Source organism: Streptomyces sp. NPDC005017, assembly GCF_042873115.1.
Lineage (GTDB): Bacteria > Actinomycetota > Actinomycetes > Streptomycetales > Streptomycetaceae > Streptomyces.
Genome location: NZ_JBIALD010000025.1, coordinates 1 through 57,671, shown reverse-complemented (window position 1 = coordinate 57,671; position 57,671 = coordinate 1). Strand labels below are relative to the sequence as shown.

The window sequence follows — 57,671 nt, the reverse complement described above, 5'->3', positions numbered from 1 at the left end:
GCTGCCCCGTGACCGGAGCCCTGGCGGGCGAGGCACCGCCGCCGGAGCCCGACGGACCGACCGGACTCCCGCTGGCCTGGCCGGTGGTCGGCTCCACGATCCTGTACGCCGCCGACCCGCCGGGCTTCGCCGTACGCGCCCAGCACGCCCACGGCACGGTGGTGAAGCTGCCGATGGTCCCGCACAACCCCACCGTGCAGGTGACCGATCCGGCGGCCGTCCGGCAGATCCTCCAGGGCAACGCGGACAACTACTGCCGAGGCGCCTACTACGAGGCCTTCCGCCTGTTCATGGGCCAGGGCCTGCTGACGCTCGACGACGCCGACTGGCGCGAGCACCGCAGGGTCGTCAACCCGGCCTTCACACCGGGCGCGATCGCCGCGCGTTCCGACGAAACCGACGCCGCCCTGCTGGAGTTGACCGCCCGCTGGACCGAACACGCCCGTACGGGACGCCCGTTCGACCTGTACGCGGAGTCGATGAGGCTGACCTGCCGGGTCATCGGTCACGCCCTGGTGGGCCGTGATCTCTCCCGGGACGGCGGTGAGTTCGCCGACGCGCTGAGCGTCGCGCTGGAGGCGATCTTCAAGGAGGTCGGCTCCCTGGAGAAGCTGGCGCCCTCCTTCGTCCCCACCCCCTACCGGCGCCGCGTACGGCGGGCCCGGCGCACCCTGGAACGGGTCATCGCCCAGGCCGCCCGGGACGCCGACGAGGGTTCGGGCGGTGAGGTCGCCGCCCTGATCCGGGACTCCGACCTGCCCGAGGACGCGTTCTGGTCCGACCTGGTGACCCTGATGCTCGCCGGAGTGGAGACCACCGCCCTCGCCCTGGCGTGGACGCTGTACGAGACCGCCCGCCATCCGGAGGTCCGCGACCGGCTGGAGGCGGAGACGGACCAGGTGTGCGGAGTGCGCCCGCCCACGTCCGCCGATCTCGACTCGCTGCCGTACACGGGCCGGGCCGTCGACGAGGCCCTGCGGCTGCATCCGCCGGTGTGGCAGTTCCCCCGGCAGACGATCGGCGACGACGTCCTCGCGGGCCGGCGCGTCCCCGCGGGTACACCGGTGCTGATCTCGGTGTACGCCGCCCACCGCAACCCCGGGCAGTGGCCCGACCCGGACTCCTTCGACCCGGACCGCTTCACGGCCGAGGCCTCCGCCGGACGCGACCGGAACGCCTACGTGCCCTTCGGCGGCGGGCGCCGCCAGTGCATCGGCAAGAGGATGGGGCTCGAACTCCTGCGTCAGGCGGTGGCCACGGTGCACGGCCGCTTCCGGCTCACGCTGGTCGACGAGACGCCCCGCAACGGCGCGTTCATCACCCTCTTCCCCAAGAACGGCATCCGGGTGACGGCAGAGGAGCGCCGCCGATGACCTCGACCGCGCTGCGCGGGAGCGCTGACCGGGACTGGCCGGCGCTGCGGCCGCATCTGTCCGCCTTCGACCCCGAGGCCTTCGTCCGCCCGGTGGGGCGGTTCGTCTGGGAGCCCGTCGAAGCACCGCGTCCGGCCCCCGCACCGACGCCCCTGGCCGGGCGCAGGCTGCTGCTGGTGGGCGGGGTGCGGGACCTGGCCGACGCGGTCGGCGCCGCCCTCGAGCGGCGCGGCGCCCGCGTCGTGACCCACACGCCCGGGAGCCTCCCGGGCGCCGACGGCTGGGACGGCATCGTCGATCTCAACGTGGTCGGCCGGACCTACGAGCTGGGCGACACGTCCTGGCGCCGGGCGCTCGCCGGCACCACCGAGGCCGTACGCGGCGCCTACGCGCGCTGGGCCGCCGAACACCGCTACGGCCATCACGTCTATGTGGCCGTCACCCATCTCGGCGGGCTCGGCGGCCACGGCGACGGACCGGTGCCGCAGCCGCTGAGCGGCATCTGGGCGGGGCTGGCCAAATGCCTGCCCCGTGAGCTGCCCGCCGCCGGGCTCGTCGTGGTCGACGTCGACCGTGCCGAACCCGAGGTGATCGCCGAGGCGGTCGCCCAGGAGTACGTACGACCGGAGGACTTCGAGGTCTGCTACCGCGCGGGGCGGCGCCATGTGCTCGCCGGTCGCCCCGCCCCGACCCCGCCGCCCGGCGGGGCGACGGCACCGCGGCCGGGCGACACGGTCCTCGTCACGGGCGGCGCCCGGGGCGTCGGCTTCGCGGCGGCCCGCGCCTTCGCCGAGACCTTCGGCTGCCGGGTCGTGGTCACCGGCCGGGGCGAGCGCCCACGGCCGGAGGGAGAACTCCTGCTGGGCGACGAGGAGTTCGCCCGCTGGCGTCGCGGGCGGCTCGCCACCGCCCGGACACCCGCCGCGCTGGCCGGCGTACGCCGCGAGGTGCGGCGCGCCGAGGACGACCGCGCCGTGCACCGCAACCTCGCGGGCGCGGCGGCCGACGGGCTGCGCGTCGACTATCTGCGCTGCGACTGCACCGACCCGGACCAGGTCGAGCGCGTCTTCGCCGCGCTGGGCGGGGGGCCGACCCACATCGTGCACAACGCCGGCATCGACGAACCGGCCCGCTTCGACCGCAAGTCGGCCGACGACGTCGTCCGCACCGTCGACGTGAAGGTCGCCGGCTTCGCCAATCTGGTCACGGCCGTCCTCGCACGGCCCGAACGCCGCGCCCGGCTGCGGCTGTTGAGCAACGTCGGCTCGCTGGCCGGCCGCATGGGCGGCATGGTGGGGCAGGTCGACTACGCGGCGGGGAACGAGGCGCTGGCCCGGCTCGGCTTCTGGGCCCGGGACGACCTCGGGCTGCCCGTGCAGACCCTGTGCTGGCCGACCTGGGAACGGCTCGGCGTCATCGCCAACTACGCGGCCGCCGTACGCTACGTCTCCACCCTCGACCCCGCCGAGGGCGCCCGGCTGTGGGCCGCCGAACTCGCCTCCGGCCACACCGGCGAGGCCGTCTTCCTCGGCCGGATCGGCGCCGTCCTCTCCCCCGGCCAGCTCCGCGGCTTCGGCACCCTCACCGGCCACCCCGACCTGCCGCGCCTGCACGCGCTGGACCACTATCTGGGCAGCGTCGAGCGGTACGAGATCTTCCGCACGCTGCGCACCTCGCTGTCGCTCGAAGCGCGTCGGCATCCGGTCCTGTCCGAGTTCCGGGTCGGCGGGGACCTCGCGGTCCCCGTCAGCGTCGTCCTCGAACACGCGGTGGCCGCGGGCGACTGGGTGGTGCCCGAAGGCTGGCCCCTCCTCCACCTGCGGGAGCTGCGCTCCCTGCGAGTCCGCCTCCCGCGGCTGCGGTTCACCGACGACGTACTCACCCTGCACCGCGAGGCGCGGGGGGTCCGGCGTGACGGCGACTGGTGCGTGGACGTCTCCGTCCGCGACGACACGGGCGAGGACGTCGCGTCACTGACCCTGGTCTACGGCGAGCAGCCGCTCGACGGTCTCCCGGACGCCGGCCCCTCGATCCGCGCACCACGAGCGGGCCGGCGGCACGGCGGCCATCTCGCCTGGGAGGGCGTGCTCTTCCCGGACGCCCCCGGCCTCCTCGACGGCGAGGGCCCGGTCCCCGCCGTCTACCCGGCCGATCTCTGGACCGTCCCCTTCCCGCCCTTCCCCACCATCGACCCGGCAGCCGTCGAGGCGCTCGTCCGCGCGGCCGACCAGCACTCCCCCAGGGCCACCCCGGGCACCCTGACCGCCCACCGCCTCACCGCGACACCCGGCGCCCAGCGCGTCGAGCATCTCGGCCACGACGACGAGTCGGACAGCTGGACGGGCACCCGCGACGACGTCCCGGTCCTTCTGGCGGAGGGCGTGGCGATCTCGGACTGACTCCCCCACCACCTCACGGATCGACGGCCAGGCCCGGGCCACGCCCGGGCCTGGCCGCCCGCAACCTCAGCTGTTCCGGAAGCCGCGCGCCGCGGCCACCGGTTCGGCGGGCAGGCCGGGGCCGGCGCAGGTGTCCTGAACGAACCACTGGCCTGGCGCGCATGAACGTGGAGGGGGGCGTTACCGCTACGTCGGACCGGCCGATCTGAAGGCGTCCGTCCGGGCGGCGGCCACCGGATCGGCTCGGCGGCCGACTTCGACGGCTGGGTCGCCGAGCGGTCGGCGGCGGACCTGGCCGAAGGAGCCGGTGGCCGCCGGGGAGGTCGGTCCGGTCCGGCCGGGCTTCGAGCCGTTCTGAACGCCTGGCGGCCGCGGGCGTTGTTTGCCGGAGAATTCCGGACCGGGGCCAAAGGGACGCGCGGCAAGGAAGACTGGCGGTGTGTCAGATCTACGAACGGCCGTGGACCGCACGCTGGAGCGTTGTGAGGCGGCGTGGACGCCGGACGTCGAACGGTGGTTGGCCCGCGCCGGAGAGGAACCGGAGAGCTGGCTGCCGTCGGCGGCCGGACTGCTGCGCGCCTCCTGGAACGAGGGCGGCCGTGACTGCGCGGTCGCGGCACTGGCGGTCATGGAGTACGCCCTCGACGTAGGGGCGCGCCAGGACGCGCGACGGCCTCGCTGGGTGCTGCATCTGTGGCTGGCCGAGCGCACGCTGGCGTTGCGCTTCGACGACCACCGGCTGTCGGACGACGTCCACCACTATCTCGCCGCCCAGACCCAGGGCCGGCCGGCGGACGATCCGGTGGCCGTCGCGGCGACGTATCCGGAGGAGCCCTCGCCGCGCCACTTCGAGCCGCCCCGGCCGTCGCATCCGCACGCCGCGCTGCTGGCCGAATCGCTGCCCGAGGACGACCTGGTCCGGCCCTGTCTGCTGACCAGGCTGGCCCAGACCGCGATCTTCCGCCTGGAGTCCGGCGACAGGTCCGTACTGGAGGACGCGGGGCGGTGGGCCGACGCGGCGTTCGCCGGGGTCTCGGCCGACCATGTGGAGGCCGGTGCCGTCAGCTGCACCGCGGTCCACGTGGCGCTGACACGCTTTCGCGACCGTCCGGCCGACGCGGCGGGCATCCGGCTGGCGCTGAAGGCAGGCCGCTCGGCGCTGCGGGCGGTCGAGCACGCCCGACGCCACGGCACCCGCGAGGTCGACGACGAGGCCGCCTCGGCCCATCTCATGTTCTCCCTCGCCCTCACCGCGTCCCTGCCGCGCAACCCGGACGAGGAAGTGGTCCACGAGGCCATCGCACAGCTGGAGGCGTACCGGGCCTGCGCGCCGCCCGACGACAACGGGATGTACGCCGGGAACATGCCCGCGCTGCTGGCCACGCGGGCCGTCTTCACCGGGTCGGCCGCCGACCTCCGGCGCTCGGACGAACTGTGGGCCGCGCTGCAGCGGGACCTGCCCCCGGAGCACCCCCTGCTGCCGCACGTCATCCAGAAGCGGACGATGTGCGCCAAGATGGAACAGCTGGTCAAGCGGTCGCCGTTCAATCTCACCCGGCTTCTCAAGCTGGCGCAGCCGTTCCTCGGACCGCTGCTGTGGGGGGTGCAGTTGCCGCCCATCCAGATGTATGTGCCGCCGGGGCGGCCCGGTGTGCGCTCCCCCGGTCCGGGCCCGGAGGACTTCGCCCCGTTCACAGGTGTCGCACGGCCCGCCACGGCGGACGCGCCGCCGCCTCGCGCCGGGCACGCCGCCGTCGCGTGGCCGCCCGCGCCGCCCGAGGACACCGGGCCGTCGGAGCCCGCGTCGAAGGAGGACCTCGAAGGCCTGCCGCCGGACGTCACCGCCGCGCGCGCCGCGCTGCTGGGCAACGGCGTCAGCGATCCGCGCCGACTGGCTCTCGCCGTGGACCAGTTGGAGGCCGTGCTGGCCGGGCCGCTGACCGACGGGCGGCGAGGCCACTTCGGCGGCGTCCTCGTGCAACTGCTGGTCGCGCGGTTCACCTTCAGCGAGGACCCGGAGGACCTGGAGCGCGCCGTACGCCGCGGCGACGAGCAGCTGGCCCTGCTCCCGCCCACCAGCGCGCGGTACGAGGAGCTGCTCTGCGCGGTCGAGACGCACCGGATCGCCCACGGGACACTGCACCAGGACATGCCGACGATCGCCCGTGCCTGCGACGGGCTGGCCTGGGCGGTGCGGCGGTTCCCGGAGATGTCCGCGAGCTGGCTGGGCTGCGTCATCCCCTACGCGCACGCCCTGGCACTGCTGTCCTGGATGCGCCGGGACGTGGCCGGGACCCAGGAGGCGGCACGGCTCACCGATCTCGCGGCGCGCGGCCTCGAAGCCCTGCCGGAGCGGCCGGAGTACTCGCCCGAGCTGGCCGAGCTGCGCGAGCTGCTCCGTCCCGCCCTGGCCACCGTCGCCGAGGGCGTCCGCCGTGCGCACGACGCCGTGACCTGGTACCGCCACGGCGACGAGGAACCCGTCTCGTGGGACCCGGCGGCCGACCGGGTGCTGCCGCCGCAGGCCCGGTTCGACAAGGCGCGCAACGCCCTCGGCGAGGCGGTGGAGCGCCACGACTGGGCCCTGGCGACGGACGCCGCCGAGGCCGCGCTCCAGGCGCTGCCGCTGATCGTGTCCCAGGCGCTGAACCGTGACGACCGCCAGGCCATGCTGCGCACCGCGCTGCTCGGCCGCCGCTATCCGGGACCGGCCGGCACCCGGCGCTCCACCGACCTCCCGGACCGGCTCGCCGGTACGAGCCTGGCCCGCACCGCGTGCGCCGTGGCGCTGGCCGCGGGCCGCACCGAGCAGGCCGCGGCGCTGCTGGAGCAGGGACGGGCGGTGCTGATGGGACAGGACATCCAGGTCCGCAGCGATGTCTCCGACCTGGCCGCCGTCCATCCCGGGACGGCGCGCGAGTTCACCACCCTGGCCCACCGGCTGCGGGAGGCGGAGACGCCGGTGGCGCCGGACGGCCTTGACCCGCGGTCGGCGGCGGGCGGCGACGGGCCGGGCGAGGCCGCGCGGATCCGCGAGCAGCACGCGGTGGCCGAGGAGTGGCAGCGGCTGCTGGCGCGGATCCGGGGACTGCACGGGTTCGAGCACTTCCTGCTGCCGCCGAGCGCCGAGCAGATGCGGCACGAGGCGAAGGAGGGGCCGATCGTGCTGATCAACATCGACCGGCTGCGCTCCGATGCCCTCGTGGTCACGACCGAGGGCATCCGCCTCGTTCCTCTCGACGTCACCGAGGGGCAGCTCGCGCACACCGCGCGGCGTTTCCTCGCGGCGGTCTCGGTGGGGGCCGGTGAGTCGCCCGCCCGTCGCAAAGAGGCCGCCGAGACGACCTTCGCCACCCTCGAATGGCTGTGGGACGCGATCGCGGAACCGGTTCTCACGGCGGCGGGTCTGACGCGGCCGCTCCCCGAGCGCGTCCCGCGCGAGGCGGTGCCCAGGCTGTGGTGGTCGGCGTCCGGTCCGTTGGCCCATCTGCCGCTGCACGCCGCCGGTCATCACCGGGCGGTCGCGCCGGGCGCCGGGCGCACGGTGCTGGACCGCGTCGCCTCCTCGTACACGCCCAGCATCAGGGCCCTGCGGCACGCCCGGCAGGCCCCGGCGCCGGGCGGGGGCGCCGGGCCCTTCCTGGCGGTTCGGCAGCCCACCGGTGCCGGCGGCCGGGACGGCGCGTCCGTGGCCGAGGTGGCGTCGATGGCCCGCACCCTGGGCGCGCTGCGTACCGTGCAGGGGCCGGACGCGACGGTCGAACGGGTTCTCGCCGAGCTGTCCTCGGCGGCCACCGTGCATTTCGCGTGTCACGGCCTCAGCGACGCCGAGGACCCCTCCAGGAGCCATCTGGTGCTGGCCGACGGCCCGCTCGGGGTGCTGGACGTGGCCCGCAGGCATCTGCCGAACGCCCAGCTCGCCGTCCTGCTGGCCTGTCACACGACGCGCACGGACCGCCTCCCCGACGAGGCCGTCCATCTGGCGTCGGCGTTCCAGACGGCCGGATATCCGCAGGTGGTGGGCGCGCTGTGGGAAGCGACGGATCTGGTGTCGGTGCGGCTGACGCGACGTCTGTACCGCTCTCTGCGCACGTACGGCACGGGACTGGACGTCACCGACACCGCGCGGGCCGTGCACGAGATCGTCCGTGCGCTGCGGACACGGCACTCCGACGCACCGCGCGTCTGGGCGCCGTACGTCCACACCGGGCGCTGACGGAAGACGAGCCTGACGAAAGGACGACGGTGTGAGCACATCGGACAACGCGGCCGTGATCGACCCCGAGACGGCCGAGGCGGCGCGTCTGGCGCTGGGGCTGATGCTGGAGGAGTGGCGGCTGCCGCGGCGGAGTTGGGAGGTGGAGGTCGCCGACCTGCTCGACAGGCTGTCGGCGGCCGTCTCCGCCGGGGACGCGGCGGCGCTGGACACGCTGACCGTCGAGCTGGACGAGCTGTCGGACAGCCGAGTCGCCCGGATCGAGGGCCCCCAGGACGCGCCGCCGCCGCAGGACGCCAAGGTGCCGTTGCCGGAGCCGTACCGCGAGCGCGTGGTCGCCCTCGTCCACGCGCTCGACCCGGACTCCCCGCCCGGCGGCCCGCTGCCCGGCCGGGCCGGGCAGAACTGACGGGCGACGCGATGCTGTCGCTGCTCGCCAATGTCGCGATCGGTCTGCTGACCAGCCTGGTCGGGCTCGGGCTGGGCTCGTTGTGGGAGCGGGGACGGCGGAGAAGGGCGCTGTACCGCAAGGCCGCCTTCTTCGGCACCCGGCCGGGTGAGCACTGTGTGATCGTCGTCGGCACCAAGCACGGGCAGCCGGGGACGACCCAGCAGCGGGATCTGCGGGCGGTCGTCGAACTGACCGTGCTCCTGAGCGAACTGGGCTGCCGGGTCAGTGTGGAGTCGGGCGACCTGCGCGGCAGCAACGGCGACCGGGCCGAGTTCTGCGTCGGCGGGCCGATCGGCGGCTCCAATCCGCGCACCGGCGGCCATCTCACCGCCCATCTGCCCGGGTTGACGATCACACCGTTCAGCGACCGCCCCGACTCGGTGGCGATCGTGGTCGGCGGGGAGAGCTACTACTTCGACCGGGGGCGTCAGGAGTACGCGGTGGTCGCCAAGTTCACCCCGCCGGAGTCGAGCCGGCCGGTGCTGCTGGTGTGCGGCCAGAGTTCGGTGGCGAACCAGGCGGCGGTCCACTTCCTGCGGCGCGAGTACGCGCGCGTGGCGACGTCGGTGACCTCGCTGGACCGCTACTGCCTGCTGGTGAAGGTCTCCCACATAGACGTCTACTCGTTCCACCGGTCGGAGCTGGCGAGGGACGTGTCGGTGGAGGCGTTCGCGACGGCCGGCTGAGCGCCTGGGCGCGGGAGCACCCGCCCCCCGCGCCCGGACATGACGGGAGCACCCGGCCCCCCGCGCCGGGTGCTCCTGGTGCCCCCGGCCCTACGGACGGCCGAAGTGGGGGCCGAGGGGGGCCGCTCAGATCCCGGAGTACTTGAGGGCCGGGTCGAGCACCGTCAGCGTCTCGATGTACCGCCGGATCTTGCGGTTGGCCTTGATGCCGAAGGAGCCGAGGTTACGGCCGACGCCGAGCAGGATCTCCCGGTGGTCGCCCCGGTTCCACATGTACATGTGCACCGCGGACTTCTGGATCTCGGCTCCCCGGCCGCCGAGCAACGCCATCACGGCGAAGTCGGGCAGGTCCTCGGCCACGCTGTCGAACACCGAGCCGCTGGGCTGCTCGAAGGTGGTGCCCGCGCCCGTGATGTTCTCGTTCCACCAGCTCACCCGCATCGCCTGACGGAAGACGTCGGCCGCCTCCGCCATCGACAACTGGGTCCTTATCTCCACCGGTGACTTGGCCATGCGTTGCGCTCCCTGCTAGGTGTGTCCGCGCAGTTCGTCGTCCCTGCGCCGCTTGCTCTGATCGCTGCTCTTGTCGCGCCGGGGCCCTGGTCGGGCCGGGGTGCCGGATCGCTGCACTCGTCGCGTCGGGGCGGGTGACCCCTGCCCGGCGTCGCGTCGGGGCGGGTGGCCCCCTGCCCGGCTCGCCCTACTTGTCCTCGAAGACCTTCTCGCTGAACCGGTAGCGCTGACCGCTGTCGATCCAGTTCCTGCAGGCGGGGTTGCGGCACTCGTAGGCGACCCACGAGCCCATCGGCTGTCGCTGTTCGCTCTTGACGCTCATGCGCTGTCGGCAGATCTGGCAGCTGCGGCCCTTGGCCATGTCTCTTCTCTCCTGGGGAGTCGGTGGTCTCAGAAACGGGACGGAGGCAGGGGAACGAAGGGAAGGAGTTCCTCGGCGACCCAGTGGACGGGGGTCTGGAACGCCTCCCCGATCCGGATGTAGAGGTCGTACAGCGTGTCCGCCGTCACCCAGCCGAAGCGGCCCCGCGTGGGGTCGGTGTCGCTGGTCGGCGCGTCGACGACGGCCACGAAACGGCCGTCAGGCGTGGCGGCCGCGTAGACGACGTTGGAGTCCGGGGCGCCGGTGATCCGGGCGATCCGGCGCAGCTCGTCCGGTGCCAGGGGCGCGATCCGCGCCTCCCCCGGAGCCGGCCGCGGCCGACCCAGGAGCCAGGGCTCGGAGCGGTTCTCCTGCCAGAACCGCCAGTCGTCGGCGGACAGCCTGCCGCTGGGCACCCCGTTCGCCCGGAAGAACTCCAGCGCGGCCATCCGTACGGCGTCGTAGGCCGGGCTGCCGAAGTCGGAGCCGACCAGGTTCCACACCGTGCGGGCGGCGCCGAAGAGGGCGAAGCCTCCGGCGGGCAGTACGGCGTCCGCGAGCGCGCGGGCGAAGCCCTCCGGGTCCGACTGCGCGAACGGCAGGAACGGGGCCTGGAGTTCGGCCCAGACGTCCGAGGCGTCGATGTCGGTGCCGACGGGGTCGAACTCGAAGCGGCCGAACCGCTCCATACGCGCCACCACATCGGCCGGCAGCCGTGTGGCGCGAGGCGTCCGGGGGAACAAAGCCATGGTCTTCTCCTGGCACAAGAGCAGGAACCGGCCGATGCGGGCGCACCGGAGCCGGGCGCAACCTGTGTAACAAGGGACGGAGTCCGGCCTCAACGGTTCTCCGGCGAACCGGACCATCTCCGGAAAACGGGACCGGGACGCGGCGTCGGCCGTGTGCGAGACTCGGCGGCGACTTCGGCGGCAAAGACGCTGTCGAGAAGGGGAGTTGAGCACGATGGGGCGTCCGCAGAAGGAGATCGTCCTGGACGGGTCGCCGACCCGGCTCTTCGCGTACTGGCTTCGGGACCTGCGCGGATCGGCCGGCTTCACACTGGTCCAGCTGGCCCGCCGCACCGGGTTCGGCAAGACGACGGTGAGCGACGCCATGCGCGGCGAGAGCCATCCCAGCCGTCCGGTCACGCTGGCGATCGTCCGGGCGTGCGGGGGCGACGTACCGCGGTGGGGGGTGTTCTGGTCGCAGGTGCGCCGGGCCCTGGACCCCGACTGCCCGGACGGCCCGGCCGAGATCACCCCGCCGCCGTGGGAGGACGCGGTGGGCCGGGCGGGCGGTGTGCACGCCGAGCACTGCCCGGCGGACTGCGGGCGCACCGAACCGCACGGCTGGTACACGGAGTCCGTGTCCACGCTGCTGCGGCTGGACACCCCCACGCCCGAGGCGCTGGAGCGCAGGGTCGTGGTCGCCACCTGCGACGGTCTGGCCCGGATCCCGGTCGGCGTCAGCGTGCCCCGGCGCGCGGGTGACACCACGCCCGCGCACGGGCTGGAGACGTCCGTCGTCCGGGGCGGACGGCTGGAGGACGAGGGGCCGCAGTACGAGAGCTACTTCGAACGCGTGCTCGTGCTGCCGGCGCCGCTGAGGGCCGGCACGCGGCATGTGTACGAGGTGCGGCTGCGGATTCCGCCGGCCCAGCCGATGGCGCCGCACTTCGTGCACGTTCCGCTGACCCGTAGTGAGCACTTCCGGCTGCGGGTCCGCTTCGACCGGGCGAGGCCGCCGCGCGCGGTGTGGCGGCTGGCGGGGGTGCCGACGGCCGTCATCTACGAGCGGAACCCCGGCGCACCGGTCCTGCGCCCGGATGAACGGGGCCTGGTGGAGGCCGAGTTCAGGGCGATGAAGGTGGGTTACGGTTACGGGCTGTGCTGGCGGGAGCCGGACGCGGGATAGTCCTCAGCGGTGCGCAGTCTGGCGCGGACCTGCTCGGCGTCGGGATGGTGCAGTTCCTCGAACAGGCCGAGTGCCTCCTGTCGGAGGGCGGTCGCCTCCTTGTCCCGGCCGAGTTCCGCGTGGGCGTCCGCGAGGTGGTCCAGGGCGTGGGCCTCGCGGTAGCGGTCGCCGAGGGCGCGGTCGAGGTCGAGGGAGAGCTCGTAGTGGCCGATCGCGGCGTCGGGCCGGCCGAGGCCCTGTTCGGCGCGGCCCATGCCGATCAGGATGCCGGCCTGCCCGTCGAGGTGGCCGAGCCGGGTGTAGAGGTCCAGGGCGCGGCGCGCGTGGCCGAGGGCGACCGTGTGTTCGCCGAGGCGTTCCCACTGCTGTGCCACGGAGGTGAGGCCGTCGGCGAGGGCGAGGAGGTCTCCGGTGCGCTCCGCCATGGCGAGGGCGAGCCGGGCGTGGGGCAGTGCCCGGCGGGGGTCGCCGCGGGAGGCGTGGACCCGGACCAGGGAGAGGCGTGCCTCCCTGACGCCCTCGTCGTCGCGCAGGCGGCGGCAGGTGCGCAGGGCTTCGTACAGCAGGTCGAGCGCTTCCTCGGTGCGGTGCAGCCGCGAGAGGGCGTCGGCGAGCCGCCGGGTGGCGGTGGCGCGTGCGGCGTCGTCCGAGGCCCGGTCCGCGGCGTCACGGGCCAGGGCGTGCACGGCGGCCCGCTGCGCGCGGCGGCCGGAACGGCGCAGATGGACGGCGCAGGCGTCGGCCAGCCGCCAGGCGTACGGTTCCAGGCCCGGTGTCGCGGCCGCCTGGGCGATGACGGCCTGGAGCGAGGGCAGTTCCGCCTCGAACCAGCCGGTCGCGCCGGCGCGGTCGTCGATCGGCGGCTGTCCGGCGGCGGGCCCCGGTGTCTCGCCGGTCGTCGGACGCCAGGGTTCGAGGTGGTGGTCGGCCAGGCGCGCGGTGTCCAGGTAGTGCCGCAGCATCCGTTCGGTGGCGTCCCGGCGCTCCTCGGGCGGGCCGCTGTCGAGGAGTTCCACGGCGTAGAGCCGGAGCAGGTCGTGCAGGGTGTAGCGGCCGGGGGTGTGCTCGCGGACGAGGTAGGCGGCGGTGAGGCTGTCCAGGAGCATGGTGGGCGGGTCGGGGGCGCCGATGAGGCCCGCGCAGGCCATGGCGTCGATCTCGGGTCCGGGGTGGCAGCCCAGGAGCCGGAAGAGACGGGCGGCGGGCGGCGGGAGCAGCGCGTACGAACCGTGGAAGACGGTCCGCAGGTCGTCGTCCGCGTCCTGGGTGCCGAACAGCTCCAACGGCCTTCGGTTGCGGCGCAGTTCGCGGACGAGCGCGCCGACCGAGCCCGGGGGTGCGGCGGCGGTGCGGGCGGCGGCGACGCTGAGGGCGAGCGGCAGCCGGGCGCACAGGTCGACGAGTTCGTCGGCCTCGCGCGGTTCCAGGGCGACCCGCTCGGCGCCCGTCTGCCGTTCCAGGAGGGTGCGGGCGGCGTAGCGGGGCAGTACGTCGAGGGCGATGCGCAGGGCGCCTTCGCGTACGACCAGGCCGTCGAGACGGTTGCGGCTGGTGACGACGGCGACGGAGCCGGAGTCGCCGGGCAGGAGCGGCCGTACCTGGTCGGTGGAGCGGGCGTTGTCCAGCACCATGAGCACACGGCGCCCGGCCAGCAGGGTGCGCAGCAGCCCGGAGGCGACGGCGGTGTCGGTCGGCACGGCGGCAGGGGTGACGCCGAGGGCCTGGAGGAAGCCGTGCAGTGCCTCGCCCGGGTCGACGACCGCCTCGCCGCCGTAGCCTCGGAGATCGACGTAGAACTGGCCGTCCGGGAAGTGGGTTTGCGCGCGGTGGGCCCAGTGCAGGGCGAGCGCGGTCTTGCCGACGCCGCCGGTGCCCTCGACGACGGCCACGCGGGCACCGCCGGTGACGCGGCCGTCGGGCGGGCTCCGTAACGCGTCCATTCGGGCGAGTTCGGCGTCGCGGCCGACGAACACCGGGTGGCTCAGGGGCAGTTGCCGCGGGGTGGGGGCGGCCGGGGTCCGGGCTGCCTGGGCGCGGGCGGCGGTGGGGCGCAGTCGCCGGGCGGCGTCGGCCTCGTCCCGCAGGGTGGCCAGCCGGCCGGCCTCCGCGCCGGGGACGCCCAGCGCGTCCAGGAGTGCGTCGAAGACGACGCCGCCGGGCAGGGTGGTGCCGTTGAGGTAGGCGTACAGGCTGCTGGTGGAGACGTTGAGGCGTCCGGCGAGTTCGCGCCGGTCCAGTGTTCTGCCGGAGCGCTTCTCGGCCTGGAGGACGGCACGCGTCAGTTCGACCGCGAGTCGCTGTGCCGGTGCCGCCGCGTCCTCGTCGGGTGGCCAGGGGGCTTCGTTCACCGCCGTTCCTCCGCGCAGGGTTCCACGGCTCCGCTCCGCGCGGATCCAGACGTTTCCAGTGTGCTCCAGAGCGGCGGGCGCCCGGACCGATCCGCGTGTTTGCCTGCGGTTTCCACGCCGAGGGGATATCGGCCCTCGGCCTGCCGCAGGAGGACGACAGCCGTGCAGACCCACTGAACACCGTACCGCGCCCGCCCCGGCCCTCCATGTCCGCCGACAGGACGTGGAGGGCCGATCCGTGCCCGTGGTCAGCCGGCCGTGCCGGGGCGGACACAGCCGAGTACGGTGGCGGCGGCCGTGGCCCAGGTGTAGCGGGCGGCCATGGCGTCGCGGAGTTCGGCGGCGTCACGGAAGGCGGCCTCGGGGTTGCGCACGACGGCGTGGACGGCCCGCGCCCAGGTCTGGACGTCGGCCTTGCGGGAGCCTCGCGCGCCTTCCACGTCGACCACGGCCCGGTCGGCGACCGGCAGCTTCTGGGCGCGCAGCAGCATGCCCAGTCCGCTGCGGCCGCTGACCAGCACGGGCACTCCCGCGGCGATCGCCTCCGCGCCCGCCAGACCGAACGCCTCCGCGCGGGAGGGCATGAGGACCAGAGTGGCGCGGGCCAGGTCGTTCCTGATCCGCCGGGGATCGGCGGAGTAGCTGCGGGGCACGACGTCGACGGCGGAGTTGCCCACCCACTTCCTGACCTGAGCCGCCAGCGCGTCGGCCTCACCGACGGGCACCCCGCGTACGAACAGATGCCACGAGCCGGGACCCGCCGCGTGGGGAGCCGCCTTGCCCACCGCGCGGGCGGCGATGTCCAGCCCCTTCAGATCGGCGTCGTCGAGCCGGCCCAGCAGCAGGATCTGCGGGATCTCCCCCGGTCGCGGCGGAGTCGCCGACGGCCCGCCGTCGAAGCCCGGGTCGATGCGGACGGGTGCGGCCAGGTCCTCGTACTCGGGGGTGCGAAGGTGGGGCCACAGCGCCCGCTCCAGCCGGTGGCCGACCGGCATCGGGTGCAGCGCACCGCGGCAGAGCCCGAGTTCCAGATCCGTGCGCTCCTCCGAGCGGACGGCCAGGTCCCCCTCGGCGTGCGGTTTGTGGGCCTCCGCCTGGTCCGGCTCGACGTGCAGGAAGTGCAGGCGCGCGGCGTTCTTGTAGTAGCGCTCGACGAGCACCTTGGCCGCCGGTCCGGTGACCCTGCCGTGGCCGATGACGAGATCGGGCACGAACCCGTCGGCGAACACCGGAGGTACCGACAGCGCCGCCTCCCTGGTGAGTCCCAGCTGGGCGACGCCGACGAGCCGCACCTCGCATCTCGCCGCGTCGGCCCGCTCCTCATCGCCGGCGGTCTCGACCATGACACGGACGTCCGCGCCCTGCCCGGCGAGCGCGGTGCACAGCTTGCTGTTGAACGAGCTCAGCCCCCCGCGCGCCGGGAACCACTCGTCGGCGACGACCAGCACCCTCACCGGCCGGCCCGGCTCGAACCGCGGATCGCCCACGCCGGACTGCTTCAGCTGGCTGAGGATGTGGTTGAGCCACCACAGAAACGACTCGGTGAAGCGCCGGTCGTGCTCCGCCACGGCCCCGCCGTCGAGACCCGAGGCCGCGAGGGCCGTACACGCGTTCTCCCAGTTGCCGTCCACCGCGTCATGGAAGTAGTGGGCCTCGGCGGTCGAGGGCAGTTCGCGGTCCGTGACAGCGCCGTGCGCCCGCACGACGGCCAGCGGTCCCGTCGATCCCGCGGCCCTGGCTTCCGCCAGCCGGCGATACGCCCTGTGCTGGTGACGGATCGCCGTCACATGCATCAAGTAGCGGACGAAGTACGGCATCTCCGGGTTGCCCGCGTCGGACCACGCGCAGGCGCTGAGCCGACGCTCCGCACCGGCCCCGGCGAGCAGCCGCACCAGCCGTCGCGGGTCCGCGTCGCCGCCGCGTTCCGGTTCCAGCACGTCCACGCCGTCCGGTGCGCCCAGCGCCGCTATGCCCAACTCGATGGTCACCGAGCCCAGATGGCTTTCCCCGAGCGGACCGGTGATCGTCTCCAGCCGCTGGCGCAACCCGGACCACTCCCGGTCCGGACCCGCGCCGAGCAGGACCGACAGATTGAGGATCTCCCGTTGTCGGCGCAGGATCGCCTGGTCGAGCCGGTCGGCGGACTGCACGCCCGCCACCGCGACCGAGCCGTGCTCCGACGGACCGGGCAGCAGATCCGGCACCAGGACGGGCAGCGCGGAGTACAACTCCGTGTCCGCGTGCTGGAGTTCACGGAAACGCCGCCATATCTCCCGCACCGAGGACAGCCCTTCCTCGACACGTGTGCCGTCCAGCGGGACGAAGAGGTGGACCGCGACCTCCTGCTCGGTGACCTGACCGTCAGTCACCTCGTATCCCGTCACTTCTCGCTCGGGCACGTGCCGGTACACCCCCGCCTCGCGTCGCCGCTCCCGGCGTACTCGCTACAGTTGAGTTCATGCAGTCTAGGTCGGATTCACCCGGTACAGGCGTCGACGCCGCATTGCTCGACCGGGCAAAGGAGTTGCTCCGCGACGTCACCCTCTGGCGCCTTCCCCCTGCCGCCTGGACGCGTCCCGCCGCCGCGGTCGAGGCGCTCGCCGCCGCGTGGGAGTCCGGGGACGGAGTCGCTCTCGGCAGGGCCGTGTCCCGGCTCGAAGTCCTCAGCCCGAACCGGGCGGACCCCATCGTCGACCCGGCCGACGTGCCGCCGCCGCAGCCGCTCGTGGAGCGGCTGACCTCCCTGGTGCACATCATCGCCGACCCCGGCGAGGGCACGGCCGGGAAGGCCGACGGCGACGACGAGCGGCACTGAGGCCAGGCCGCCGACCCCTGTGAAACTGTCCCTTGCCAGTCGACCGCGTCTCGCGCTGGCGTTGTGGCGCGCTCACCGGGCCACCGTCGACGGCCGCTTCCCGCGCCGCACGGACCGGGCCGTCGACCTCCTCGAAACCGCCCTCGGGTCCGCCGGACGGGAGCACCGGGTGGCACTGCTGGAGGGGATCGCCGCGCTGCACACCGAGTCGGCCCGACGCGGCGGAGGCCCGGCAGCGGCGGAACGGGCCGTGGAGGCGCTGCGGCGGGCCCTGGCCGAGGTGGGAGGGGACGGGACGGCGCCCCACGAGGGGACACGCCACGGAAGGTCACGCCACGAGGCGGCGACGAACGAGCGGCGGACGCGAGCGGCGGGACCGGACGAGCCCGGACCGGACGAGGCGGTGATCCTCGCCCGACTCGCCGACGCGCAGGAAACGTTGTACGGGATGACAGGCGATACCGACCGTCTGCGGGAAGCCGTCGCCACGGCGCGCCTCGCGGCGGAGCGCGCCCCGGACGACCCGCTGACCCTGATGATGGTCCTGACCTCGGTGGCCGGACTGCTGCTGCGCGCCGGATCCGGCCTCGACGATCCCGCCCTCCTCGAGGAGACCGTCACGTCGGTCGAGAAGTCGCTCGCCGCGGGCGGCGGTTCACCGCTGCAGCTGGCCCAGGCCCACCGGCTGCTGTACGAGCACGACGGCGAGGCCGGGACGCTCGCCCGGGCCGAGGCCGCGGCACGCGACGCGGTGGCGCGGTGCGAGGAGCACGGGCTGGACGCGGCCGACGAGTACGCCGAACTCGCCCAGGTGCTGCGCTACCGCTTCGGCGACACCGGCGATCCGGGCCTGGCGCGCGAGGCCGCCACCGCGGCCCGCGAGGCGCTGGCGCGGACGGCCGAGGGCGACGAGGAGGGCTCCAAGCGGGCCTGTCTGCTGGCGGGCGCCCTGACCGAGTGCCACTACGCCGGAGACCCGGGGGCGCTCGCCGAGGCGGTCGCCGTCGTCCGCGCGGCCACGGCCGCCGAAGCCGCGACGCCGTATCCGGAGTCGGCGGGCGGGGACGGTGTCACCGCCGTCGGAACGCGGGGCGACTCCGCCGCGCGCGGATCCGACGCCGACGGCACGGCGATCCGCACCCACGCGACACAGGGCCACTCCGCCACACCCGGCAGCCACACCGACGACATGGCGACCCGAACGGCCGAACCCCGATCCGCCCCCGCCTCGGGCGACCCGCGCTCCGACGTCTGGCAGATCACCGCCGCGGTGCTGTGCGCCTGGGCGGAGCAGCACGCGGACGGCGGCGCGGCGGAGGAGGCCGAGGGGTCGGCGCGGACCGCGCTGGTCCTGGCCGGGGGCGACGACCAGCGGCGCGCCGTCGCGCTCGACACCCTCTCCGACGTCCTGCGCTGCCGCTACCTGCTCGGCGAGGACCCGGAGCTGCTGGCCGAGGCGATCGCGTACGGCGAGGCGGCGGCCTCCATGGAGACCGGCCCGCCCGGCGACCGGGCCGGACGCATCGGCAACCTCGGGGTCCTGCTGCGCCTGCGGCACGAGGAGACCGGCTCGCCGACGGACCTGGACGCCGCGATCGGCCGGTACACCGATGCCCTTGCCCTGCTGGGCGACGACCACCCCGACGCCGGGATGCACTTCACCAACCTGGGCTCCGCCCTGGCCGCCCGGACCCGGCTGCACGGCGCCGCGGACGAACTGGACGAGGCGATCGCCGCCGGCCGGGCCGCCGTACGCGGCGGCGGTCCCGCCCACCAGCGGGTGCTGCGGCTGAGCAACCTGGGCGGGGAGCTGTACCAGCGCTACACCCGCGACGGTGACCTCGCCGACCTGGACGAGGACATCGACCTCCAGCGCGAGGCCCTGCGCCTGGTCCCGCGGGACCACCCCGACCGTGCCGGCCTGCTCGGCAATCTGGCCACCGCCCTCACCGAACGCCACGAGGTGCTGGGCGTCCGCGGCGACCTGTCGGAGGCCCTCGCGCTTCTGGAGCAGGCGATGGCGGCCGGGCCGGCGCCCCGGCGGCTCGCGACGCTCGCGGGCGCCCATGGCCTGGCGCTGCACGCGCACCACGGCGTTACCGGTGACCCGGACGCGCTGGAGCGGGCCCTCGTCAGCCTGCGCACGGCCGTGGCGAGCACCGCGCCCGCCGATCCGTATCTGCCGCTCCTGCTCGCCAATCTGGCCACCTCGCTGAGGGACGCGTCGCTGAGAGACGTATCCCCGAGGGACACGTCGACGCACCGCACGGCCGCCGCCACGGAGGCGGTGGACACGGCGCGCGCCGCCCTGACGGCACTCGACGACGGCTGGCGGGCCACCGCGGTCCGGGGCAGTCTGCTGCTCGCCCTGGCCGCCCGGTCCGGCGAAGGAGACCTCGACGAGGCTGTGCTGCTGGCCCGCCGCGTGGTCGCCGACACCTCACCGGACGACCCCGACCTGGCCCGCTCGCTGGCCAACCTCGCCTACGTACTGAACCTGCGGCACGAGGCCGACGGCGGGGCCGGCGACCGAGCGGCCACACACGGCCTCGAGAGACCCACCGACCCGGCAGCGGAACCCGCCCCGCAAAGACCCGCCCACCCCGCAGCGGAACCCGCCCCGCAGAGACCCGCCGACCCGGCGGACGAAGGCGTCACGAAGGCGCCCGGCGAGCCCGCAGAAGAGCGCGACGCCCAGGAATCCGCCGACCTCGCGGAGGCGCACGACGCTCTGCGGGCCGCCGCGCTGACCGGGACCGGCCCGGCCGGCATCCGGCTGAACGCGGCCCGCGGCTGGGGCAGGCTCGCGGCGCGCAGGGGCGACGCGCGAGCCGCCGCGGAGGCGTTCGCCCTCGGCGTGGAGCTGCTGCCGGACGCCACGCCCCGACGGCTGGAGCGGCCCGACGCCCAGCGACGGCTCGCCGAGGCCGCGGGGCTGGCGAGCGACGCCGCCGCGATGTGTCTGGCCTGCGGCGATCCCGAGCGTGCGCTCAGCCTGCTGGAACTCGGCCGCGGAGTGCTCCTCGGCCGCCTCTCGGGCATCCGTGCCGACCTCGCGGAACTCCACGACGCCGATGACACTCTCGCCCGGCGGTTCGAGGAGCTGCGCGACGCGCTCGACCGGCTGGACCACCCCCCGCTGCCCCTGCCGGACCGGCCGCCCGCGGCGGGAACCACCGGCCGGGAGCGGGAACGCCGCCGGGACCTGGAGGCCGAACTCGAGCTGGTCGTACGCCGGATCAGGGCTCTGCCCGGCCAGGAGGGGTTCCAGCGGCCGCCCTCGGTGGCCTCGCTGCTCGCCGAGGCCGAGCACGGTCCGGTCGTCGTGGTCAACGTCAGTGAGTACCGCTGCGACGCGCTGCTGCTCACCGCCGAGGGACTGCGGCACGTGCCGCTGGACGACCTCGACGCCGACGAACTGGAGCGCGCGGCGGACCTGTTCCACACGGACGTGGTCACCGCGCTCGACACCCGGGCCGCCCAGGAGGACGTCGACGCGGCCAACGAGCGGGTCGTGGCGACGCTCGACCTCCTGTGGCGGGAGGTGGCCGCCCCGGTCCTCGCCGAACTGCGGCTGCCCCATCCCGACACCCGGGTCTGGTGGGTGCCGACCCAGGCGCTGTGCCGGCTGCCGCTGCACGCCGCGACGGCGGCCCCGGACGCCTCGCAGTCACCGCCCGACGGCACGGCCGCGAAGCCGCCCGCCGACCGCACGCCGTCCCCGGACGCCGTGGCGGACGGCACTCCGGGGCTCCCGGAGTCGCTGGTGGACCGGACCGTTTCCTCGTACACGCCGACGGTCACCGCGTTGCACCACGCGCGGGCCCGTGGCGCGGCGCCGGAGCACGCGGTGGCCGCCGTGGTGCACGCCGACGTGCGGCGGCCCGGCCTCGCGGAGCTGCCCGCCGCGCTCCGCGAGGCCCGGGCCGCCGCGGACCGGCTGGGTGTCGAACCGCTGGACCTCGCCGAGTGTGAACGCGCCGTCCTGATCGACGCGTTGGTCACGTGCACGTATCTGCATCTGGCGCTGCACGCGGTGGCGGACCAGCGCGACCCGGGCGCCAGCAGGTTCCTGCTGCCGGACCTCGACCTGACGTTCGCGGAGATCGCCGCGCGCCGGGGCGGCTGGGGGCGTCTCGCGTACCTCTCGGCGTGCGAGACGACGTACACGCCCCGGGACCTCGCCGATGAGGCGATCCATCTGACCTCCGCGTTCCTGCTCGTCGGGTTCTCCGGGGTGATCGGCACCCTGTGGCGGACTCCGGACGCGGTCGCCGAGACGACGGCACGCGAGTTCTACGACGCCCTGGACGACGTCCCCGACGAACCGGCCGTCGCCCTGGCCCGCGCGGTGCGACTGAACCGCGTCAACTACTCCGACGACCCGGCGGCCTGGGCGGCCCACCACCACGTGGGCAGCTGAGAACCCGTCCGGCCCCGCACACCCATTGGCGCCGGTCCTGCAAACCCACTGACGCGGGCCCTGCACACCCATTGACACGATCACGCCAACATCCTCATCCTGAGAGCGCTCTCAGAAGCTCAGAGGCAACTCCCCCCACCTCGATTCCTCACGGATCCCCCACCCCGGAGGAGCTCCCATGCGTTCCCCACGACGTCTCAACACCAGGCTGTTCGCCCTCCTGGCGATCGCCTCGGCCATCGGCACGACCGTCGGCGTCACTCCCTCGACCGCCGCGGAGGAGGCCGTACCGGCCACGATTCCGCTCACGTTCACGAACAACTCCGGCCGTGGCGAGCAGCTCTACATCTACAACCTCGGCACCGAACTGGCGACGGGCCGTCAGGGCTGGGCCGACGCCGGTGGCACGTTCCACCCCTGGCCGGCGGGGCAGCCCGTGCCGGTCCCCGCGCCCGACGCCTCCATCGCGGGGCCGGCCCGCGGACAGAGCCTGACGATCCGGCTGCCCAAGTTCTCCGGCCGCCTCTACTTCAGCTACGGACAGAAGCTGGTCTTCAGGCTCGCCACCGGCGGACTCGTCCAGCCCGCCGTCCAGAATCCGAGCGACCCCAACAGGAACATCCTGTTCAACTGGTCCGAGTACACGCTCAACGACTCCGGGATCTGGCTCAACAGCACCCAGGTCGACATGTTCTCCGCCCCCTACTCCGTCGGCGTCAAGCGGCCGAACGGCAGCGTCGTGAACACGGGCCGCCTCAAGCCGGGCGGCTACCGGGGCTTCTACGACTCCCTGCGCGGCCAGCCCGGCGGCTGGGGCGGGCTGATCCAGACACGCTCCGACGGCACCGTGCTGCGCGCCCTCGCCCCGGGCCACGGCATCGAGGCCGGCGCGCTGCCGGCCGGGGTGATGGACGACTACATCAACCGCGTGTGGACGAGGTACACCTCGTCGACGCTGACGGTCACACCGTTCGCGAACCAGCCCTCGGTGAGGTACTACGGCCGGGTCAGCGGCGGCGTCATGAACTTCACCAACGGCTCGGGCGCTGTCGTCACCTCGTTCCAGAAGCCCGACTCCGACAGTGTCTTCGGCTGCTACAAGCGGCTCGACGCACCCAACGACCTCGTCCGCGGCCCCATCTCCCGCACCCTGTGCGCCGGGTTCAACCGGTCCACGCTGCTCACCAACCCCAACCAGCCGGACACCTCGTCGACCGGCTTCTACCAGGACTCGGTCACCAACCACTACGCACGCAAGATCCACGCGCAGATGGCCGACGGCAAGGCGTACGCCTTCGCCTTCGACGACGTGGGCGCCCACGAGTCGCTGGTGCACGACGGATCGCCGCAGCAGGCGTACGTGACCCTCGACCCCTTCGACTAGGGCCCTAGGAGTCCCGGACGGCAGCGCGTCCCGGCGGTGTGCCGCACACCGCCGGGACGCGCTGCGCGGGTCAGGCCGTGAGGCGGACCGGCAGCTCGAAGAGGTCGTTCTGGGTCACCACGGGCTTGTTGCGCAGGGCCGACGCGGGCACGGCGAGGTCGAGCGCCGGGAAACGGGCGTAGAGCGCGGGCAGCGCCACCGCCGCCTCCAGCCGGGACAGCGCCGCTCCGGGGCAGACGTGCGGGCCGTGCCCGAAGGAGATGTGGCGGGTGGTGACCTCGCGGGTGACGTCGAAGTCACCGGCCGTCGGGCCGTGGGCCAGCTCGTCGCGGCCTATCGCGCCGTACGACACGATCAGCGCGTCCCCGGCGGGGATCACCTTGTCGCCGACGGGCACGTCCTCGGTGGCGAACCGGATCAGGACGTGCGAGGTCGGGGTGGACCAGCGCAGCGTCTCCTCGACGACCGCCGACCACGGCACCTCGCCGGACAGCACCAGGGCGCGCTGGTCGGGATGCGTGGAGAGGTTGACGATCGCGTTGACGATCAGGGAGATCGTGGTCTCGTGCCCGGCGGCGACCATCAGCTGGAGCGTGGCGACGACCTCCTCGTCGGTGAGGCGGTCGCCGTCCTCCGAGGCGAGGATGAGCGCGCTGGTCAGGTCGTCGCCCGGTGCCGCCCGCTTCGCCGCGACCGTCTCGGCCATGATCCCGGCCAGCTCGGTCAGGGTGGCGATCACCTCCTGCGGCGGGGTCTGCGTCGAGAAGAACTTCTCGAACAGCACCTTCAGCCGGGGCAACCGGCTCTCGTCGATGCCCATCAGGTCGGCCACGACGTACATGGGCAGCGGGTAGGCGAAGGCGGCCTTGAGGTCGACGACCTCGCCGTCGGCCGGCAGGGCGTCCAGCAGGCCCTCCGTCAGGTCGGTGATCCGCCCGCGCATCTCCTCCACCCGCCGGGGCGTGAGGGCCTGGGCGACCAGGGTGCGCAGCCGCCGGTGGTCCGCGCCGTCCACGGTCAGCATCGACCGGCCCGGGTTGACCAGGCCGATCAGGGGCCAGTCCGCGGGGATCTCGCCGCGCCGCCAGGCGCTCCACCGGTCGATGTCCTTCACCAGCCGGGCGTCGGTGAGCAGGGCCTTCGCCTCGGCGTGCCGGGTGACCGCCCACATGGGAACGCCACCGGGCAGCTCGACCGCGGCCAGCGGGCCCGCCGCGCGCAGCTTGGCGCTCTCGCCGTCCAGGTCGCTGACGAAGGGGTCCAGGGGAATGCGTACGTCCGCTGTGCCGGTCGTCATGGTCAGTTGCCTCCCAGGGCAGGGGTGGGTGTGAACCGCACGGGCAGTTCCGTCAGTCCCCGCAGCCAGGGGGAGGGACGACGGGTCAGGGACTCGGCGGGTACGGCGAGATCGATGTCGGGGAGCCGGTCCAGCACGACCTCGATGGCGGTGCGGGCGATCACCTCGGCGATCTCCTGGGCCGGGAAGGGGCAGCGGTGGTCGCCGTGGCCGAAGGAGAAGTGGGCGCTGTTGCCGCCGGTCAGCTCGGAGGTGTCGGTGCGGATCTGCGGGTCGGCGTTGGCGCCCTGGAGGCCGAGCAGGAGCAGGTCACCGGCCTTGATGTGGCGTCCGGCGAGCTGGGTGTCGCGCGAGGTCCAGCGTCCGGCGACGTTCTGTGTGGGGGCGTCCTCCCACAGGACCTCGTTCATGGCCTCGGCGACGCTGTGCCGCCCGCCGAACAGGGAGGCCGCGAACCGGTCGTCGGTCAGCATCAGCCGCAGCGAGTTGCCGATCCAGTCGGCGGTCGGCTGGTGGCCCGCCGCCGTCATGACCATGAGGTCCTGCATGACCTCCTCCACGGTGAAGCCGCCGGGTGCGGCGAGCATCCGGGAGACCACGTCGTCGGCGGGCTCCGCGGCGCGCCGCGCCACCAGTTCGGCCATGGAGGTGGCCAGATGCCGTTGTCCTTCGAGGGCGCGCTCCCGGCCGTCGATCATGTCGTTGAGCGCGGTGACGAGAGCGCTGCTCTGGTCGTCGGAGAAGCCGTACAGCCTGGCGAGTACGCGGACCGGCAGCAGCATCGCGTACTGCCCGACCAGGTCGGCGGAGCCGGTGGAGCACACCGCGTCGATCAGCTCGTCCGCGAAGTGCTCGCAGTGACGGCGCAGCAGCGCGGGTTCGACGCCGGCCAGGGCCTTGCCGATCATCCCGGCGCGCTCGCGATGCCGCTCGCCCACGGTGTAGAGGATCGACGGCTGGTCGCGGCCGATCATCGGCAGCAGCGGCCAGTCGGCGGGGATGCTGTCCCACTGGTTCCACAGGCTGGAGTCACGGCTGTAGAGCACCGGGTCGCCGGTCACCTGGTGCAGTTCGCGGTAGCCGACCACCAGCCAGGCGGGGACACCGCCGTCCAGCAGGACGGGGGCCACGGGGCCGTGGTCTCGGCGTATCTCCCGGTACAGGCGGGCCGGTTCGGCCTGGAAGCGGGATCCGCTGAGCGGGACGGCGTCGGAGGTCACACGGTCTCCCGGAGGGGCGTGGCGATCGGTTCGGCCCGGTGGCCGAGCTGCTGCTGGATGTGCTGGACCAGGGTGATCAGAACCTGCTTGGCGGACTCGCGCAGGCGGGCGTCGCACTCGACGATCGGCACGCGGGGGTCGAGGTCCAGCGCCTCACGGACGTCCGCGACGTCGTGCCGGGGGCCGCCGAAGTCGTTGCAGGCCACGATGAACGGCGTGCCGTGGCGTTCCAGGCGGTCGATGGCGTACCAGGAGTCCTCGATGCGGCGGGCGTCGAGCAGGACGACGGCGCCGAGGGTGCCGGAGAACAGCCGGTCCCACAGGAACCAGAAGCGCTCCTGGCCCGGCGCCCCGAACAGGTAGAGCACATTGCGGGCGTCGAGGCTGATGCGCCCGAAGTCGAAGGCCACGGTGGTGGCCGTCTTCCCGCGCACCTCGCTGATGTCGTCGACGCTCTCGCCGGCCTGCGTCATCGTCTCCTCGGTGTTGAGGGGACGGATCTCGCTGACGGACCGGACCATGGTCGTCTTGCCGACGCCGAACCCGCCGACGACGACGATCTTCAGACCGTTGTCGGCGGAGGCACTCAGCGGGGTGCGGGTGTCAGAGGCTGCGGAGTCCAACGAGCACCTGCTCCAGGAGGTCGGGGTCGGGAAGGGCGGAGGTACGGGGGTGACGCGCGCTGACGCGTCCCGCGTCGTGGAGGTCGGACAGGAGGATCCTGGTGATGCTCACCGGCAGGCCCAGTTCCGCGGCGATCTCCACCACGGCCGTGGGTGCCTCGGCCATGCGCAGGATCGCCTTGTGCTCCGACTGCATGCCGGGCGCCGGCTCGCTCTCCGCCATCACCAGGGTGACCAGGTCGAACGGGCTGTCCGGCGCGGAGCGGCTGCGGCCTCCGGTCAGGGTGTAGAGGCGGTCGGGGACGTCGTCCCTGCCGGGTCGTCTCATGAGGTGCGCGGCTGGGCGGTCAGGTGCTCGCCGAGCTGCTCCACCAGTTCGCTCATGTTGTGCCCGACCAGGCCCGGTTCGGCGTCCTCGGTGGTCACCACCGCCAGGTGGGCGCCGTCGCCGGCCTCGACGATGAACAGGGTGCCGCCGTAGAACTCCGTCATCGACGTACGCACTCCACCGCTGCCGTCGCCGAACTCGACGGACGCGCCGTGCGACAGGGACTGGATGCCGGCCGCGATGGCCGCGAGCTGGTCCGCCTGGTCGACCGTCAGCTCGCCGGTGCGGCAGAGTTTCAGTCCGTCCCGGGACAGCACGAGTGCGTGCCGAGCGCCCGGCGTGCGCTCCAGGAGCCCTTCGATCAGCCAGGTGAGCTTCTCGTCGACGGTGGTGCCGGTCATGAGGTGGTGTCGCCTTCCGGGTCGGAGGAGGTCGCCCGGGGGGAGGGGGCGGGGGAACGGGTGGCTGCGTCGGGGCCGTCGGGCGGGCCCGGGATCAGGTGCTGTCCGGTGCTCTCCGAGGCGGACTCGGCCGTGCGGATCGCGCGGCGGAACTCGCCGAAGCGCGTCGCCCTGGTCCTGATGTCCTCGGCCGCGCCGGTGCGCGGCGCGTCGGCCCGCGGCACGGCGCGGGACCGTTCGGCGGCGGCGAGGGTACGTCCGCGGCGGCGCTTCGGCAGGCCGCCCGGCGAGCGCACGGCCTGCTCGGTCTCGCTCCGGGCCGGCTCGTGCTGCTCGGCGGCCTCGGCGCCGGCGGCGGGCACGGCCGCCCGCGCCGCGGGCGCCTTGGCGTCCGGGGCGGGGGGCCGGACCGCGGGCGCCTGGGTGAGGATGTCCTGGGGGATCAGCGCGAGTACGCCGGTGCCGCCGCGGGCCGAGGGACGGAAGGAGATCTTCAGCCCGTGCTTGCGGGCCAGCCGGCCGACCACCGCCAGCCCCAGCCGGGTGCCGGTGAGGCCGCCCAGCTCGGACATGTCGCCGGCGACGGCCTGCTCCGCCCGGCGCAGCTGGATGTCGCTCATGACGAGCCCGGAGTCCTCGACGGAGACGATGACCCCGGCCGGTACCTCTTCGACGTAGACGTGCACCTCGGCGCTGGGCGGCGAGAAGTTGGCGGCGTTGTCCAGGATCTCGGCCAGGGCGTGCATGACGCCCTCCGCCGCGTGGCCGACCACCGCCGTGCCGGTCACCACGTGCAGCCGGACGCGCTGGTAGCCACTGATCCGTCCCATCGCGCCGCGCAGGACCGACTCCATGGCGATGGGGCGCGCCCAGCGACGGCCGGTGCGGGCACCGGTGAGCACGGCGACGGAGTCGGCGAGACGGCCGGCCTGGGCGGTGCGGTGGTCGAGGTGCAGCAGGTCGGCGAGCACGTCCTCGTCGCTGTGCCGTTCCTCCATCGCCCTGAGGTCCGCCAGGGTGCCGGTGGCCAGCGCCTGCATCCGGGCGGCGGCGCTGGCGGTCGCGGAGAGGGCGGCGGCACGGTCGGACACGGCACGGTCCACCTCGGCGGACAGGCTGCGCACCTCGTCCTCCAGCCGGGCGCGCTCGGCCTCTGCCCGGCGGACCAGTCCTTCCCGTTCCCGGGCGGACTCGGCGAGCAGCGCGGCCCGTTCGGCCTCGGTCCGCCGGGTCAGTTCGTCCCGTTCGCGGGCCAGTTGGGCGAGCAGCGCGGCGCGTTCGGTGTCGGCGGACCGTGTCTCGCGCTGCCGTTCCTGCTGCCACTGGGCGGTGAGGCTCGCGTGCGCTCCGGCCAGCCTGGCGGCTTCCTCCTCCAGCGCCCGTGTCCGGGTGCGGGCGGACCGGGCGGCACGCAGCCCGTGCACGGCGACGGTGACGGCGACGCACAGCACGACCGCGGCCGCGCCGCCCGCCCATCCCGCGGGTGCCCGCGCGGACAGCGGTACGGCGGAGACCGCCCAGCCGACGGCGGCGGCCGACACGACCGCGGTCGTCGCCGCGGTGAGGAGCAGTGGCTTCACGGCCGGTTGATCGCCGGAAGAGGCGTACGCGGTCATCAGTCGGGTCCTCGGTGGCCGCGTCGAGAGCGGCTTCGAATAGGTCCAGGAGGGTTTCGAGGTTGCGTGATTGAGCGCCAAGATCGCTCAACAGGGCGTCACTATACGAGAGTTCGTGTTCGAGTGTGAGGGGTTCGCTTGACCTGATGGGGAATTGCGAGAGGAAACTTTTGAACTGGGCGGACGGGGCCGGTACGCACTACTCCGCGGAGGCTCTCGCGGCCGTCAAGGACCGCATCGCGGCCGTGCGGTCCGTCGACCGACCGTGGCGCCGGGACTCGTACACCCCCGCATGGTGATCGCGACGGTCCGTGTGTGGCACGACGAGGAAGGGTCGCGCCGCCTCTTGCCGGCGGTCCTCGTGGCACGGCGGGAACTGCCGGGGAATGCGCCGGCCGTCACCAACTGGCGCTGCCCACCAGGTAGGTGACGCCGATGACGACGGCCAGGATCAGCGCCGGAACGGCCAGGCCCTTCGTGATCGCGGTCGTCGTGTGCGTGCCGCTCGCGGCCCGATCCGTGTAGTGCTCCCGCCGTGCCGCCACATCGTGCCGGGCGACCGCGCCCACGACGAGCGCCACCGCTGCGGTGATCAGACACACGGTGAGCGGCGGGAGGGCTCCGTGATCTCGGATGCTGTCCTCGATGTTGCCCTGGCGTCCCTGGTCGCTCCGCTCCGCGACGGCCAGTGCCGCTGCCTGGACGGCCCGTACGAGCGTGACCACCGCCGTGACCGCGAGGGCGAGCGCGGCACCGGCCAGGAGGACGGCGCGGCGGGACGGGGAGGGCGGCTCCGTGCGTGTCTCGTCCGGGATGATCCGGGGCGGCTTCCCGGGCCGGCGCGGGATGCGCGAGGGCTCGACGACCACCGTGTCCCGCTCGCTGTCCGGCTTGGGCGTCTCCCGTGTGACGTCGTCCGAGTGGCCGGGGCCGGGCCCCGGGTGGTGTCCGGGCTCGGGCGACGGGCCGACCACCGCCCGGACGCGGATCACCGACTCGTCGGCCACGCCCTTCAGCACCACCTCGCCGGACAGGGGCCCCTCGGCGGTCGGGGCGACGTGGACCTCGAGGCCGTCGCGGGTCGGATCGACCCTGAGCCAGGACTGTTTGGGCTGGGCCAGGCAGTGGCGGGCCAGCGGCGGGCCCTGCATCGTCACGGACAGTTTGCGAGGGGGCGACCCGATCGGCACGCGGCCGAAGTCGAGGTGGTCGGGGGAGGGGGCCAGGCGGATCTCGCTCAGGGCGTCGGACGCCAGATCGGCGATCTGCTGGATGTCGTTGCGCGCGACCTCCTCCAGATGCTGACGCGCGCCTTCCGCCTTGGGCAGCTCGGGGCGCAGAAGCCGTTTGCGCAGCTCCATCACGGCACCCTGCCGTGTGATGACGTCGTCGCTGTTCATGGCCGCCTGGAGGGAGGGTGGCGAGGGAACGGCGACGATCTTGATACGTCCGCGGCGGCTGTGGGCCAGAACCAGTTCCCCTTGCATCTCCGCCGCCTTCTTGGGCGTCTGATGGGGGTTCTGCTCCCGTACGTGCCGGTAGACGTACTCGTACAGGTCGTCGAGCGAGACGTTCCCGTCGGCGTCCAGGTCGGCCTCGCCGGTCTCCAGGCCCTCGACCACCGCGTGAGTGAACAGCGAGGGCCGCGGGGCGGAGTTCTCGGCGAGCTGGCTGCCCTCGAAGGCGTACTCCATGGAGTCCGACGCGGTGATGACGGCCCAGCCCCGCCCACTGGCCGGTTCCTCCTTCGCGAAGGACTCCAGGACGTTGACGTCCCCGGAGGCGCGCACCGAGGCCGACCCCCGGGAGAAGGCGCCGCCGTAGCAGCAGTCGAGGAACAGGACGGTGCGGCCCGCCCTGGTGCCGGACATGCAACTGCGGACGAACTGGGAGGCGACGGCCGTGGCGGCCAGCAGCGGGGGCTCGGTGTCGCTCGCGGCGAAGTACAGCTCGCCGGACTCGCTCTTGAGGCCGTGGCAGGAGAAGTGCAGCAGGAGTGTGTCGGCGCGGCGCCGGTCGATGAAGAAGCGCTGGATGCGTCTGCGCATCAGGTCGGCCGAGGCGTTGTGCACGACCTCCACCTCGAAGTCGCCGATCTGCGGGTCGTGCAGCACCCTCTCGAGCGCCGCGGCGTCCTGCGCGGGGGCCTTCAGCTTCTTGAGTCCCTGGTCGGCGTACCGGTCGTTGGCGATGATCATCGCGTGTCTGGAATCCGTCATGGTTCGGCTCCGGCGACGGAATGGCGCTGGACGAAGATCCTGAACGCCTCGGCGACCTGATCGTCGGTCGCCTCGGACACCTCCAGGACGTCCTCGCCCATCTGGAGACGCAGGGACGGGTGGGTGTCCTGGCGCCGTCCGAGCCAGGACCGGATCACTGTCATCACCTGGTTCAGGGCGGTCGCCGAACTGCCCAGGCTCACCAGCAGGGCCCCGATCTGCGTGACGTCCACGGCCCGTGCCCCGGCGGGGACCTCCCCGCCGGGGAGCGCCGTGACGTCGTCCACGTCGAGATCGAGCAGTTCGTCGCGCAGATAGCCGGTCAGTTCCTCGACGCGTTCGGCTTCCGCGTCCTCTTCGGTGAGGAGGATGTGCAGTGTGTTCTCCACCGGGTCAGCCCCTTTGCTGCGTGCTCGTCGGGGCGGCGCAGAGTCGAACCCTCGGTGGCTCTGCGTCATCAATTCCAGTTTGTGCTGCTCAGAGCCGGGCGGCAAGTCACCGAGGACGGAATGAACTTCACGGTTCAACCATACGATTGCCTCTTCAACCGTACGTTTGCCCGTTCGACCTCCGTGCGGGTGCCGAGGCGGTGACCCGAGTACGGTGACGCCGTCGGGCACCGGTCACTTGCGCCTCCACGGAGCCCGGTGAGCCGCCGGGGACGGCTGCCAGAGGAGACGCTCCCCGGTCGCGCGGGCGATGACGCGCAGATGGGGGCCCGTGTTGCCGACGTACCAGAGGGATCTCTCCTCCGGCTGCCAGACGTAGGCAGGCACACCCGCGTCCAGCAGACCCGGCAGGCGTGGCTCGTCGAGTGCCACGGCCGAGAACTCGTACAGCGCCGGCAGACGCGGGGCGATCACCCCGTAGTCGAGCATCCGGGCGATGGCGTGTTCGTCGAGGACGGTCTCCCTGGTGGGCGTGATCACCGGGTACTCGGACGGGAACGACCGGCCGAGGTCGAGGAACCACTTCACCGTCCGGGAGCGCGGGTCCACCAGCCGGGGCCCGAGCCCGGCCAACCGCCCCAGTGCCAGCCGCGGTTCCACGAGCATGGCATGGGTGAACAGGACACGCAGCAGGGCGACGTTGATCATGAATCGCTCCACCTGCGACTCGGCCGCCGCCAGGTCCTCGTGGCGGAGGTAGCCGGACACGATGCTGGCGTTGTGAGCGCGGTACCAGGAGGCGGGCGAGGGAGAGCGGACGCACTGCATCCAGTACTCGACGCTTTTCGACCGCGGCTCACCTCTGACGCCGGCGCACAGCAGGCCCGCCTCCACCTTGTCCCTGAGGAGCTCCTCGTTGACGGAACGCCACCACGCGCTGCCCGGAGGGTCCGAGGACTCCGGCGCGAGCACTCCCCGCGCTGCGGACCAGCGCAGAAAGCTCAGTTCCGCGTGGCCGTAGCGGCGCAGCGGCCCGGACGAACCCGTGTAGAAGTCCCGTGCCAGCGCCACGCGTCCGTGTACGTCGTCCCGCACCGGCGCGATCCGGGCCTCCGCGCGAGACTCTGCGTCAGACACGACTCTCCGATCGGAACGCGGACGGGCGACGGCATCGGCACTCTCAGGACCAGCGCCTTCACCGGCCGGCCGGGACGGGGCGCACGGCACGACGGTATCGCGATCACCCCCGGTCGGGAGGAGCCGGCCTGTCGCGACGCGGCGAGTTCATGACTCGACGCAGGCGGCGGTGTGTGGTCGTTCGCCGTCGCCGAGGGCGAGGCCGAGGTCTCGGACGTCACCACGGTCCCCGGGGACGCGGTCGGGCGGGAGCTGCCCGGGATGATCCCCGAGCCCGCGCGGCCCGAGGACGAAGCCGCGTTCCTGGAGGAGCTGGCCGCCGGGCGCCGGGTGGTCATCCGGCTGGAGGTGGACCGGCTCTACGGCACGGCGCTCGACGTCGCCGGATGAGACGACGGCCCCGGTGGTGCCACGCCTACTGCGGCGGACCACCGGGGCCGCGGCCGGACGGACGGTCGTGGTGGGGACCGTGGTGGGGACCCGGGTCAGAGGATTCCCGCCCGGCCGGCGGCGGTGATCCAGGACGGGAACTCGGACAGCAGCCGGTCGTAGAGCTCCTGGTCCGGGACGGTGCTGATGTCGTCCACCGCGAAGAAGCCCACGTTGTCGACGCGTCGGCCGGGCAGGGTGTCGAACCGTTCCAGGACGCCGTAGTTGGAGCGGCCGAGGCCGACGAACTGCCAGAAGATGGGCTCCTCGACCGCCTCGCGCAGTTCCCTCTCGATCGCCGCGTCGCGGTAGACGCCGCCGTCGGAGAAGAACAGCACGAGGGTGCCGACCGGTGCCGGGTTCTCCCGCACATACGCCCTGACCTCGGCGATCGCCTTCTGCTCCTCGTTCTGGATGCCGACCGCCCGCATGTCGACCTGCCCCGGCTCCATGCCCCTCCTGGGCTTCTTGCCGCGCCGGAACAGCCCGATCTCCCCCACCCGCACATGCAGTCGCAGCCACTCGGGGAGCTCGCCCAGCCGCAGGTCCGGCAGCCGGGCCGGGTTGCTGGCGAAGGTCCAGGCCTGCATCTCGCCGTCGTCGTCGAGCTGCGCCGCGACCGCCGCCATCCGCTCCACGACGTCCGTCACCACGCCGCCCGAGTACAGGAACGACATCGAGCCGGAGGCGTCCAGCACCAGGATCACCCGTGCGGTGACGCCGGTCGCGCCGTGCTTCCTGAGGCTGACCGCGACCTGTTCCTTGCGCAGGGACAGCCGTTTGCGCATGTCCACGGGGAGTTGCTCCTCGCCCTTGAACAGACGGGGGCCGGGCGCCGGAGCCGAGGGCGCCGCCGAAGCGGGCGGCGGCTGGACGGCTGCCGGGGGCTGGGTGACCGCGGCCGCCGGGGGCGGGGCGGCCGCGGCCGGAGGCTCCTCGTCGACGGTGATCCCGAAGTCGGTGGCCAGGCCCGCGAGTCCGGAGGCGTAGCCCTGGCCGACGGCGCGGAACTTCCAGCTCCCCTGGCGCCGGTAGAGCTCACCGCCGATGAACGCCGTCTCCGTGCCGGCCGTCATCTCGAACCGGGCGATCTCGGTCTGTCCCGCCGCGTCCAGGAGCCTCAGGGTGAGACCGGTGACCTGGCCGAAGGTGCCGCCGTCGGCCGAAGCGCACAGCATCACGCGCGCGATGCCGCCCTCCAGCGCGCCGAGGTTCACCTCGAGGGTGTCGGTCATGACCCCGCCGACGGCTCGTTTGCCGGTGTGGGTCACGGCGCCGGAGGTGTGCCGGGGCTGGTTGTAGAAGACGAAGTCGCCGTCGTCACGGACCCGTCCGGACTCGGTCAGCAGCAGGGCCGACGCGTCGACGTCCGGCCCGCCGCCGCGCTCGGACCAGCTGAGTTCGGCACGGACGACGGAGGGGGCCACCGGCAGGTTGGAGCCCTTGCTCATGGATCGCGCTGTCATGGGGCCCAGTCTGCCGAGTCGGCGGCGCGCGGGCACCCCTGGGGCGCGGTTTCCCCGGGGGCCGGACCGCCCGTGCGTCGCCCGACCGGCCAGGGCCTGGACACAGTGCGCGCACCCCCGCACGTGTGTCCAGGCGTGGCCGTCAGCGCGCCAGCGGTCCGCCCACCACGTCCAGTACGGCCCCGCCGAGCAGCCCGAGGACGACGGATCCGGCCGCCGCCCCGTACGCCACCACGGCGGCCGACCGGGACGTCGCACCCGGGCCCGCCACGCCCCCGGCGTCCGCGCGCGCCACGAACGCCGGCGCGATCCACCTCAGGTAGTAGAAGAGGGAGGCCACCGTGTTCACGGCCGCGACGACCACGAGCCAGGCGTAGCCGCCGTCGAAGGCCGCGCTGAAGACCTCCAGTTTGCCGAGGAACACGGCGGTCGGGGGCGTGCCCACCAGGCCCAGCAGGCAGACGACGAGAGCCGCCGGCAGGGCCGGGTGCGTCCGGGCCAGGCCGCGGTAGTCCTCGACGGTCCGGGCGCCGGGAAGCGCGCAGACGACGGCGAAGGCCCCGAGGTTGGTCAGCGCGTAGGCGGCCAGGTAGAACAGCAGCGCCTCCTGGTCGAGCCCGGCGCGCCCGGCGACGGCCACGGGGAGCAGCAGATAGCCGACCTGGCTGATCGTGGAGTACGCGAGCAGGCGTTTGACGTCCCGCTGGAAGAAGGCGGCCAGGTTGCCCAGGGTCATCGAGGCGACCGAGAGCACGGCCACCAGATCGCCCCACGGCAGACCGGCCCCGGAGAGCGGCACGGCGCCGAGCCGGTAGAAGGCCACGAGGGCGCCGATCTTGGGGACGGTGGTGAGGAAGGCGGCGACGGGCGCCGCGCTGCCCTGGACGGCGTCCGGTACCCAGAAGTGGCCCGGCACGGCTCCGGCCTTGAACAGGACACCGGCGAGCAGGGGGATCGCACCGGCGGCCACCAGCGCGGCCGGTGCCTCGGCGAGCGCGGTGCGCAGCGAGGGGTACGCCGTGGTGCGTCCGGCGGCGAGCAGGACGGTGACGCCGGTGAGCATCAGCACGCCGAGCAGCGCGCCGACGACGTAGTACTTGAGCGCCGCCTCGGTTCCGGGGGCGTCCTTGCGGAACCCGGTGAGCGCGTAGGCGGGGACGCTGGCCAGGAGGTAGCCGGCCGCGAGGAGGAGCAGGTCCTGGGCTCCGGCCATCATCAGCGCACCGGCGACGGCGAGTTGGAGGAGTACGTAGAACTCCGTCTCGCGCGGGTGGGCGCGTACGCGGGGCGCGGCCAGGGCGAGGACGAGGAGGGTGGCGCCGAGGATGACGATCCTGCCGGTGGCGGTGAGCGTGTCGAGGGCGAAGGACTCGCCGAAGGCCGTCTCGACGGGGCCGGCGGCCGTCGCGGCGGCGACGATTCCGGCGGTGCAGGCGACGCCCGCCAGGGCCCCGGTCAGCCATTGGCGGTGACGCGGCAGCCACGCGCCGAGCAGCAGGCCGAGCACGGCCGAGGCGGCGAGCAGGACTTCGGGCAGGAGGTCGGCGGGGTTCTCGTTCATCCCGGTCATCTCGTTCATCGCGCGAGCAGCTCCAGCAGGGTGCGCGAGGCGGGTTCGACGACGTCCAGGACGAACCGGGGAGCGAGGCCGAGGACGACGCCCAGGGCCAGGAGCGGGACGATCGCGAGGCCCTCGTGCGGGCGGATGTCCGGGAACGGCCGGTCGGTGCCCGGCGCGGCGAGCGGCAGCCGGAGCGGCCCGAGCAGCATCTGCTGGAGGGCGCGCAGGAACAGGCCCGCCGTGAGCAGGATCCCGAGCACGGCGAGTCCCGTGGCCACCGGACGCGGCCCCAGGCTCCCGGTGAGGATCTGGAACTCGGCGATGAACCCGGAGAACCCCGGCAGCCCCAGCGAGGCGAAGGCGGCCAGTCCGGTCAGCGCGGCGAAGACGGGGGCCCGTCCGGCGATGCCGGAGTAGGCGGACATCCGGTACGTCCGTCCGCGCTCGTACAGCACGCCGGACAGCAGGAACAGGGCGCCGGTCAGCAGCCCGTGACTGACCATCTGGAAGACGGAGCCGGTGACGGCGAGGTGGCGGGCCTCCTCCGGCCCGGTGCCGACGGCACCCGCCGCGCCGATCGCCAGGACGATGTAGCCCATGTGGTTGACGGAGGTGTACGCGATCATGCGCTTGAAGTCGGTCTGGGCGAGGGCGACCAGCGCGCCGTGGAGCACGGAGACGACGCCGACGACGACGAGGACGAGCGCGTACTCCCGCCAGGCGTCGGGCAGGACGGGCATGGCGATGCGCAGGAACCCGTAGGTGCCCATCTTCAGCAACACCCCGGCGAGGATCGCGGACCCCGCGGCCGGGGCTTCGGTGTGGGCGGGCGGCAGCCAGGTGTGGAAGGGCACCGTCGGTGTCTTGACCGCGAGTCCGACGGCGACGGCCAGCAGGACGAGGGCCCCGTACGTCGCGCGCCCGGCCAGGGGGTCGGCGGCCGTCAGCTCGACGATGTCGAAGGTGTGCGGGTCGGCGGCCAGGTAGAGGCCGATGAAGCCGAGCAGCAGGGCGAGGGAGCCGGTGAAGGTGTAGAGGAAGAACTTCAGCGCGGCCCGCGCGGCGCCGCGGTGTCCCCACCCGGCGATGACGAAGTACATCGCCACGATGGACAGGTCGAAGAACACGAAGAACAGGATCAGGTCGAGGGCGACGAACAGCCCGAGACAGGTGGTCTGGAGGAACAGGAACAGCGCGGCGAACTCCCTGGGCCGTCGCTTCTCGCGCCAGGCGTAGAGCGCGCAGGCGAGGAACAGCACGCAGGTGACGGCGACCAGCGGCAGGGACAGGCCGTCGACTCCGACGTGGTAGCTGATGCCCGCGCTCGGAATCCAGCGCGCCCGGGTCTCGTACTGCATCCCTCCGCCCTGCTGGTAGCCCGCCCAGACGATCACCGTCAGGATCAGGTCGGCGGCGGCGGTCGCCGTCCAGATCCACCGGAACAGGGCGGCGGGCGCGCCGCGCGGCACGCACAGCAGGAGGGCCGCGACGGCGGTGGGCAGCAGGACGATGGCCGTGAGCACGGCGGTCACCTCACGAGGACGAGGACGACGGCGAGCAGGGTGAAGGCGGCGACCGCCTGGGCGAGGTACTGGTGCAGTTGCCCGGTCTGCGGCCGGCGCGCCCAGCGCCCGAGCACCCTGGCACCTGCCGCCACGCCCTCCACGGCGCCGTCGACGAGCACCTCCACCCGGGCGTCGGTCCACCGCGCCAGCCGGACCGAGCCGCGGGCGGTGCCCTCGACGGCGCGGTCGAGGACCCGGTCGTCGAGGGCGGCGAGCAGACCGGCCAGGCGCAGCACCGGGCGGACCAGGAGCCGGTCCGCGACGGTTTCCAGGCGCAGCCAGCGCGCAGCCCACGCGTCGGCCCGGCCGGGCAGGGCGAGGAGCCGCGGACCGCGGACCCAGACCACGGCGCAGACGGTGACCGCGAGGGCGCCCGAGAGGACGAACTCCCATGGGAGCGGGGCGGCTTGCGGACCGACGCCGAGCACCCGGTCGACCGCGTCCCGTACCGGCGGGAAGGACGTGACCGTGAGGACGGCGCAGGCGACGGCGAGAGCGATCAGCGGCAGCCGCTCGGTGAACGGCGAGGGCCGGACGCGGCCGTGCGGGACGGGCCGGTCACGGTCGTACGGGGCGGGCCGGCCACGGTGGCGCGATTCCGGCCGGTCACCCTCGTGCGCGACAGGCCGGTCACCCTCGTGCGCGGCAGGCCGGTCACCGTCGTGCGCGGCGGGAGCGGGCCGCCAGACGAACCACAGGGCCTTGGCGCTGTAGGCGGCGGAGATCACCGCGGCGGCCAGCCCGACGGCGTACAGCGCCGTGCTGTCCTCCAGGGCTCCGGCGAGGAGCACGTCCTTGGCCGCCCAGAGCGCCAGGGGCGGGATCCCGGCGAGGGACAGGGCCGCGACGCCGAACGTGATCCCGGCCGTGCGGTACCGCCGGGCGGCGCCCCGCAGCGCCGGGAGTGCCCTGGTGCCGAGCGCCGTCAGCCAGACGCCCGCGACGAGGAAGGCGAGACTCTTCGCGGCGGCGTGCGCGATGAGCTGAAGGGTTCCGCCGGTGACCGCACCCGCCCCGGCGGCGAGCACCATGAAGCCGATCTGGGCGCAGGTCGACGCGGCGAGCAGTTGCTTGAGGTCGGTCTGCGCGACGGCGACCAGGCCGAGCGCCACCGCCGTCACCGCTCCCGTCCACGCCACCACGGGCCCGCCCCAGCCGGACCGCGCGAGCAGCGGCTCAAGGCGCAGCAGCAGATACGCCCCGGCCACGACCATGGTCGCCGAGTGCAGCAGGGCGGAGACCGGGCTCGGGCCCTGCATGGCCCTGGACAGCCAGAAGCTGAACGGGAGCTGGGCCGACTTGCCGAACGCGGCCGCGATGACCCCGGCGGTGACGACGTCCGCCCAGGCGCCGGTCAGGTCGGGGAGCGCGTCGAGGGCGAGGGACTCGGCGGATCCGCCGGCCAGGGCGGCTCCGGCGGCGAGGTAGAGGCCGAGGTCGGCGGCCCGGGTGGTGAGAAAGGACGTGTCGGCGGCGGCGCCGCGTTCGGGGTCGCGCCACCGGTAGCCGATCAGCGCCCAGGACGTGGCGCCCATGACCTCCCACGCCATCAGCAGCACGGTCAGGGTGGTCGCGGTCACCGTCGTCAGCATCGCCCCGGTGAACAGCAGCATCAGCCCGAAGAACCGGGCGCGCGGCTCGCCCGGTGCGATGTCCGCGACGCTGAAGAGGAGGACGGCCGAGCTCACCGCAGTGACGGTGACGGCCATGAGGCCCGACAGACCGTCGACCGCCAGTCCGGCGGGCAGCCCCTCCAGCAGCGGTGCCTCGGCCCGGGGGTGCTCGAAGGCGACCGCGACGGCGAGGCCCGTCGCGGTGACCGCGGTGCCCACCGCGATACCGGGCGCGTACCGGTCCGCCGGGCGGCCCACGGCCGCGAGCAGCGTGCCCACCGTCAGCGGCAGCGCGACGAGCGCCCACAGCAGCGCGCTCACTCCCTCAGCTCCGCCGCCATGTCGGTCATGTCGACCTCGCGCGCCCGGAACAGCGCGGTGACCACGGCGAACCCGAGGGCCATCTCCACCGCCATCACCGTGACGGCCAGGACCACCAGCACCTGCCCGTCGGCGGCGGCCGGGGCGATGTAGTGCCAGACGGCCGCCGCGCCGACGATGACGCCGCCCAGCATCAGTTCGAGCCCCATCATCAGCATCACGATCGACTGCTGTGTGAGCGCGCCGAACAGGCCGACGCTGAACAGCGCGGCGGCCAGCAGCAGGAACAGCTCCAGGGTCATCGGCCGATCCCTCCGCGGACCGGGTCGTCGGCTCTCCGCGCCTTCAGGTCGTCGCCGAACCGGTCGTAACGGCCCCGGCGGGTGGCCAGGACGACGCTCGCGACGATGGTGGCGAACAGGGCGAGCCCCAGGGTCATCATGGTGAGCATCTGAGGACCCATCAGCGACAGGCCGAGGTCCATGGCCGGGTCGGCCGAGGGTCTGCCGCGCCGCGGTGGCCAGGGGGCCAGAACGGTCCCCGCGGCGAGCAGGACGAACAGCGCCGCGCAGATCCAGGCCGCGCCCTTCTTGTTGTGGAGCATGGTCATCGGCATGAGCCCGGCCGGATTCATCATGTACATCACCATGAACACCGCCATGAGGGCCATCTCGATCGTCATCATCAGCACGATCACGACACCGAGGTAGTCCAGTCCGAGCAGCAGCACCTCTCCGCCCACGCACAGCAGCGAGGTCAGCAGCGCGAACGTGGCCCGCGCCATGGAGCCGAAACGGAACACCATGACCGCGCCGGCCACCGCCGGCAGGGCGAGCGCCCAGAAGATCACGCCGTCGGACACGGGTGGCACCTCGCTCTCACCGGTTGATCACGACCACGGCGACGAAGAGCGCCTGGAGCAGCGACAGCGGCACCAGCACCATCCACGCCACCTCCATGTACCGCTCCATGCGCGCCACCGGCAGCGCCCGCCGCCCGGCCACCAGCAGGGCCAGAACGGCGGCGGTCTTCAGCAGCGTCCACGCCCAGCCCGGCAGCAGCGGGCCGTGGCCGCCGCCCAGGAACAACGGCACACCGAACCCGGCGGTCACCACCAGCAGCAGCCACCGCCCGCCGAGGAGCACCAGCCGGTCCACGCCCGCCAGTTCGGCCGCCGCGCCACCGGCCGTGTCCCGCGCGAGGGGGTACGCGAACGGCCCCCAGAACGCCATCGCGAGCGCGCTCAGCAGATAGACGACGAACGCGGCGGGCATCCACACCACGAACCACACGCCGTCCTGCGCCGCGACCACCTCCCCGACCCGCAGGGACCCGGCTCCCAGCGCGGCCGTGGTGATCGCGAACATATGGGGGAGTTCGTACGCCAGCCCCTGCGCGAGGAAGCGGTACCCGCCGATCAGCGACAGCGCCGAGTTCGGCCCCCAGCCCGCCAGCCACACGGCCGCCCACGCCAGCGCCTCCATCGCGTTGAACCACACGATGCCGACGGACGGATCGCTCACCGCGCGAAACCCCCAGGGCAGCACCGCCCCCGCGAGCACCGCGGCCACCGGGACCAGCACCACGCCCAGCCTGCCGAGCAACCGGTCGGACACCGTCGTACGGCGGGGCTGCTGGACGAGCAGGCGCAGGGTTTCCCGCAACGGCTCCAGCGCCCGCAGCGCGGTCCCCCGCGTGCTCCCGGCGCGTCCGCGCTCGGCCGACGCCGTCAGCACCGCGTCGAATCCGGCCGTGACCAAGGCGGCGACGGAGAGTACGGCGGGTAGGGCGACGGCCGCCCACAGGGGCGCTGCGTCAGGCATGGGCCCCCTCGGTCAGCGGTGCGAGCGCGAGTTCGTCGAGGTCGGGGTCCAGGCTGGCCAGGATGATCCGCGCGCAGGCGAACTCGGAGCCGGTCAGCAGCCCGGGGAGCACGTCGAGCAGCGCCGCCGAGGGCAGTCGTGGTCCGTCGAGCCGCCCGCGCGGGCCGGTGCGGTCGTCGGGCGGCAGGGGCTGTGCGTCGTCGAGCCCTTCGAGGGCGGCCTCGATCTCGCTCAGCCACCTCAACAGCCGGTCGTGGGCGTCACCGTTCGCGGCGAGCGCCGGGCCGCTCACTCCGGCGGCGCGCGCCCGGCCGGCGGGCAGGTGTCCCAGTCCGGCGAGGGACCAGCGCAGCGGGCGGGACCGGCGGACCCGGTGGAGTGTCCGGTCCAGCTCGCCGCCCGCGCGCTCGCGCGACGCCCCCGACAGCAGTTCGTCGCGCAGCCGTCGGCATCGCGCCGCGGCATCGGCCCAGCCGGCTACGGCAAGGAGCCGCCCCGCGCTGTCGAGATGTGCGGCACAGCGTCGGCGCGCCGCGGCGTCCCTGGTGACCTCGTCGCCCCGCGCGGCCCGCAGCCAGGGCTCGTCCCAGAAGGGCAGCCGATCGCCGCCGGGCGGCAGGGGTACGTGGTCCACCTCGACGGCCTGCGCGACGTCTCCTTGCAGGGTGAGCCTGAGGATCAGCCCGGCCGGCCAGTCGGGCAGCGCGGGTCCGAGCGGGAGGTGCAGCTGATCGAGGGTCAGGGCGTCGCGGTCCTGAGCCCTTCCGGCCATCGGCAGACCGGCGATCTCGCCCATGGCGTGCATGTCGTGCGGGCGCTGCGCGTCGTGTGTGCCGTGCATGTCGTGTGTGCCATGCACGTCATGGGTGCCGTGTGTGTCGTCCGTGCCCTGCGAGCCATGCGGGCCGTGCGTGTCGTGTCCTGAGGGCTCCGGGTGGGCGTGGCCGTCGCCGTGTCCCGGAGGAGCCGTGTGCACGGCCCGGTCGTCGCGACCCGTCACCACCCTGTCGCTCAGCTCCCGGCGCGCCCTGCCGAGTGCGTGCGCCGACCCGCCGCTTTCCGTCACGGCGACACGGACGGCAGGCTCCGGCATCGACTGCTCGACGCCGTCCAGCCACCGTGAGTCCTCCGGCCCGGGGACGCCGCAGACGACCAGGAGATCCGCCGCGGCGGGAGTACCGGCCGACGGCCACCCCCGTCGGCGTACCTCGCTCTCCACCTCGAGCCGCAGTGCCGTGGCTCCGGGCAGGGTGACCGCCAGGACGGCCGGACGGCTCATGGCCGTACGCCGGGCAAGGCGCCTCAGGTCCACCGCAGAGCCCCCTCGCGCCAGGCGTACGCCACCGCGGCGAACAGGATCCCGAGGAAGAGGAACATCTCCACGACCGCCGGGGTGCCCACCTCCGCGACGACCTTGGCCCACGGGTACATGAAGAGCATCTCCATGTCGAAGGCCAGGAAGATCATGGTCACCGGGTACCAGCGCACATGGAATCGGGACACGGCGTGCTCGCCCGGCCGGAGGCCGCCGGAGAAGGGACCTGTCTCGAGCGGGGACCGCACGGCCGCCAGCCACCCGCGCAGCCCGTAGAGGGCGGCCAGACCGGCGCCGGCCACGCCGAGAAGCACCAGCATCGGCTGCCACGGGTCCATCCCGCCCGACCTCCGTTCTCGGCGTCCACCCGCTCATGGTGCGCGACCGGCGGGCCCCACCCCGGCAGGCAGGGCCAAATCGCCTGAAACTGCCGCATTCGGCCAGGGTGCCGGGGGCGGCTCCCCCGCCGGTCCGCAGGCGCGCCGGACCTCGTCCGCCTCGGTGAACGTGGCGCGGTCGCGTCGAGTAGCGCCGTCCGCGTCGCGCCGGACGTCCTCCGCGCCGCCCGACGGCGACCCGCGGGGCGTCGTTCCACCGTGCGCTGTATCTCACACGATGTGCCGACACGTACTGCACGAGCCCCGCGAATGGGAAGGTTGGCTACCGGATGCGAGGCCGCGACGACGCGGCGGCGGCCGCCGTGGGCTCGAACGGCGGCGCACAGGGTGGCATCCGACGGCGTGACAACGGAAGAGGGGGCACGGGGTGGAGTTCAGGCTGCTGGGGACGGTGTCCGTGCTGAAGGAGTCGGGCGAACTGCCGCTCGGCCCGGCCAAGCGGCGCAGTGTCCTCGCCGTGCTGCTGCTGCGGGCCAACTCCGCCGTCCCGGTGGGCCGTCTGATCGAGGCGGTGTGGGAGGAGCGGCCTCCCGCGCGTGCCCGTACGGTCGTCCAGGGCCATGTCTCGCGGCTGCGGGCCCTCTTCGACGAGCACGCGGCGGCGGAGTACGGCGTCGAACTGGCCACGCGTGGAACGGCGTACGAGCTGCGTCTGCCCGAGCCGCTGCTGGACGTGCACCGCTTCGAGGAACTGGTGCGCCGGGCCAGGGGCCACAAGCACCCGGCGGACGCCGTGCCGGTGTTCCGCGAGGCCCTGGGGCTGTGGCGCGGCCCCGCGCTGACGGGCACGGTGACGAGCGAGCCTCTCACAGCCGCCGCCGAGGCACTGGAGGAGACGCGGCTCGGTGTCGTCGAGAACCTCGCCGCCGCCTACGGACGGCTCGGTGACCATGTCGCGGCGGCGACGCTCCTGCGCGCGGAGTCCGTCGCGCATCCGTTGCGCGAGTCGCTGGTGGCGGCCCTGGTGCTGGCCCTGTACCGGGCGGGCCGTCAGTCGGACGCGATGGAGTGCTACCACCGGACGCGGGCGCAGCTCGCGGAGGAACTGGGCGTGGATCCGGGTCCGGCGCTGCGCGCGGCCTATCAGGCCCTGCTGCGCGGCACCGGCCCGAACGGGCAGACGCCCGAGGCGCAGGCCGTCGCGGCCTGCCGGCCCGACGCGCACGGGGGCGCGGTGGCGCTTCTGAACGACCCCGGCACCCCGCCCGGTGAGGGCGCGGAGGCGGTGCTCGCGGCGGAGGGGAGCGTGGCCGAGGAATCGGTGGCGTTCCCGGCGCCGGACCTCCTCCCCCGCACTCCGCGGGGTTTCGTCGGGCGGGCGCCGGAGCTCGCCGCGCTGGACGCCGCCGTCGCGTCGGCCAGGATCGCGGTGGTCACCGGTCCCGCCGGGGTCGGCAAGACCGCGCTCGCGCTGCACTGGGCGCACGAGCGCGCGGCGGCCTATCCGGACGGTGTGCTGTACGCCGACCTCCGCGGCTTCAGCCCGGACGAGGGGGTCGAACCGGGCGACGTGCTGCGCGAGTTCCTGGCCGCTCTCGGTGTGCCGCCCTGCCGCGTCCCGGAGTCGGTGACCGCGGCGGCCGCGCTGTACCGCTCGCTCACCGAGAAGCTCGCCCTGCTCGTGGTCCTGGACAACGTCCGTGGGGCCGACCGGGCCCGGCCGCTGCTGCCCGCCGGTTCCCGGAGCGCGACCGTGGTGACGTCCCGGCTCCGGCTGGGCGGTCTGGTCGTCACCGAACTCGCCCGTCCGGTCCCGGTCGACGTCCTCGGACCCGACGCGTCCACCGCCGTGCTCGCGGCGGCCGTGGGCCCCCGGGTCGACGCCGAGCCGTCCGCCGCCCGGCGGCTCGCCGCGCTCTGCGACGGTCTCCCGCTCGCGCTGCGGGTGACCGCCGCGCAGCTCGCCGCCCGGCCCGGCTGGCGCCTGGCCGACCTGGCCGTGGAGCTCGCCGACGAGCAGCGCAGACTGTCGCTGCTGTCGGTGGACGACTCCGGGGGCTCCGGTTCCCAGGGGGTCGCCGCCGCGCTGCATCTGACCGTCGAGGGCCTGCCGGAGGAGGCCGCCCGGCTGTTCCGGCAGCTGGGGGTGCTGCCCGGCCCGGACCTGGACCGCGCCGCGGCCGCCGCGCTGATGGACCGGATGCCCACGGTCGCCGCCGAGGCCCTGGACCGGCTCTGCGACGCCCATCTGCTCACCGAGTACGCGCCCGGCCGCCACACGCTGCACGACCTGGTCCGGCTCTACTCCCGCGGCCTCGACGCCGACGAGGACGCGCTGCTGAGGCTGCTGGACCACTACACGGTCACCGCCCTGGCCGCCACGCGCGCCGCCGAGCCGGACGACCGGGCGTGCTGCTCCCTGCCGTCGAACGCCCGTATGCCGCGCGCCGGGGCGCCGCTGTTCGCGGGCCGGGACGCCGCGCTGCTGTGGTACGCGGCCGAACGCGACAACCTCGCCGCCGCCGTCGCGGCGGCCCGTGCGGCGGGGCACCACGACCGTGCCTGGCGGCTGGGCATCCTGCAGTGGCCGTACATCCTGTGGAACGCGCACGACGGCTGGACGCCTCTCCTGGAGGACGCGGTCGACTCGGCCGCCCGCGCCGCCGACCCCGACGGCGAGTCCCGGGCCCGCGCGCTCGTCGGCTGGGTGCTCACCCAGGAGAACCGGCTCCAGGAGGCACTGGGGCATCTGCGGCTGGCGCCCGCGCTCGCCGCGCGGGCCGGGGACGTGTCCAGCGAGGCGACCGCGCTGGTCAATCTCACGGTCGCGCTGGACAGGTTCGGGGTGAGCGAGGAGTCCCTCGCACACACCGCCAGGGCCGTGGCGCTCGTGCGGGGCAGCGGGGACGTGATGACGGAGCTGCTGGCCCTGGAGCACCGCGCGCGCCAGCTGATCACCGTGGGCGACCCCGCGGGCGCGCTGGCCTGCGCGCGTGAGGGGCTCGCGCTGGACGGCGACACCGTCAACGGTCTCGTGGGCATCCGGCACAGCATGCTGACGGCCACCGCCGGTGCGGCGTTGATGAGTCTGGGGAAGACCACCGCGGGCATGGCCGCGCTCACCCGGGCCCGCCAGCTGGCCTCGGCCCACGGTTACAAGGAGGGCGTGCAGCGGGCGGAGGCCGCCTTCCGGCAGCTCGGCATCGCGACGGCAACGTGGCGTTAGCCGGGCGGTGGGCGGGCGGTAGGCGGACGGCGAAACGCCCGGTGAGTCTGTGACCGACCACGAGGACGTCCCTGGACAGCGGCCGACCAGCGCGACCAGGGCACGTCACCGGGGCGGGGGCGACGTGACGTACGGGGGTGCCCGGCCCCGGACGACCTGGCGCAGAAGGGAGACGGACGATCGTGCGCACAAGGCGGGTGGCGGTGACCGTCCACGCGAGCGATCCGCTCAGCCGGACCGGACTCATCAGCCATCTACAGCACCGTCGCGGAGATCGAGTTCCTCGGCAGGTCCCTGTCCTGACCGGCCAGGACAGGGGCAGGCCGCCGCGCCCGGTCGGTGCGGGGCGGCCCAGCCGCGGAACGCGTTCCTACACGTCGCCCTCGATGAGGAACTCCTCGTCCGCCACAGCCTCGACGTCCGTCATCTCCTCACCCATCATCGCGGCGCCGAACCCGCCCATGAGCTCGTCGATGTCCAGCTCGGTGGCTCCGGCCGGGGCCGTGGGCGTGCGGCCCTCGCTCAGCCGCAGCGCCAGGCCCAGCTTCTTCACCTTCGCGTTCTCGGCCAGCCCGGCCAGGTCGATGTAGACCTCGGTCAACTCGCCGTTCCTCAGGGTGAAGTCGGCCGACACCTTGGTGTTCGGGGCGTCCTTCATGTCCTTGTCCGTGGGCAGTTCCACGCCCGGCGGGAGCTTCTTGGCGAGGGGACGGATCTCGCCGAGGAACTCGGTGATCAGCGTACGGAACGGAGCGGTGGCGGTGATGTGCTCGGAGCCGTCCTTGTCGCCCGCGGTCTTGAAGTCGACCTCGCGGGCGATGGTCCCGCGCAGCGCGTCCAGCAGCCGCTTCTGGGTCCGCGCGTCGAGGGTGGGCTCCGGCTCGGGCTTCGTGCCGGGCTCCGCTCCCATCTCCGCGGCGGTCTCCTCCATCTCCTTGGCGTCGATCTTCACCCACTCGCCCTCGAGCGCCTTCTTGAGCGCGCCGGCCTCCGGGGGCAGGTCCTTCGCCGACGGCACGGGGGCGCCCAGCATCTCGCCGACGGCGTTCAGGTCGGAGCGGATGTAGAGGTAGTCGCCGATGACGCGGTACTCGGTGAGGTAGCCGTCCTCGGTGCCGACCTTCATCTCCATGCCGACGTAGTCCTTCTCCCCGGACTCCGCGATCGGCTTCCTCGACTGCACGGTGACGCTGATCCTCAGACCGCTGAGCAGGTCGGCGGCCTCGTCGGGTATCTCCTCACCGGGCTGCGGGTCCGACGAGGCGTCCAGTGCCTTCAGACTCCGGGCGTCCGTGTCGAGGTCGAGCTCGAAGGAGATCGTCTTCTCCTTGCCGAGCTTCTCGAAGGCCTCGTCGAGCTTCTTGCCCGCGGAGAGCTGCTCCACGGTGCCGCAGGCGGCCGAACCCGCCAGAACGGCGCCGACTACTGCCGTGGCGGTCAGGGTCTTACGTATGGCGGTGATGATGGTCTCCTCGTCAGTGCGACCACGACGTGGTCACCGGCAAGACCCGGGACACCGCCGAATGGTTGTACCCGGCACGGGAAGTGGGTGAGATGTGTTCCGGTACCGTCGGCGTGAGGCGCGTCACTGCCCGGATGCCTCGGGCCCGGCATGCGCGACGATGACCGGATGGACGCCCGTTTCGCCGGCATCGCCGAGCTGGCCGAAGCCCCTTCCGTGGCGGTCGTGGTCGACGTCATGCGCGCTTTCACCGTGGCCGCCCACGCCTTCGCCCAAGGGGCGCGGAAGATCGTTCTCGCCGAATCGCTCGACGACGCCTTGGTGTTGAAGGGCCGTCACCCGGACTGGGTCGCACTCAAGGACGGTCCCCCGGCGCCCGGGTTCGACGCCGTCAACTCACCGGCCCTGCTGTGCTCCGCCGACCTCGCCGGACGGACCGTCGTGCAGAAGACCACGGCGGGCACGGTCGGCGCCCTCGCGGTCAAGGAGGCGTCGCTGGTGCTGTGCGCGAGCTTCGTGGTGGCGGAGGCGACGGCACGGCTGCTGCGGGCACGCGGGTGCGACGCCGTCACGTTCGTGGTCACCGGTGAGGGCGGGCGGGCCGAGGAGGACCTGTCGTGCGCCCAGTACATCGCCCGGCGGGCGACCGGGGCCGCGGCCGACGCGAGCGGGTTCCTGCGCCGCGCCGCCGGCTCACGCGCCGCCGCCGAACTGGCACAGGGTGTGCGCGAGGGCTCCCATCCCGACGACGTCGCCCTGTGTCTGGAACTCGACCGGTTCCCCTTCGCCATGGTGGCGGCCTGGGAGGACGCGCTCATGGTCCTCCGCCCCTGCACGGTGCCCCCGGACGGGGAGGCGATCTGACCGCCGGCGGACGGCTCCGGCGCGGCGATGAGTCCGCGGGCGCCCACCGGTCTATCTCTTGAGGAGACCACCACTCACCGGGAGAAGACCATGGGCCTCATCCACATCGAGCTGTTCGCGACCCTGGACCTCGTCGGGCAGGCGCCCGGCGGCCCCGAGGAGGATCCCGAGGGGTTCCCGTTCGGCGGCTGGCAGGCACCCCTGCTCGACGAGGTCGCCGGCGCGCAGGTCGGTGCCGCGTACGAAGGCACGGACGCCCTCCTGCTCGGCCGCCGCACATACGACATCTTCGCCGCCTACTGGCCCCGTCAAGAAGGCGGTGAGGACGGCGAGTTCGCCCGGCTGTTCAACAGCATCCCGAAGTACGTGGCCTCACGGGGCAGGCCCGACCTCTCGTGGGCCGGGTCCACCCAGCTCGGCCCGGACCTGGCCGGCGCGGTGCGCGAGATCCGCGACCGGCACGAGCACATCAAGGTCGTCGGCAGCCTGAACCTCGTGCAGACCCTGCTGCGCGAGAGGCTGTACGACCGTCTCGACCTCTGGCTCCACCCGATCGTGCTCGGCGTCGGCAAGAAGGTGTTCGACGGCGGCGCGGTGCCCACCAACGTCACGCTCCTCGCACCCCCGGCTGCCAGCCCGAACGGCACCGTGTACCTGCGCTACGGACTCGCCGAGGGCACCCCCGCCACGGGGGACATGAGCGCACCCGACCGCGGTGTCCCGAACGACTGAAGCGACTGCGCGGTACGGCGCTCATACCCGTGGCCGCAGCGCGGCGACGCTCTCGGCGAGGGTCCGGCGGCACCTGGCGAGATGCTCGGCGCCGTAGCCGCGGGGACCGCACTCGACGACGACCAGCAGGCCGTGTCATACCGCTTGGCATCGGCGGCAGAGGTTGCGGTAGCGGGTGCGGCGGAGGCCGGTGACGCGGAGAGCACGCACCGGAGGTTCACCGTCGGCGCCAGGCCGATGCCGGCGAGTGCGGCCGGCTCGATCAGGGCCTGCTCTCCCGAGGCCGGATCCACGACGAGGACCCGGCCCCGGGCGACTCTGCCCGGCTTCAGCCCGCCCAGGGCCGCGGCTGCGGAGTCGCTGTCGCCCAGGGCGGGCTCGGACGGCACGGTGTTGCGGTTCATGCGGGCAGTGTGCCGGAACTGCCGATCGGGGCAGGCCAACCAGTCAGGTTCCGTTCCGGGCTCAGGCGTCCAGCGCCGCGAGCACCACGGACTTGGCCTCCTCCTGCACCCGGTGCAGATGGTCCTCCCCGTGGAAGGACTCCGCGTAGATCTTGTAGACGTCCTCCGTGCCTGAAGGACGGGCGGCGAACCACGCGTTGGCGGTGGTGACCTTGATGCCGCCGAGGGCCGCGCCGTTGCCGGGAGCCTCCGTCAGCACCGCGGTGACCGCCTCGCCGGCGAGGGTGTCGGCGGTCACCTGGCGCGGGGACAGCTTGGCGAGCAGGGCCTTCTCCTCGCGGGAGGCGGGCGCGTCGACCCGGGCGTAGGCGGGGGCGCCGAAGCGGTCGGTGAGCTGCGCGTAGTGCTCCGAGGGCGACTTGCCGGTGACGGCCGTGATCTCGGAGGCGAGCAGGGCCAGCAGGATGCCGTCCTTGTCGGTGGTCCACACCGACCCGTCGCGGCGCAGGAAGGAGGCGCCCGCGGACTCCTCGCCGCCGAAGCCGAGCGTTCCGTCGGAGAGGCCGTCCACGAACCACTTGAATCCGACGGGGACTTCGACCAGTTGGCGGCCGACGTCCGCCGCCACCCGGTCGATCATGCCGGACGACACCAGCGTCTTGCCGATCCCGGCACTCGAGGGCCACTGCTCCCGGTGGGAGAACAGATACGAAATGGCCACGGCCAGATAGTGGTTGGGGTTCATCAGGCCCCCGTCGGGAGTGACGATCCCGTGCCGGTCCGCGTCGGCGTCGTTGCCGGTGGAGATGTCGAACCGGTCGCGCCGCTCGATGAGCGAGGCCATGGCGTACGGGGAGGAGCAGTCCATGCGGATCTTGCCGTCCCAGTCCAGCGTCATGAAGCGCCAGGTGGGGTCGGTGAGCGGGTTGACCACCGTCAGGTCGAGCCCGTGCTGTTCGGCGATACGGCCCCAGTAGGCGACGGAGGCACCGCCGAGCGGGTCGGCGCCGATGCGCACGCCCGCGGCGCGGACGGCGTCCAGGTCCAGCACTTGGGGCAGGTCGGCCACGTAGGCGCCGAGGAAGTCGTGGCGGCCGGTGCCGGGCGCGGCCAGGGCACGGCTGTAGGGGATGCGCCGTACGTCCTTGAGACCGCCGGTGATGATCTCGTTCGCCCGGTCCTGGATCCATGAGGTCGCCTCGGATCCGGCGGGGCCGCCGCTGGGCGGGTTGTACTTGAAGCCGCCGTCGGCGGGCGGGTTGTGCGAGGGAGTGACCACCACGCCGTCGGCGAGACCGGAGGCGCGGCCGCGGTTGTACGTGAGGATGGCGTGCGACACGGCGGGGGTGGGTGTGTAGCCGTCGGTCTGGTCGATGAGCACGGTCACGTCGTTGGCGGCGAAGACCTCCAGCGCCGTGATCCGCGCGGGCTCGGAGAGGGCGTGGGTGTCGGCGCCGAGGAAGAGCGGGCCGTCGGTGCCCTGGGCGGTGCGGTACTCGCAGATGGCCTGGCTGGTGGCGGCGATGTGGTCCTCGTTGAAAGCCGCCGCGAGGGACGAGCCGCGGTGCCCGGAGGTACCGAACGCCACCCGCTGCCCGGCCTCGGCCGGGTCGGGGTGCAGCGCGTAGTACGCCGTGACCAGGCGGGCCACGTCGACAAGATCCCCGGGCCCGGCGACCTGCCCCGCTCGCGTGTCCTTCATGTCCCCGCTCCTCCGCAAAGGTTGACCGTCGTGGGTACGGGCCTCATTGTCCCCTGCCCGGCACGCCTGCGGCGTTGCCGAACCGGTGTGCGGGGTTGTGTTCCCGTACCTGTCTCCCCGAGCTCACCGGCTCGTCCATGATCTGGCCGGAGCCGGGGCGGAACGGGCGGCCGGGCCGGAACTGGCCTGCCGTCTCCCCCGGTATGTCCGAGACGCGGTGCGTACGGGCCCGGGGATCAACGGCTTCGCTCAGGCCGTGCGGAAGTAGTGCCCCTCGTCGAGGTCGTCGAGAAGGCCCGCCCGGGTCGGCGTCCAGCCCGTCAGCTCGCGGGAGAGCGCGCTGGAGGCGGGCTGGTCGGCGGCGAGGACGGGGCCGGCCGGCCGAAGTGCGCGCCTGCCTCCTCGGGCGCGACGGCGGCCGCCGGAAGACGCGGACGGCGGCCGATGACCTCGGCGATGTCCCGCAGGGTCACGCCTTCGTCGGCGACGGCGTGCAGCGTGGCCCCCGCCACGGCGTTCTCCAGCGCGATGCGGAACATGCGGGCGGAGTCCAGGCGGTGCACGGCGGGCCAGCGGCTGGTGCCGTCGCCGTAGTACCCGGCTACGCCCTTCTCACGCGCGGTGGCGACCAGGTAGACGATGAAGGCGGATCCTGGGCAGAGCGACCTCCGGCGGGAGGCGCGTCAACCTCCAGGCCGGCATGCCCCGCACGAAGAAGTCCGGCTCGACCGCGCACCTCTCGACGAGCGCCTCCAGGAAGCCGGGGTCGGGGTGCGAGCCGACCGCCAGGGCGGCCTGGAGCCGGACCGCCGAGTCCTCGGCGCCCAGGGCATCGGCCACGCGGGTGGACAGCGGGGTTCCGTCTGTCGTGTTGATGGGACCACCGCCTGCACCCAGGACACACGTTGTCAACGTGTCAAGGCCAAGCCTTTGACCGGCGAACCCATGGCGGCTACGGGGGCTGCGGGGCGTATGCCCAGCGTCGACGTCCTTGCCGGTATCACCGTGCCGATCATGAGGCTGGCCCGCCGCCACGGGGGAGAGCGACGGGCCAGACTCCAACCATGACACAGTCCGCGCCTTTTCATGCCGCTTTGCGCATTCCGCGTCCGGCTCGGCGTCGCCGGCCCTCTTTCCCGCCGCCGCGCCTCCGCCTTCCGACCCTGTCCGTCCGCCCGGCCGCCACAGCAGCACGCCCCCTGCCCCAGAAGCGGAACGTGCGGATCCCGTTTGTCGGACCCCTGCGCGATGATCACCACATGACGACTTCCGCACCTGCCGTTCCCCTGTCCGACCGTGCCGCCTACGACGACGCGGTCGAGCAGGCCCTCGCCGCGAGCGCGGCGTACTACGGGGACGGGGACACCACCCTCGACGACGCCTCCTACGACGCCCTGGCCCGCGGCATAGCCGCCTACGAGCAGGCGTGTCCCGGCCATGTCCGGACCGACTCCCCCATCGGGAAGGTCGGCGGCGGGGTGGCTCCCGTGGGCGAGGTGGCGCACACCGTGGCCATGCTCTCCCTCGACAACGTCTTCGACGCCGAGGGCCTGGTGAAGTGGGACGCGTCCCTGGCCCGCCGGATCGACCACCCCGTGGCGGGCGGGTACGCGGTGGAGCCGAAGCTGGACGGGGCCGCGATGGCGGCACGCTACCGGGACGGACGCCTGGTGCAGCTCGTCGGACGCGGAAACGGCACGCACGGCGAGGACCTGAGCCACGCGATCGGCTCGATCGCCGGTCTCCCCACCCAGGTGCCCGGCGGCGCCACCGTGGAGATACGCGGTGAAGTCCTGCTGACCCGGGCCCAGTTCGAGAAGGCGAACGAGATCCGCGCCGCGCACAACGCGAAGGTCTTCTCCAACCCGCGCAACGGCACGGCCGGAACCCTGCGGGCCAAGGACCGGCCGTACACCATCGAGACCACGTTCTTCGCCTACGGGGCCGTGGACCTGGACGGCACCGGCTTCCTCACCGGCACCGGCCACGAAGCCGTCATGGACCAGGTCGCCGCGCTGGGCGTGCAGACCACCTCCGCCACCGACATCGGACTGCGCGTGTACGCCACGCTGGCCGAGGCACAGGCCCGCGTCGAGGAGATCCAGCGACTGCGTCCCGAGCTGCCGTTCGGGATCGACGGGGTCGTCGTCAAGGCGAACGAGCACGCCGAGCAGCAGGCCGCCGGCTCCGGTACGCGGCACCCGCACTGGGCCGTCGCCTACAAGCTGCCCCCCGTGGAGGCGCAGACCAGGCTGCTCGCCGTCGAGTGGAACGTGGGCCGCACCGGGCACATCGCACCACGCGCCGTGCTGGAGCCGGTGGAGGTCGACGGCAGCACCGTCACCTACGCGACGCTGCACAATCCGGCGTTCATCCGCAACACCGGTCTGAAGGTGGGCGACACGGTCCTGCTCTACAAGGCGGGCGACATCATCCCGCGCGTGGAGGCACCCGTCGTGGCACTGCGCACGGGCGAGGAGACCGACATCGCCCTGCCCGAGGCGTGCCCGGGATGCGGCGGGGACATCGACAAGTCCGGCGAGCGGTGGGAGTGCGCGGGCGGGGCGAGCGGCGGCTGCGGCAGGCTGCCCTCCCTGAAGTACGCGGTGGGCCGCGACCAGCTCGACATCGACGGCCTGGGCGTGACCTATCTGGAGGCTCTCGTCGAGGCCGGTCTGGTCGACGACGTCGCCGATCTGTTCTTCCTCACCCGGCAGCAGCTAGCCGGGGCCACCGGAAGCGACAAGCGCGCCGACTCACTGCTGCTGCAGCTCGCCAAGGCCAAGGAGCAGCCGCTGAACAGGGTGTTCTGCGCGCTGGGCGTGGTGCGGACCGGCCGGACGCTCTCCCGGGAGATCGCCCGCCACTTCGGCACGATGGACGCGGTGCGGGCGGCCACACCGGACGAGCTGGCGCAGGTCAACAAGCTTCCGGCGGCCAACGCCCCGAAGATCGCGGCCCACATCGCCGCGCTGGGCCCGGTCATCGACAAGCTGGTCGAGGCGGGGGTGAACATGACCGAGCCGACGGCCGCCGGCCCGGACCGGGGAAGCCTGCCGCTGTCGGGCGAGGCCGTCGTCGTCACGGGCGGCATGCACGGGCCGCTCGCCGGGCGCAACCGCAACGAGATGAACGAGCTCATCGAGCGCGCGGGCGGCACGGCCTCCAGCGGCGTGTCGAAGAGGACGACCATCCTCGTCGCGGGCGAGGGCGCCGGGTCCAAGCTGGCCAAGGCCGAGCAGCTCGGCACGAGAGTGCTCACCGAGGACGAGTTCGCGGCCCTGCTCGGCGACCACCTGGCGTGAACCGGCACCGCGTCCACGCGCTCGGCGCCGGACCCGCCCGGGCCGCCGCCGAGCCGCGCGGCGGCAGCGGGTGGGCCTCGCCCGTTCCGATGACGACGGAATGACGCCGGGCTGACACCGGCTCCGTACCTTCGAAACGCGATGGCCGGGGCGGCCACGGCCGGTCCAGAGGGCCCTGACCAGCGCCTGCACGCCCTGCCCCAGCGAGCGGCCATCGGAGGCGACCATGCCGCACATGACTCCCGTCGACCACAAGGTCAAGCACCGATCCACGATCCCGGTGAACCACGGCAAAGAGATCGATCTCTTCGTTCGGCAGTACAAGCGCGCCGGATCCGGCGGCACCCCCAAGCCGGTCCTCATGCTCCACGGCAGAAGCGTCCCGGCCCTCCCCGGCTTCGACCTGGTGCTCCCGGCCTCCGGCGGCTCGCCGCACCCGGACACCAGCCACAGCTGGGCGCAGGCCCTCGCGGGCAAGGGCTACGACGTGTTCGTCATGGATCTCCAGGGGTCCGGGCGCTCCCACCGCCCGCTGGAGATGAACGACCCTTGCAACGCCAACCCGGCGCAGCGGGACCTCCTGAAGACCAATCCCGGTACGGGCGCCTGCTACCCGACGGCGAACTACCCGTACCAGCTGGGGAACTCCAAGAGCGAGGGGGACGAGCTGAGCACCGTCGTCGCGTTCGTCCGAGGCCTGTGCAACAACGAGAAGGTCGCGTTCGTCGGCTGGTCCGCGGCCGCGTTCGTGATGGGCCCCTATGTGCTCCAGCACCCCGGGGACGTGTCGAGCCTGTTCCTGCTCGCCCCCATGTTCCCGCCGAAGGGCCGCTGGTCGACGAACCCCGACAAGCCCTTCGACGCGCCTCCCAACACGCCGCTTCCCACGCAGCCCGAGTCCAAGCCGGCCGCGGTGTTCGGCTTCCCGATGAACCTGACCAGCAAGGCGGGGGTCAGGGCCGCCGTCAGCGACGAGACCCTGGCCGAGCATCTGTGGCAGGCCGTCATGGCCGGCGACAGCGTCGGCGAGAAGTGGGGCGGGACGGACCCGGCGGCACCCGAGGGCGTGATGCGGTGGCGTAACACCTACTGGTGGGGCTGGAACGACAGCACCGCGAAGCTCGGCTCCACACTCGGCGGCGAGGTGCCGGTGTGCATCGTCTACGGGGACCTGGACAGAACGGCCAACACGCCGGAGGTGCTGGGGCCGGTGCTCCACTTCTCCGTCCCGAAGCTCTACGCGACGATCCTGGGCGACGACAAGCTGATGTTCCGTGTAGAGGGCTGGGACCACAACCCCGTCTGGGAGCGCAAGCCCGCCAAGACCCTGCACCACATGTCCTGGCAGTGGCTCGAAGGCAAGAAGGTGTACGGAGTCGACAGGGGCAGCTGGCTCATGGACGCGGACAACGTGCTGACGGAGGTGGTGGCGTAGGGCCCCGCGCCGGGGCTGGCACGCGCCCGGCCCGGGCAGCGCCCCCGCACCGACCCCGCCCGCGCCGATCGCACTGCGGGTGCTGATGTCCCGTGCCAAGGCTACTGTCGAGAAGGCGTTCCGCGCCCGGCGCGGGCCGCGGACACCGGTCACGAGAACGAAGGCCGCGGACACCGGTCGCAAGGACGAAGGCGCCGCGGACACCGGTCGCAAGGACGAAGGCGCCGCGGACACCGGTCGCGAGGGCGAAGAAGGAGCGTGGTCGGCGTGGCCCGGAACCGTCGGTTGATCCTGAGTCCGCCGTCGAGAGTCTGGGGCCTGCTGTCCGACGGTCACCGCTACGGGGAGTGGGTGTCGGGCACCCAGCAGGTCATCGCCGCGGATCCGCAGTGGCCGGAGGTGGGCGCCCGCCTGCGGGTCCGGGTCGGACTCGGCCCCCTCACCCTCGACGACAGCTGTGTGGTGCGCATCTGTGAACCGCAGCGCCGTCTGGAGCTGGAGGCGAAGGCCGAGCCCTTCGGCGCGGCCCGGATCGCGATGAACCTGATCCCGTGGGGCGAGAACACCCTGTTCGTGCTCGAATGGCACCCCCTGCGCGGCCCCGGCACCCGGATGCACGGACTCCCCGTGGACTACGTCGTGTCCATCCGCAACGGCATGATGCTGACGAAACTGGCCCGGATCGCGGTGCGCGAGCAGCAGTCCGGCTCCCGGCCCGTATGAGGCGCGCCTTCGCTCCGCGAACGAGCCGGGAGCCCCGTGCGGGCCGTCGCGGCCCCGAGCTGTCACCGCGCGGCGGTCATGGAACCCAGTACCGGGCGAGCGCGCCCTGCCGGTAGGGCGTCGGGCTGACACTGAGGTCACCGGCGAAGGGCCGGTCGAGGACGAAGACCAGCAGCAGACTGAAGCCGATGAGCGCGGCGACGGAGGCGACGAAGAGCAGCTGGATCCTCAGCCGGCGCATGCCGTAGAGGAACGTGAGCGGGATGAGGACGAGGGCTCCGCCGAAGGCCAGGATCTGGAGCAGCGGCGGGAGTTCCTGCTCGGCCATGGTCAGCCGGGCCCGGCGCTGGCCGGCGACGTCGTTGAGGCGGGCGACGGCCTCTTCGTAGAAGACCTGTTCGCGCGTGGTCCTCGGCTCGTACGACTGAAGCGCGTCGAAGGCGGCCTCCAGCTTGTCGGCGGTGGCCCCGTAGGCGGGCCGGCCCGCACGCATCCGCGGCCACTGGTCCTCCACGACGGCGTGCACATAGCCGCTGAGCGCGCTGTCGACGCGGGCCCGGACAGGGGGCGGGAAGGCGGCGGCGTCACGGGTGATGAGCGCGATGTCGGTGGCCTCGGTCGCGACGATGGTCTGCGTGCTGTCCAGCTGCGTCCAGAGCGTGACGATGACGAACGCGAGGATGATGCCGTAGATCGCGCCGAACATCCCCAGCGTCACCCCGACCATGTCGTTGTGCTCGCCCTCGGCCAGTGACGGGTATCTGCGGCGGAGCAGCACGCTGCCGGCGACGGCCAGGACGACGGTCCCGCCGACGGTGATGACGGCCAGGGTGAAGGTGCTGAACTGATTGAGCAGCCAGAGCGACATGTGCGGGGAGCCTAGGGGCTGGACGGAGGCCCTCGAGCGCCCCGGGAGCGAGCGGGCGCGGTGATCACTGGCCCCGGGTCCCCGCAGGTTCACACCATCGGGTGACGGGCCGGGTCTCGCGCGGCCAGGGCGCTTCTGATGGATCTCCGTGGGAGAAGGAGCGGCGTCCGGTGCGTGCGATCGGCGTGCGGTGCGGAGGGTCGTGTGGCGGAGCCACCTGCCCCTTGGCGCCGTGCGGCTGGAGGCACCTCCCACGCCCTTGAGACAGTGCGGGAGGGCGTGCCGGGCGTCGCGACGCCGCGGAGATCCACCAGAAGGGCCCTAGGGACTGTGTGATGTCGTGATCAATCTTGCCGATCCGGGTCTCCTGGTAACGGGGATTGGGTAGGAAGGCGATCGTGACGCG

Annotated in this window: 44 protein-coding genes and 1 pseudogene (1 of these 45 running past the window's edge); 17 read left to right on the top strand and 28 right to left on the bottom strand. The window is 73.4% G+C overall.

Annotation, left to right across the window (positions count from 1 at the left end):
- The 5 genes from ACFYR0_RS29945 to ACFYR0_RS29925 all read left to right on the top strand — a co-directional run.
- On the top strand, window positions 1-1,373 hold the 3' portion of the coding sequence (locus tag ACFYR0_RS29945; RefSeq protein WP_389334868.1) for a cytochrome P450. Its footprint begins 49 nt before the window's first position; only the last 1,373 of its 1,422 coding nucleotides appear in the window; its start codon lies off the left edge, out of view; it ends in the stop codon at window positions 1,371-1,373.
- Window positions 1,370-3,772 (top strand): SDR family NAD(P)-dependent oxidoreductase, encoded by a 2,403-nt coding sequence (locus tag ACFYR0_RS29940; RefSeq protein WP_389334865.1) that lies wholly within the window; start codon window positions 1,370-1,372, stop codon window positions 3,770-3,772. Before ACFYR0_RS29945 ends, ACFYR0_RS29940 begins: the two co-directional genes overlap by 4 nt.
- Before the next feature lie 439 nt (window positions 3,773-4,211).
- Entirely contained in the window at window positions 4,212-7,988 is a 3,777-nt protein-coding gene (locus ACFYR0_RS29935; protein WP_389334862.1) for a CHAT domain-containing protein, read from the top strand.
- A 31-nt stretch (window positions 7,989-8,019) separates the two neighbouring features.
- Window positions 8,020-8,397 (top strand): CATRA system-associated protein, encoded by a 378-nt coding sequence (locus tag ACFYR0_RS29930; protein ID WP_389334859.1) that lies wholly within the window; start codon window positions 8,020-8,022, stop codon window positions 8,395-8,397.
- Window positions 8,398-8,408: 11 nt separating this feature from the next.
- On the top strand, window positions 8,409-9,125 hold the full coding sequence (locus tag ACFYR0_RS29925) for a hypothetical protein (RefSeq protein WP_389334857.1): 717 nt from the start codon (window positions 8,409-8,411) through the stop codon (window positions 9,123-9,125).
- A 126-nt stretch (window positions 9,126-9,251) separates the two neighbouring features.
- Here the strand turns inward: ACFYR0_RS29925 and ACFYR0_RS29920 are convergent, their stop codons facing one another.
- The 3 genes from ACFYR0_RS29920 to ACFYR0_RS29910 all read right to left on the bottom strand — a co-directional run bounded on the left by ACFYR0_RS29920 (window position 9,252) and on the right by ACFYR0_RS29910 (window position 10,748).
- Window positions 9,252-9,638: a hypothetical protein gene (locus ACFYR0_RS29920; RefSeq protein ID WP_389334854.1), complete on the bottom strand. Its 387-nt coding sequence runs from the start codon at window positions 9,636-9,638 to the stop codon at window positions 9,252-9,254.
- Between the two features lie 187 nt (window positions 9,639-9,825).
- Entirely contained in the window at window positions 9,826-9,999 is a 174-nt protein-coding gene (locus ACFYR0_RS29915; RefSeq protein ID WP_389334851.1) for a hypothetical protein, read from the bottom strand.
- A 29-nt stretch (window positions 10,000-10,028) separates the two neighbouring features.
- Window positions 10,029-10,748 (bottom strand): hypothetical protein, encoded by a 720-nt coding sequence (locus ACFYR0_RS29910; RefSeq protein WP_389334848.1) that lies wholly within the window; start codon window positions 10,746-10,748, stop codon window positions 10,029-10,031.
- A 214-nt stretch (window positions 10,749-10,962) separates the two neighbouring features.
- On the opposite strand from ACFYR0_RS29910, the gene ACFYR0_RS29905 reads away from it, so the two are divergent.
- Window positions 10,963-11,913, top strand: coding sequence for a helix-turn-helix domain-containing protein (locus ACFYR0_RS29905; RefSeq protein WP_389334845.1), 951 nt, complete (start codon window positions 10,963-10,965; stop codon window positions 11,911-11,913).
- Here the strand turns inward: ACFYR0_RS29905 and ACFYR0_RS29900 are convergent.
- Window positions 11,877-14,261 (bottom strand): ATP-binding protein, encoded by a 2,385-nt coding sequence (locus ACFYR0_RS29900; RefSeq protein WP_389334843.1) that lies wholly within the window; start codon window positions 14,259-14,261, stop codon window positions 11,877-11,879. The two genes, ACFYR0_RS29905 and ACFYR0_RS29900, sit on opposite strands and share 37 nt — an antisense overlap.
- Before the next feature lie 248 nt (window positions 14,262-14,509).
- Window positions 14,510-16,630: a CATRA conflict system CASPASE/TPR repeat-associated protein gene (locus ACFYR0_RS29895; protein WP_389334840.1), complete on the bottom strand. Its 2,121-nt coding sequence runs from the start codon at window positions 16,628-16,630 to the stop codon at window positions 14,510-14,512.
- An 89-nt stretch (window positions 16,631-16,719) separates the two neighbouring features.
- Here ACFYR0_RS29895 and ACFYR0_RS29890 point away from each other — a divergent pair, with 89 nt between their 5' ends.
- The 3 genes from ACFYR0_RS29890 to ACFYR0_RS29880 all read left to right on the top strand — a co-directional run bounded on the left by ACFYR0_RS29890 (window position 16,720) and on the right by ACFYR0_RS29880 (window position 22,883).
- A complete protein-coding gene (locus tag ACFYR0_RS29890) occupies window positions 16,720-17,076 on the top strand; it encodes a CATRA system-associated protein (protein ID WP_389334837.1) in 357 nt (118 codons plus the stop codon).
- A 19-nt stretch (window positions 17,077-17,095) separates the two neighbouring features.
- Entirely contained in the window at window positions 17,096-21,499 is a 4,404-nt protein-coding gene (locus tag ACFYR0_RS29885) for a CHAT domain-containing protein (protein ID WP_389334834.1), read from the top strand.
- Window positions 21,500-21,677: 178 nt separating this feature from the next.
- The gene (locus ACFYR0_RS29880; RefSeq protein ID WP_389334831.1) at window positions 21,678-22,883 is read left to right on the top strand and encodes a glycoside hydrolase family 64 protein; all 1,206 of its coding nucleotides are present in this window, start codon (window positions 21,678-21,680) and stop codon (window positions 22,881-22,883) included.
- Window positions 22,884-22,953: 70 nt separating this feature from the next.
- Here ACFYR0_RS29880 and ACFYR0_RS29875 read toward each other — a convergent pair whose 3' ends face one another.
- Genes ACFYR0_RS29875 through ACFYR0_RS29850 form a run of 6 tightly spaced genes read right to left on the bottom strand, consistent with a single transcriptional unit; the run spans window position 22,954 to window position 28,332 of the window.
- Window positions 22,954-24,180 (bottom strand): cytochrome P450, encoded by a 1,227-nt coding sequence (locus ACFYR0_RS29875; protein ID WP_389334828.1) that lies wholly within the window; start codon window positions 24,178-24,180, stop codon window positions 22,954-22,956.
- A 2-nt stretch (window positions 24,181-24,182) separates the two neighbouring features.
- Window positions 24,183-25,400, bottom strand: a complete 1,218-nt coding sequence (locus tag ACFYR0_RS29870; RefSeq protein ID WP_389334825.1) for a cytochrome P450 — start codon at window positions 25,398-25,400, stop codon at window positions 24,183-24,185.
- On the bottom strand, window positions 25,397-26,023 hold the full coding sequence (locus tag ACFYR0_RS29865) for an ATP/GTP-binding protein (protein WP_389334822.1): 627 nt from the start codon (window positions 26,021-26,023) through the stop codon (window positions 25,397-25,399). Before ACFYR0_RS29865 ends, ACFYR0_RS29870 begins: the two co-directional genes overlap by 4 nt.
- Window positions 26,004-26,351: a DUF742 domain-containing protein gene (locus ACFYR0_RS29860; RefSeq protein WP_389334819.1), complete on the bottom strand. Its 348-nt coding sequence runs from the start codon at window positions 26,349-26,351 to the stop codon at window positions 26,004-26,006. The genes ACFYR0_RS29865 and ACFYR0_RS29860 overlap by 20 nt, the downstream gene beginning before the upstream one ends.
- A complete protein-coding gene (locus tag ACFYR0_RS29855) occupies window positions 26,348-26,752 on the bottom strand; it encodes a roadblock/LC7 domain-containing protein (protein ID WP_389334816.1) in 405 nt (134 codons plus the stop codon). The genes ACFYR0_RS29860 and ACFYR0_RS29855 overlap by 4 nt, the downstream gene beginning before the upstream one ends.
- The gene (locus ACFYR0_RS29850) at window positions 26,749-28,332 is read right to left on the bottom strand and encodes a sensor histidine kinase (protein WP_389334813.1); all 1,584 of its coding nucleotides are present in this window, start codon (window positions 28,330-28,332) and stop codon (window positions 26,749-26,751) included. The genes ACFYR0_RS29855 and ACFYR0_RS29850 overlap by 4 nt, the downstream gene beginning before the upstream one ends.
- A gap of 206 nt (window positions 28,333-28,538) precedes the next feature.
- Here ACFYR0_RS29850 and ACFYR0_RS29845 point away from each other — a divergent pair, with 206 nt between their 5' ends.
- Window positions 28,539-28,667 carry a hypothetical protein gene (locus ACFYR0_RS29845; RefSeq protein ID WP_389334810.1) on the top strand — a complete coding sequence of 43 codons (129 nt, stop codon included), beginning with the start codon at window positions 28,539-28,541 and terminating at the stop codon, window positions 28,665-28,667.
- 99 nt (window positions 28,668-28,766) lie between these two features.
- Here ACFYR0_RS29845 and ACFYR0_RS29840 read toward each other — a convergent pair whose 3' ends face one another.
- The 3 genes from ACFYR0_RS29840 to ACFYR0_RS29830 all read right to left on the bottom strand — a co-directional run bounded on the left by ACFYR0_RS29840 (window position 28,767) and on the right by ACFYR0_RS29830 (window position 32,113).
- The gene (locus ACFYR0_RS29840; RefSeq protein WP_389334807.1) at window positions 28,767-30,587 is read right to left on the bottom strand and encodes a caspase domain-containing protein; all 1,821 of its coding nucleotides are present in this window, start codon (window positions 30,585-30,587) and stop codon (window positions 28,767-28,769) included.
- Entirely contained in the window at window positions 30,584-30,976 is a 393-nt protein-coding gene (locus tag ACFYR0_RS29835; protein WP_386382489.1) for a hypothetical protein, read from the bottom strand. Before ACFYR0_RS29835 ends, ACFYR0_RS29840 begins: the two co-directional genes overlap by 4 nt.
- A gap of 234 nt (window positions 30,977-31,210) precedes the next feature.
- The gene (locus ACFYR0_RS29830; RefSeq protein WP_389334804.1) at window positions 31,211-32,113 is read right to left on the bottom strand and encodes a hypothetical protein; all 903 of its coding nucleotides are present in this window, start codon (window positions 32,111-32,113) and stop codon (window positions 31,211-31,213) included.
- Window positions 32,114-32,275: 162 nt separating this feature from the next.
- On the opposite strand from ACFYR0_RS29830, the pseudogene ACFYR0_RS29825 reads away from it, so the two are divergent.
- Window positions 32,276-32,503, top strand: a pseudogene (locus ACFYR0_RS29825) (PPOX class F420-dependent oxidoreductase); the annotation flags it as partial.
- Between the two features lie 95 nt (window positions 32,504-32,598).
- Here the strand turns inward: ACFYR0_RS29825 and ACFYR0_RS29820 are convergent.
- From ACFYR0_RS29820 to ACFYR0_RS29780, 9 genes are all read right to left on the bottom strand, one after another.
- Window positions 32,599-34,008, bottom strand: a complete 1,410-nt coding sequence (locus ACFYR0_RS29820; protein ID WP_389334801.1) for a VWA domain-containing protein — start codon at window positions 34,006-34,008, stop codon at window positions 32,599-32,601.
- A gap of 142 nt (window positions 34,009-34,150) precedes the next feature.
- Window positions 34,151-35,578 (bottom strand): NADH-quinone oxidoreductase subunit N, encoded by a 1,428-nt coding sequence (locus tag ACFYR0_RS29815; protein WP_389335046.1) that lies wholly within the window; start codon window positions 35,576-35,578, stop codon window positions 34,151-34,153.
- A 5-nt stretch (window positions 35,579-35,583) separates the two neighbouring features.
- A complete protein-coding gene (locus ACFYR0_RS29810; RefSeq protein WP_389334798.1) occupies window positions 35,584-37,092 on the bottom strand; it encodes a NuoM family protein in 1,509 nt (502 codons plus the stop codon).
- A 5-nt stretch (window positions 37,093-37,097) separates the two neighbouring features.
- Window positions 37,098-39,068: an NADH-quinone oxidoreductase subunit L gene (locus ACFYR0_RS29805; RefSeq protein WP_389334795.1), complete on the bottom strand. Its 1,971-nt coding sequence runs from the start codon at window positions 39,066-39,068 to the stop codon at window positions 37,098-37,100.
- Window positions 39,065-39,370 carry an NADH-quinone oxidoreductase subunit NuoK gene (nuoK, locus tag ACFYR0_RS29800; RefSeq protein ID WP_389334792.1) on the bottom strand — a complete coding sequence of 102 codons (306 nt, stop codon included), beginning with the start codon at window positions 39,368-39,370 and terminating at the stop codon, window positions 39,065-39,067. The genes ACFYR0_RS29805 and nuoK overlap by 4 nt, the downstream gene beginning before the upstream one ends.
- On the bottom strand, window positions 39,367-39,873 hold the full coding sequence (locus tag ACFYR0_RS29795; RefSeq protein ID WP_389335043.1) for an NADH-quinone oxidoreductase subunit J: 507 nt from the start codon (window positions 39,871-39,873) through the stop codon (window positions 39,367-39,369). Before ACFYR0_RS29795 ends, nuoK begins: the two co-directional genes overlap by 4 nt.
- A 73-nt stretch (window positions 39,874-39,946) precedes the next feature.
- Window positions 39,947-40,891 (bottom strand): NADH-quinone oxidoreductase subunit H, encoded by a 945-nt coding sequence (locus ACFYR0_RS29790; protein WP_389334789.1) that lies wholly within the window; start codon window positions 40,889-40,891, stop codon window positions 39,947-39,949.
- Entirely contained in the window at window positions 40,884-42,170 is a 1,287-nt protein-coding gene (locus ACFYR0_RS29785) for a hypothetical protein (RefSeq protein WP_389334786.1), read from the bottom strand. The genes ACFYR0_RS29790 and ACFYR0_RS29785 overlap by 8 nt, the downstream gene beginning before the upstream one ends.
- Before the next feature lie 23 nt (window positions 42,171-42,193).
- Window positions 42,194-42,544 carry an NADH-quinone oxidoreductase subunit A gene (locus ACFYR0_RS29780; RefSeq protein WP_389334783.1) on the bottom strand — a complete coding sequence of 117 codons (351 nt, stop codon included), beginning with the start codon at window positions 42,542-42,544 and terminating at the stop codon, window positions 42,194-42,196.
- Window positions 42,545-42,971: 427 nt separating this feature from the next.
- Between ACFYR0_RS29780 and ACFYR0_RS29775 the strand changes: the two genes are divergently transcribed.
- Window positions 42,972-45,770: a BTAD domain-containing putative transcriptional regulator gene (locus ACFYR0_RS29775; RefSeq protein WP_389334780.1), complete on the top strand. Its 2,799-nt coding sequence runs from the start codon at window positions 42,972-42,974 to the stop codon at window positions 45,768-45,770.
- A 370-nt stretch (window positions 45,771-46,140) separates the two neighbouring features.
- Here the strand turns inward: ACFYR0_RS29775 and ACFYR0_RS29770 are convergent, their stop codons facing one another.
- The gene (locus tag ACFYR0_RS29770) at window positions 46,141-47,154 is read right to left on the bottom strand and encodes a hypothetical protein (protein ID WP_389334777.1); all 1,014 of its coding nucleotides are present in this window, start codon (window positions 47,152-47,154) and stop codon (window positions 46,141-46,143) included.
- A gap of 246 nt (window positions 47,155-47,400) precedes the next feature.
- Between ACFYR0_RS29770 and ACFYR0_RS29765 the strand changes: the two genes are divergently transcribed.
- The gene (locus ACFYR0_RS29765; protein ID WP_389335040.1) at window positions 47,401-48,096 is read left to right on the top strand and encodes a 2-phosphosulfolactate phosphatase; all 696 of its coding nucleotides are present in this window, start codon (window positions 47,401-47,403) and stop codon (window positions 48,094-48,096) included.
- A 90-nt stretch (window positions 48,097-48,186) separates the two neighbouring features.
- Window positions 48,187-48,828: a dihydrofolate reductase family protein gene (locus ACFYR0_RS29760; protein WP_389334774.1), complete on the top strand. Its 642-nt coding sequence runs from the start codon at window positions 48,187-48,189 to the stop codon at window positions 48,826-48,828.
- Window positions 48,829-49,293: 465 nt separating this feature from the next.
- On the opposite strand, the gene pgm is transcribed toward ACFYR0_RS29760, so the two are convergent.
- The 3 genes from pgm to ACFYR0_RS29745 all read right to left on the bottom strand — a co-directional run bounded on the left by pgm (window position 49,294) and on the right by ACFYR0_RS29745 (window position 51,774).
- Complete coding sequence (gene pgm / locus ACFYR0_RS29755; RefSeq protein WP_389334771.1) at window positions 49,294-50,934, bottom strand: phosphoglucomutase (alpha-D-glucose-1,6-bisphosphate-dependent); 1,641 nt, start codon at window positions 50,932-50,934, stop codon at window positions 49,294-49,296.
- A 320-nt stretch (window positions 50,935-51,254) separates the two neighbouring features.
- Window positions 51,255-51,473 (bottom strand): hypothetical protein, encoded by a 219-nt coding sequence (locus tag ACFYR0_RS29750; RefSeq protein WP_389334768.1) that lies wholly within the window; start codon window positions 51,471-51,473, stop codon window positions 51,255-51,257.
- A gap of 73 nt (window positions 51,474-51,546) precedes the next feature.
- Window positions 51,547-51,774, bottom strand: coding sequence for a HEAT repeat domain-containing protein (locus ACFYR0_RS29745; RefSeq protein WP_389334765.1), 228 nt, complete (start codon window positions 51,772-51,774; stop codon window positions 51,547-51,549).
- 419 nt (window positions 51,775-52,193) lie between these two features.
- Here ACFYR0_RS29745 and ligA point away from each other — a divergent pair, with 419 nt between their 5' ends.
- The 3 genes from ligA to ACFYR0_RS29730 all read left to right on the top strand — a co-directional run bounded on the left by ligA (window position 52,194) and on the right by ACFYR0_RS29730 (window position 56,397).
- Window positions 52,194-54,239, top strand: coding sequence for an NAD-dependent DNA ligase LigA (gene ligA, locus ACFYR0_RS29740; protein WP_389334762.1), 2,046 nt, complete (start codon window positions 52,194-52,196; stop codon window positions 54,237-54,239).
- A 235-nt stretch (window positions 54,240-54,474) separates the two neighbouring features.
- Window positions 54,475-55,674, top strand: a complete 1,200-nt coding sequence (locus tag ACFYR0_RS29735) for an alpha/beta fold hydrolase (protein ID WP_389334759.1) — start codon at window positions 54,475-54,477, stop codon at window positions 55,672-55,674.
- A gap of 267 nt (window positions 55,675-55,941) precedes the next feature.
- Window positions 55,942-56,397, top strand: coding sequence for an SRPBCC family protein (locus ACFYR0_RS29730; protein ID WP_389334756.1), 456 nt, complete (start codon window positions 55,942-55,944; stop codon window positions 56,395-56,397).
- A gap of 76 nt (window positions 56,398-56,473) precedes the next feature.
- Here the strand turns inward: ACFYR0_RS29730 and ACFYR0_RS29725 are convergent, their stop codons facing one another.
- Window positions 56,474-57,265, bottom strand: coding sequence for a DUF4239 domain-containing protein (locus tag ACFYR0_RS29725; RefSeq protein ID WP_389334753.1), 792 nt, complete (start codon window positions 57,263-57,265; stop codon window positions 56,474-56,476).
- Between the last annotated feature and the right edge of the window lie 406 nt (window positions 57,266-57,671).

What these genes read in the sequence shown, in the direction of transcription:
- ACFYR0_RS29940 (WP_389334865.1), top strand. Translation starts at nt 1,370, where the DNA reads ATGACCTCGACCGCGCTGCGCGGGAGCGCTGACCGGGACTGGCCGGCG.
- ACFYR0_RS29925 (WP_389334857.1), top strand. Translation starts at nt 8,409, where the DNA reads ATGCTGTCGCTGCTCGCCAATGTCGCGATCGGTCTGCTGACCAGCCTG.
- ACFYR0_RS29920 (WP_389334854.1), bottom strand. Translation starts at nt 9,638, where the DNA reads ATGGCCAAGTCACCGGTGGAGATAAGGACCCAGTTGTCGATGGCGGAG.
- ACFYR0_RS29915 (WP_389334851.1), bottom strand. Translation starts at nt 9,999, where the DNA reads ATGGCCAAGGGCCGCAGCTGCCAGATCTGCCGACAGCGCATGAGCGTC.
- ACFYR0_RS29910 (WP_389334848.1), bottom strand. Translation starts at nt 10,748, where the DNA reads ATGGCTTTGTTCCCCCGGACGCCTCGCGCCACACGGCTGCCGGCCGAT.
- ACFYR0_RS29905 (WP_389334845.1), top strand. Translation starts at nt 10,963, where the DNA reads ATGGGGCGTCCGCAGAAGGAGATCGTCCTGGACGGGTCGCCGACCCGG.
- ACFYR0_RS29890 (WP_389334837.1), top strand. Translation starts at nt 16,720, where the DNA reads ATGCAGTCTAGGTCGGATTCACCCGGTACAGGCGTCGACGCCGCATTG.
- ACFYR0_RS29880 (WP_389334831.1), top strand. Translation starts at nt 21,678, where the DNA reads ATGCGTTCCCCACGACGTCTCAACACCAGGCTGTTCGCCCTCCTGGCG.
- ACFYR0_RS29875 (WP_389334828.1), bottom strand. Translation starts at nt 24,180, where the DNA reads ATGACGACCGGCACAGCGGACGTACGCATTCCCCTGGACCCCTTCGTC.
- ACFYR0_RS29860 (WP_389334819.1), bottom strand. Translation starts at nt 26,351, where the DNA reads ATGAGACGACCCGGCAGGGACGACGTCCCCGACCGCCTCTACACCCTG.
- ACFYR0_RS29855 (WP_389334816.1), bottom strand. Translation starts at nt 26,752, where the DNA reads ATGACCGGCACCACCGTCGACGAGAAGCTCACCTGGCTGATCGAAGGG.
- ACFYR0_RS29840 (WP_389334807.1), bottom strand. Translation starts at nt 30,587, where the DNA reads ATGACGGATTCCAGACACGCGATGATCATCGCCAACGACCGGTACGCC.
- ACFYR0_RS29820 (WP_389334801.1), bottom strand. Translation starts at nt 34,008, where the DNA reads ATGACAGCGCGATCCATGAGCAAGGGCTCCAACCTGCCGGTGGCCCCC.
- ACFYR0_RS29815 (WP_389335046.1), bottom strand. Translation starts at nt 35,578, where the DNA reads ATGACCGGGATGAACGAGAACCCCGCCGACCTCCTGCCCGAAGTCCTG.
- nuoK (WP_389334792.1), bottom strand. Translation starts at nt 39,370, where the DNA reads ATGACCCTGGAGCTGTTCCTGCTGCTGGCCGCCGCGCTGTTCAGCGTC.
- ACFYR0_RS29795 (WP_389335043.1), bottom strand. Translation starts at nt 39,873, where the DNA reads ATGGTGTTCCGTTTCGGCTCCATGGCGCGGGCCACGTTCGCGCTGCTG.
- ACFYR0_RS29790 (WP_389334789.1), bottom strand. Translation starts at nt 40,891, where the DNA reads ATGCCTGACGCAGCGCCCCTGTGGGCGGCCGTCGCCCTACCCGCCGTA.
- ACFYR0_RS29785 (WP_389334786.1), bottom strand. Translation starts at nt 42,170, where the DNA reads ATGAGCCGTCCGGCCGTCCTGGCGGTCACCCTGCCCGGAGCCACGGCA.
- ACFYR0_RS29780 (WP_389334783.1), bottom strand. Translation starts at nt 42,544, where the DNA reads ATGGACCCGTGGCAGCCGATGCTGGTGCTTCTCGGCGTGGCCGGCGCC.
- ACFYR0_RS29765 (WP_389335040.1), top strand. Translation starts at nt 47,401, where the DNA reads ATGGACGCCCGTTTCGCCGGCATCGCCGAGCTGGCCGAAGCCCCTTCC.
- ACFYR0_RS29760 (WP_389334774.1), top strand. Translation starts at nt 48,187, where the DNA reads ATGGGCCTCATCCACATCGAGCTGTTCGCGACCCTGGACCTCGTCGGG.
- pgm (WP_389334771.1), bottom strand. Translation starts at nt 50,934, where the DNA reads ATGAAGGACACGCGAGCGGGGCAGGTCGCCGGGCCCGGGGATCTTGTC.
- ACFYR0_RS29750 (WP_389334768.1), bottom strand. Translation starts at nt 51,473, where the DNA reads ATGTTCCGCATCGCGCTGGAGAACGCCGTGGCGGGGGCCACGCTGCAC.
- ligA (WP_389334762.1), top strand. Translation starts at nt 52,194, where the DNA reads ATGACGACTTCCGCACCTGCCGTTCCCCTGTCCGACCGTGCCGCCTAC.
- ACFYR0_RS29735 (WP_389334759.1), top strand. Translation starts at nt 54,475, where the DNA reads ATGACTCCCGTCGACCACAAGGTCAAGCACCGATCCACGATCCCGGTG.
- ACFYR0_RS29725 (WP_389334753.1), bottom strand. Translation starts at nt 57,265, where the DNA reads ATGTCGCTCTGGCTGCTCAATCAGTTCAGCACCTTCACCCTGGCCGTC.